Below are 55,267 nucleotides of genomic sequence, written 5' to 3' on the forward strand. Positions count from 1 at the left end.
CCCCCCCCCCCCCCCCCCCCCCCCCCCCCCCCCCCCCCCCCCCCCCCCCCCCCCCCCCCCCCCCCCCCCCCCCCCCCCCCCCCCCCCCCCGGTGCGTTCACACTGCTGGGCTGTGCGGGTACTGCCGGGTGGGGCCGTTGTTACTTGTTGATGCGGTTCGCGATTTCCTTGTCCGCGTCCGCGCCCGCCTTGGCGGCGTCCTCACCCTTCAGGACCTTGGTCATGAACTCCTTGATCGGGTTCGGCTCGGTCTCGACGTTGGCCCAGCCCGCGGTCACCGGGGTGATCTTGCCGTTGAGGCCGGCCTTGGCCATGGCCTCGGCGAAGGAGCCGGCGGCCGGGGTGAAGTTCGCGCCGACCTGGTTCGGCAGCAGCGCGCCCTTGACCTCGGCCGCGTACTTGGTCATCTGGTCCTTGCCGGTGGCGAGGGCCAGCCACTCCTTGGCGAGCTCCTTGTTCTTGGAGCGCTCGGCCACGGCGAGGTTCGAGCCGCCGAGGAAGACGGTGCCGGACTTGTCGGCCGTCTTGCCCGGGATCGGGAAGTAGCCGAAGTCGGCTTCCTTGCCCGCGTCCTTCAGGGCCTTCTCGGCACCGCCGGCCTCCCAGCCGAGGCCGATCCAGGAGGAGACGCCGCCCTTGGGGACGATGTCGGTGGACTGCTGCGGGGTGGCCTCGTCCTTGTCCTTGGGGGCGGTGGAGAAGGACTGGAGCTTCTTGTAGAAGTCCATCGCGGAGGCGGCCTGCGGGGTGCCCAGCTGGCCCTTCCACTTGGCGCCGTCCTTGACGGCGAGGTCGCCGCCCTCGTCCCAGATGAAGCCGGCGAGGACGTACCAGCTCTGGCCGGGGAGGTAGATCGGCTGCGCGGAGGGGTCGGACGCCTTCAGCTTCTCCAGACCGGCGATCCACTCGTCGCGGGTCTTCGGCGGGGTGACGCCGGCCTTCTCGTAGGCCTTCTTGTCGTAGACGACGACGCGGCTGGCGGCGTACCAGGGGGCGGAGTAGAGCTTGCCGTCGACCTCGGCGGAGGCGAGCATGCTCTTCTGCCAGGCGTCGGCGCCGAGCTTGGCCTTGTCCTTCGTCAGGTCGGCGAGGCCGCCGGTGACCGCGTAGCCGGCGGTCTGGGTGTTGCCGAGCTCAAGGACGTCCGGAGGGGTGTTCTCGGAGAGGGCCGTGGTGACCTTCTCCTGGATGCCCGTCCACTTCTGCTCCTCGACCTTGACCGTGACACCGGGGTGCTTGGCCGAGAACTCCTTGTTGACCTGCTCGATCCACGCCTTGGGTGCGGAGCCGTCCATCACCCAGACGGTGATCTCCTTGGCGCCACCCGACGCGTCGGCGTTCGGCTTGTCGTCGCCGCCATTGCCGCACGCCGCGACTCCGACCATCATGCCCACGACACCGACCGCCGCAATGAGCTTGCGCTTCACGCCACCCTCCTCAGGGATGCTGCTGCACCTTCCCTCGCCCGCCGCGGTGACGTACGTACCAAGTACTGCCGTGGGGCCGGGATCTGATCCATATTGGTTTAGACCAGTACCGGGAGCTTGGCCTAGACCTTTAGGGGTGTCAAGGGTCTAATGAGCGGGTGCTCGGTCCGTTATCGGACCGACACCTCGGGGCGGGGAGGAGGCCTGCCCTCCCACCCGTGTCACCATGTGACCGCACATATCGGAGGAGCCGGTGACGGCAGCGAAACTGGAGTCGGGAAGGCGGGCGGCGATGGCCACCGAAGGGGCGACCACGGAGCCGGAAGGCGGGCCGGCCACTCGAACGGCGCGTGTGCCCAAGTACTACCGACTCAAGCGGCACTTGCTCGACATGACCGAAACGCTGCCCCCCGGGACTCCGGTGCCGCCGGAGCGCACGCTCGCGGCCGAGTTCGACACCTCCCGCACCACCGTCCGGCAGGCCCTGCAGGAGCTCGTCGTCGAGGGCCGGCTGGAGCGCATCCAGGGCAAGGGCACCTTCGTCGCCAAGCCCAAGGTCTCACAGCCGCTCCAACTCTCCTCCTACACCGAGGACATGCGGGCCCAGGGGCTGGAACCCACCTCGCAGCTCCTGGACATCGGGTACGTCACCGCCGACGACACCCTCGCGGGCCTGCTGAAGATCACCACCGGCGGACGCGTGCTGCGCATCGAGCGGCTGCGCCTGGCGAGCGGCGAGCCGATGGCCATCGAGACCACCCACCTGTCGGCCAAGCGCTTCCCGGCGCTGCGCCGTTCCCTCGCCAAGTACACCTCGCTCTACACCGCCCTCGCGGAGGTGTACGACGTCCGCCTCGCGGAAGCCGAGGAGACCATCGAGACCTCCCTGGCGACCCCGCGCGAGGCGGGACTGCTCGGCACGGACGTGGGCCTGCCGATGCTGATGCTCTCGCGCCACTCCCTCGACGCCGACGGAGAACCGGTCGAATGGGTGCGATCGGTATATCGCGGCGACCGTTACAAGTTCGTTGCCCGTCTCCAGCGACCTGTCACGTGATCACTGGTTGACTGCCCTTCCACCTGGGGTGGACGCTCGTACCGCTATGCGGACGGGGGCTTACATCCACGGGTGGGACCCCCGTAGATTCCCTGCGCTCACGCAGATGATCAACGAGGGGACGAGGATCATGCCGGAACCGGAAGCAACAGGTACGGACGGGGCTCCGACAGCGGGAGGAGCGGCGGGTCCGGGCCCCGGCACGGGCTCGCCCTCGCCCTCGGGAAGGCCCTCTCCGCGGTCCGTGGCGATCTGGGTGGGCGTGGCCCTCGTCGGCGCCCTCGGGTGGGGCGTGCTGGCGCTCTCCCGGGGTGAGGAGATCTCCGCCGCCTGGCTGCTCGCCGCCGCGCTGGGCTCGTACGCCATCGCCTACCGCTTCTACGCGCGGTTCATCGCCGACCGCGTACTGAAGGTCGACAAGACGCGGGCCACCCCCGCCGAACGCCTCGACAACGGTGTCGACTTCCATCCCACCGACCGGCGCGTGCTCTTCGGCCACCACTTCGCCGCCGTCGCCGGCGCCGGCCCCCTGGTCGGCCCGGTCCTCGCCGCGCAGATGGGCTACCTGCCGGGCACCATCTGGATCGTCGCGGGCGTCATCTTCGCCGGCGCCGTCCAGGACATGGTGACCCTGTTCTTCTCCACGCGGCGCGACGGCCGTTCGCTCGGCCAGATGGCCCGGGACGAGATCGGCCCCGTCGGCGGGGCCGCCGCCCTGATAGCCGTGTTCGTCATCATGGTCATCCTGCTGGCGGTGCTCGCGCTGGTCATCGTCAACGCGCTGGCGCACTCCCCCTGGGGTGTCTTCTCCATCGGCATGACCATCCCGATCGCCCTCTTCATGGGCGTCTACCTGCGCGTCCTGCGCCCGGGCCGGGTCACCGAGGTCTCCTTCATCGGCGTCGCGCTGCTGCTGCTCGCGATCGTCGCCGGCGGCTGGGTCGCCGAGTCCTCCTGGGCGGACACCTTCACCCTGGAGAAGGAGACGCTGGTCATCTGGATGGTCGTGTACGGCTTCGTCGCCTCGGTGCTGCCGGTGTGGCTGCTGCTCGCGCCCCGCGACTACCTGTCCACCTTCATGAAGGTGGGCACCATCGCGCTGATGGCGATCGGCGTGGTCCTCGCGATGCCGACGCTGAAGATGCCCTCGGTCACCGACTTCGCCTCGCGCGGCGACGGCCCGGTCTTCGCCGGGGCGATGTTCCCCTTCGTCTTCATCACCATCGCCTGCGGGGCCCTGTCCGGGTTCCACTCGCTGGTCGCCTCGGGCACCACCCCGAAGATGATCCAGAAGGAGACCCAGGTCCGGATCATCGGCTACGGCGCCATGCTGACCGAGTCCTTCGTCGCCGTCATGGCGGTGATCGCGGCGTGCATCATCGAGCCCGGCCTGTTCTTCGCGGTCAACTCCCCCGGCGGCGTGGTCGGCACCACCGTCCAGAGCGCCTCGGAGGCGGTGACCAACCTCGGCTTCGCCATCAGCCCGGACGCCCTCGCTCAGGCCGCGAAGGACGTGGAGGAGGCCAGCCTGCTGTCCCGTACGGGCGGTGCGCCGACCTTCGCGCTCGGCATGTCGGAGATCTTCTCGGCGGTGGTCGGCGGCACCGCGATGAAGGCCTTCTGGTACCACTTCGCCATCATGTTCGAGGCCCTGTTCATCCTGACCACCGTCGACGCGGGCACCCGCGTCGGCCGGTTCATGCTCCAGGACACCCTCGGCAACGTCCACAAGTCCTTCAAGAACGTCAGCTGGAAGCCGGGCGTGTGGCTCGCGAGCGCCGTCGTGGTCGGCGGCTGGGGCTACTTCCTGTGGGTCGGCGTGAAGGACCCGCTGGGCGGCATCAACCAGCTCTTCCCGCTGTTCGGCATCGCGAACCAGCTGCTCGCGGCGGTCGCGCTGGCCGTCTGCACCACGCTGCTGGTCAAGTCCGGGCGGCTCAAGTGGGCCTGGGTCACCGCCGTTCCGCTGGCCTGGGACGTGGCCGTCACCCTCACGGCGAGCTACCAGAAGGTCTTCTCCGACGACGTGAAGGTCGGTTTCTTCGCGCAGCGCGACAAGTACCAGACCGGCATCGACGCCGGGAAGGTGCTCCCGCCGGCCAAGAACATGGACGACATGCACACCGTGGTCACCAACGCGACGGTCGACGGGGTCCTGTCGGCGCTGTTCGCGGTCCTGATCATCATCGTGCTGGCGGACGCGGCCCGGACCTGCCTCAAGGCCATCGCCCACCCCGAGTCCGTCCGCCTCTCCGAGGTGCCGTGGAGCGAGTCGAAGATCATCGCCCCGGCCGGGCTCATCGCCACGGCCGAGGAGAAGGCCGAGCTCGCGGCCGCCGGCCTCGACGGGCGCGGCAGCCCGGCCAAGGAACCGGTCGCGTGAGCCGGGTGCGCGGGGCGCTGGCGAAGGCGCGGTTCTTCGTACGGGAGTTCTCCGGCGAGGCCGCGTACGACCGCTACGTCGCGCACGCCCGCTCGCACGACCCGGACGCCGAGGTCCTGACCCGGCGCGCCTTCGAGCGGGCCCGTACCGACGCCCGCGAGGCGGACCCGCGCGAGGGCTTCCGCTGCTGCTGAGCCCGTACCGCGGGCACGAAGGGCCCCGCCCCACCGGCGGGGCCCTTCGACGTGTGGGCCCTTCGGCGCACCGGCGCGGGTCGCGCACACTCGATGGCATGGACTTGGAGATCAGAACGGCACGCACCGACGAGTACGAGCGGCTCGGGGAGATCACAGGGCTGGCCTACACCGGTGACGGGCTGCTGGACCTGAACGACGACGACACCTACCTCAACGTCCTGCGCGACGTCGCCGGCCGGGCGGGCGAGGGCGATGTGCTCGTCGCCGCGCAGGACGGCCGGGTGCTCGGCGGCGTGACCTTCGCCGCACCCGGGAGCCGGCTCGCGGACGTGGCCGGGCCGCACGAGGCCGAGTTCCGCATGCTCGCGGTGGCTCCCGAGGCGCGCGGGAAGGGCGTCGGGGAGGCCCTCGTACGGGCCTGCGCGGAGCGGGCGCGGGCCCTGGAGGGGGTCACGGCCCTGGTCCTGTCCACCCAGCCGGCGATGACAGGCGCCCAGCGGATCTACGAACGGCTGGGTTTCGTACGCACTCCGGATCTCGACTGGTCGCCGATCCCGGCCCTGAAGCTGCTGACCTACCGTCTGGAGCTGTAGCCATACCGACACAACATGTGGGGGGTCGCGCAAGGATGGCCCCCCACATGTATGCTCGTGCTCGCTGTCGTCGCAGGGGAATCCGGTGCGAATCCGGAACTGTCCCGCAACGGTATGAAGTGCACCCATTGGTGTCACCGCAGTCCGAGGACCTGCCGACAGTGCGCCCGGGTCGACCGAACCGGGTGCCGACACGTCCGGGCTTCGCGGTTGGGCCGGTGGACGCCGTGCGGTGAGTACGCGATCCCGTCGCGCCCGCACGCGCCTCCCCCTGCCCCGATCCGCCGACGACCGGGCCGAGCGAGGGAGAGCTCCCGCCGTGACCATCGCGCCTTCCGCACCGCGCGCCGAGTCCGTTTCTGGCGACACCACCGAAGGCCCGGGGGCCGCGCTGCTGCGTACTCTCACCGAGCTGACCGCCGACCTCCCCGACACCGACCCCGGCCGGGTCGCCGCCGCCGCGCTGCGCGGACGCAGCTCCGCGGCCGACGAGGCCGAGCTGCGCGGGCTGGCCACCGAGGCCGCGGCGGGCCTGATCTCCGAGGACCCGGCCTACTCCCGCCTCGCCGCCCGCCTGCTGACGCTGGCCGTGGCCGACGAGGCCGCCGGCCAGGGCGCCACCTCCTTCGCCGAGTCGGTCGCCGTCGGCCACCGCGAGGGCCTGATCGCCGACCGGACCGCCGCGTTCGTCGCCGCCCACGCCGGCCGGCTGAACGCGCTGGTCGAGCACGCGCTCGCCGAGGGCGCGGACGACCGCTTCGGCTTCTTCGGCCTGCGCACCCTGCACAGCCGCTACCTGCTGCGGCACCCGCACACCCGCCAGGTGATCGAGACCCCGCAGTACTTCATGCTGCGCGTGGCCTGCGGTCTCGCGGAGGACGAGAGCGTCCAGGCCGTCGAGGAAGTGGCCTCGCTCTACCGGCTGATGAGCCGCCTCGACTACCTGCCGTCCTCCCCCACGCTCTTCAACTCCGGCACCCGCCACCCGCAGATGTCCTCCTGCTACCTGCTGGACTCCCCGCTGGACGAGCTGGACTCGATCTACGACCGCTACCACCAGGTGGCCCGCCTCTCCAAGCACGCCGGCGGCATCGGCCTCTCGTACTCCCGCATCCGCGCCCGCGGTTCGCTGATCCGCGGCACCAACGGCCACTCCAACGGCATCGTGCCGTTCCTGAAGACCCTCGACGCCTCCGTCGCCGCCGTGAACCAGGGCGGGCGCCGCAAGGGTGCCGCGGCCGTCTACCTGGAGACCTGGCACGCGGACATCGAGGAGTTCCTGGAGCTGCGCGACAACACCGGCGAGGACCAGCGCCGCACGCACAACCTCAACCTGGCGCACTGGATCCCGGACGAGTTCATGCGCCGTGTGAACGCCGACGCCGACTGGTCGCTGTTCTCCCCGGCCGACGTCCCCGAGCTGGTGGACCTGTACGGCGAGGAGTTCGACGCCGCCTACCTCAAGGCGGAGGCGGCGGGCCTCGCGAAGAAGACCATGCCGGCCCGCGACCTGTACGGCCGCATGATGCGCACCCTCGCGCAGACCGGCCAGGGCTGGATGACCTTCAAGGACGCCTCGAACCGGACCGCGAACCAGACCGCGCTCCCCGGCACCGTCGTCCACTCCTCCAACCTCTGCACCGAGATCATCGAGGTCACCAACGACGGCGAGACCGCCGTCTGCAACCTCGGCTCGGTCAACCTCGGCGCGTTCGTCGTCGACGGCCGGATGGACTGGGAGCGCCTGGACGAGACCGTCCGCACGGCCGTGACCTTCCTCGACCGCGTCGTCGACATCAACTTCTACCCGACCGAGCAGGCCGGCCGGTCCAACGCCAGGTGGCGTCCGGTGGGCCTGGGCGCGATGGGCCTCCAGGACGTCTTCTTCAAGCTGCGCCTGCCCTTCGACTCCGCCGAGGCGAAGGCCCTGTCCACACGGATCTCCGAGCGGATCATGCTGGCCGCGTACGAGGCCTCCTGCGACCTCGCCGAGCGCAGCGGCCCGCTCCCGGCCTGGGCCGAGACCCGTACCGCGCAGGGCGTCCTGCACCCCGACCACTACGACGTCGAGCCCACCTGGCCCGAGCGCTGGGACGCCCTGCGCGCCCGGATCGCGAAGACCGGCATGCGCAACTCGCTGCTCCTCGCCATCGCCCCGACGGCCACCATCGCCTCGATCGCGGGCGTGTACGAGTGCATCGAGCCGCAGGTCTCCAACCTCTTCAAGCGCGAGACGCTCAGCGGTGAGTTCCTCCAGGTCAACGCCTACCTGGTGGAGGACCTCAAGGAGCTCGGGGTGTGGGACGCGCAGACCCGGGAGGCGCTGCGCGACTCCTCCGGCTCCGTCCAGGGCTTCGGCTGGATCCCGGCGGAGATCCGCGAGCTGTACCGCACGGCGTGGGAGATCCCGCAGCGCGGCCTGATCGACATGGCGGCGGCCCGTACCCCGTACCTGGACCAGAGCCAGTCGCTCAACCTGTTCCTGGAGACGCCCACCATCGGCAAGCTCAGCTCGATGTACGCGTACGCCTGGAAGCAGGGCCTGAAGACCACGTACTACCTGCGCTCCCGCCCGGCGACGAAGATCGCCCGCGCCGCGTCCGGCGCCGCCGCCGTCCCGGCCGCCGCCACTCCCCTCCCGCAGGCCGTCGACGCCGAGGCGCTGGCCTGCTCCCTTGAGAACCCCGAGTCCTGCGAGGCCTGCCAGTAATGAGCTCCAACGACCAGAAGAACCTTCTCGACCCGGGCTTCGAACTGACCCTGCGTCCGATGCGCTACCCGGACTTCTACGAGCGCTACCGGGACGCGATCAAGAACACCTGGACGGTGGAGGAGGTCGACCTCCACTCCGACGTCGCCGACCTGGCGAAGCTGACGCCGTCCGAGCAGCACATGATCGGCCGTCTGGTGGCGTTCTTCGCGACGGGCGACTCGATCGTCGCGAACAACCTGGTGCTGACGCTGTACAAGCACATCAACTCCCCGGAGGCGCGCCTGTACCTGTCGCGCCAGCTGTTCGAGGAGGCCGTGCACGTCCAGTTCTACCTGACGCTGCTCGACACCTACCTGCCCGACCCCGACGACCGCGCGGCGGCCTTCGACGCGGTGGAGAACATCCCCTCCATCCGTGAGAAGGCGCAGTTCTGCTTCAAGTGGATGGACTCGGTCGAGAAGATCGACCGGCTGGAGACGGCCGCCGACCGGCGCCGTTTCCTGCTGAACCTGATCTGCTTCGCCGCGTGCATCGAGGGCCTGTTCTTCTACGGCGCCTTCGCGTACGTGTACTGGTTCCGTTCGCGCGGCCTGCTGCACGGTCTGGCGACGGGCACCAACTGGGTGTTCCGTGATGAAAGCGCCCACATGGGCTTCGCCTTCGAGGTGATCGACACGGTCCGCAAGGAGGAGCCGGAGCTCTTCGACGACGCCCTCCAGCAGCAGGTCACCGACATGCTGAAGGAGGCCGTCGAGGCGGAGCTGCAGTTCGGCCGGGACCTGTGCGGTGACGGCCTGCCGGGCATGAACACCGAATCGATGCGCGAGTACCTGGAGTGCGTCGCCGACCAGCGCCTGGTCCGCCTCGGCTTCCCGCCGGTGTACGGCTCGCAGAACCCGTTCTCCTTCATGGAGCTCCAGGGCGTCCAGGAGCTGACCAACTTCTTCGAGCGCCGCCCGTCGGCCTACCAGGTCGCGGTGGAGGGCACCGTCGACCTGGACGAGGACTTCTAGGCCGCGGTCGCGGCCCGCGGCGGCCCCGCCCGTGGTTCCACGGCGGGGCCGCCGTGCTGTCCGGCGGAGGGGTGGCCCGCTTACTCCTTGCAGGTCAGATTGGCGGTCGCCTGCGCGGTCTTGCCCTGCGAGGGGCCGTTGTCGATCACGATCTTCTAGGTGACGGTGGCCGTCGCCGCACCGGCCGGAACGGCCGCCTGGTCGGTCACGTTCTTGATCTCGCCCTGCGGGACGGAGAACTCGATGGTCCCCGGCACCTTTCCGGAGGCCCGCTCCCAGTGGTACTGGACGGTGCCGCTGCCGAAGCCCACCAGGATCGCGGTGAACTTGACGCCCTGGGCGCAGTCGGCCTCGCCGCTCGCCGGAGTGGCCGTGACGTCCAGGTCGCGGATGGTGACGTTGCGGGAGGCGTTGCCCTTCCGGCGGTCCTCCTCGCCCTCCTTCTCGCCCGCCTTGCCGCCCTTGACCTGCCCCTCCTTGAAGCCGGCCTCGTAGCCCTTGCCGTATCCGTCCTGGAAGGCCTTGAGCTCCAGTTCCTGGCACTGGTCGGCCGTGAGGCCCGGCTTCTTCTTGAACGCGTCGTCGTAGGTCTGGCGGTACGAGTCCGCGAAGCCGTCGGCCCGGCCGTCCTTGAGGCCCTCGGCATGGCCCACCCGGAAGGCGGCGCCGTGCAGTTTGACCGCGTCACAGGAGGGCTTCGCGGCCGCCACGGTGGCGGAGATGGTCTTCATGTCCCTGCCCAGCCCGCCGACGGCGCGGGGCAGGAGTCTCACGGTGAGCGTCCTGGCGCCGGGCTTGGCGTCCTTCTCGACCTGGACGAAGGCGTCGTGGGTCACGGAGGTGCCGGGCATTCCGAGGTTGAAGCAGCTGGTGCCGCCGCCGCCCCCGCCCTCCAGCTTGATCTCCGTGCACGACTCCTGGCCGCCAGGGGCCTTGGTGTTCATCACGACGACCTTCACGCTGCCCCTGGAACCGGGTGTCATGGTGCCGGAGGCCTCGGCGGAGGTGATCGAGACATCGCCGTCCGCCACGGCTCCTGGGGCGCACACCAAGGCCAGCGGGAAGGCCATGGGAAGGGCGGCGGCCACGCGCATACGGCGCTTCATGATGGATCCTTCCGCCTACCTCCCCTTGGGCGTGTTCGCGGCGTGCGTCACTTCCATGCTGGCCCGCCCGGGAGACCCTGTCGAACGCGGCCCCCCGACTGCGCGGGCGGGCCCGGGCTCAGTGGGCGACGGTGCCCCGGCGCCACGCGGCGGAGCGGGTGCCGGCCCGGTTTCCGGCCCGGCGGGGACCGGACGCCGCCCGGCGCGGCGCCGGATCCCGGCGGGCCGCCGCGGCGAGCTGCCGGTCGGTCCGGCGCTCGTGCAGCGCCCCGTACAGGGCGGGGGCGAGGAGCAGGGCGGCCACGGCGAGGACGGTCAGGTAGTCGAGGAACGTGTTCATGGCTCAAAGATCGTCGGTATCGCCGGAGCCGGACAGTGGCAGGACTGTCATGGAAGAGCGAATTACTGCCACACTGGGTGCATGCTGAAGAACGTGGCGGTGGCCCTCGTCGACGGAGTGACGCCCTTCGAGTTCGGGATCTTCTGCGAGGTCTTCGGGATCGACCGGAGCGAGCAGGGACTGCCCGTGTACGACTTCGCGGTGTGCGCGGCCGAGGAAGGGCCGCTGACCATGGCGGACGTCGGTTTCACCATCGCACCGGCGCACGGGCTGGAGCGGCTGGAGGAGGCCGATCTGATCTGCCTGCCCGCCGACCGGCGGGCGCCCGTACGGGACTACCCCGAGCCCTTCCTCGACGCCCTGCGCCGGGCCGTGGACCGGGGGGCGCGGGTGCTCAGCGTGTGCAGCGGCGCCTTCGTGCTCGGTGCGGCCGGGCTGCTGGACGGGCGGCGCTGCACCACCCATTGGTTGCACGCCCCGGCGCTGGTCCGCCGCTACCCGGCGGCCCGGGTCGACCCGGACGTGCTCTACGTGGACGAGGGGGCGGTGATCACCGCCGCCGGCACCGCCTCGGGCATCGACGCCTGCCTGCACGTGGTCCGCCAGGAGCACGGGGCCGAGGTGGCCAACGCCATCGCCCGGCGGATGGTCGTACCGCCCCACCGCGACGGCGGCCAGGCCCAGTTCATCCAGCGGCCGCTCCCCCGCACCACCTGCGACACGGTCGGCGAGGTGATCGGGTGGATGGCCCGCCACCTGGACGAGGAGATCACCGTCGAGCGGCTGGCGGAGCGGGCCCGCATGTCACCCCGGACCTTCGCCCGGCGCTTCCTCCAGGAGACGGGGACCACCCCCTACCAGTGGGTGCTGCGCCAGCGGGTGCTGCTGGCGCAGGAGTTGCTGGAGGCCACGGACGACACGGTGGACGCCATCGCGGGCCGCAGCGGCTTCGGAACCGCGGCGGCCCTGCGCCACCACTTCCTGCGGACCCTGGGCACCACCCCGAACACCTTCCGCCGCGCCTTCCGGGGGCCTCGCACCGCGGCCTGACCGCAGCCCAACGGCCGGTAATAGCTCATGACTTGACATTCCGGAGGCGCGGCTCTGGCCGCGCTCCGCCGGCGGTGATGTCATCCGGTTACGCCGGCCGCGCCCCGCACCCCCCACACACGAAGGCCCCGCTCCGGAACCGGAGCGGGGCCTTCGTCCGTGTGCGGCGCGCGGCCGGGATCAGTCGTTCGGGACGATCTCATAGCGCGGGGTGTTCTCCGCCATCTGGCGCAGCGCGTCCTTGCGGTCGCGCTTCGAGAGGCGGTCGATGTACAGGTACCCGTACAGGTGGTCGGTCTCGTGCTGGAGGCAGCGCGCGAAGTAGCCCGTGCCGCGGACCTTGATCGGGTTGCCCTGGGCGTCCTGGCCGGTGACCTCGGCGTAGTCCGGGCGGGCCAGCGAGGCGTACGCGGTCGGGACCGACAGGCAGCCCTCGTTCGAGTCGTCCAGCACGCGGGAGCCGGCCGGCAGTTCGACGAGCTTCGGGTTGACCACCACGCCGGTGTGGCGCACGCCGTCGTCGTCCGGGCAGTCGTAGACGAAGACCTTGGCGTCGACGCCGATCTGGTTGGCGGCCAGGCCCACGCCCTCGGCGGTCTTCTGGCTGGCGAACATGTCGTCGATCAGCTGCGCCAGCTCGTCGCCGAACTCCGTGACGTCCTTGCACTCGCGGTGCAGCACCGGGTTGCCGACCACCGTGATCGGGCGGGACGTACCGCGCTCGCGGTAGGCGAGCTCGCGCGCCTCACAGTCCTCGGTGTCCACGACGTAGCCCTCGTCGTCGATCGGGGTCACCTGGTTCTCCTGCTGCGCCATGTCCGCCGTACGCCTTCCCTCAAGTCCGTGGTGTGCCCGTACAGCCTACGGCCCTGGGTCAGCAGACTTCCTCGAGATCCCGCCACTCCCGGCTGTCCGGACTGTCGGCGACCCAGCCGTCGAGCAGCCCGCGCACCAGGCCCGCCGGCGCCGCGATGCCGCATTCGCGCTCGGGGACCCACAGGGAGCCGGATCCGGCCGTGCGGTGGCCGAGCGGGCCGGGGTGGCCCGGTTCGCTGTGGTCGTGCGGGTCCAGGTGGTCGCCGTTGTCCTCGCCGCTCGGCATCTCGCTCTCCGAACAGGTCCGGCACAGCAGCCGCACCGAGGAGGACCAGTCCTCGGCGGCGAAGCCGGCGTCCGAGGCCAGCTGCTCCAGGGCGTCCCGGTCGGCCTCGGTGGCCGCCTCCAGCAGCACCACCCAGGTGGGCACCGGCGAGGGGGCCCACAGCTCGATCTCGTCGAAGACCGGGTACGAGGGGCCGGCCGCGGTGACCCGCTCGCCGTGCGGCACCCCGTCGTGCAGGACGACCTCGCCCCAGCGCCGCCCGGAGGAGGGCAGCGGGATGGACAGGACCTCCATGCGGGCTGGATCGAGCCTGCGGCCCCAGACGACCTCGGCCTCGCCCTCGGGGGACAGCCGTACGGCGGCGCTGCCGAGCTCCATGCCCACCGGCTCGCCCGTCCCCGCCGTGCTGTGCGGGTCGCCGGGCACCTTCAGGCCGTACGCCTGCCAGGCCCGGCGGGCCAGCGGCCAGTCCTGGAGCGCGGTCGCGGCGATCCCGACGTTCCACCAGTCCGGGGCGCCGGTCTCCCGGTCGAGCAGGGCCACCGCGCGCAGCCCCGCCGCCCTGGCCTGCTCCCAGTCGTGCCGGAACTTGTGGAGCAGGGCCAGGTTGAACCAGGACTCGGACAGCCAGGGCTCCAGGTCCGCAGCCCTGGTCAGCAGCGCGCCCGCGTCCTCGTACCGACCGTCGCCGATCAGCGTGAACGCGCGGTCGGTGGCCTGCCGCCACGAAGCGGAGGGCCGATGCCGTACCTTCCCGAAGATCCTCACGATTCCCGCCTGCTTGGGGGCACCCCCAGCGGTGGCTGGGGGACAGGTGCAGCCTTGCGCACACCCTCACGGACACTCCTACTGCATCCAACCATGCCCGCTCGGACAGCCGCTCATTACCCATGGGTTACCCCGGCGGAACGGCTACGACTCTGCCGCGTCCTCCCCTGGCCAGAACCCTCGCCAGGGACTCCACGACCTCCGGCTGGTAGTCGCGTCCGGTGCCCAGGCGCAGCTGTTCGAGGGCGGCCAGTGAGCCGCCCGGGTGACGGTTCCCGCCCGCGAGGTCGTCGTACGCGTTGACCGCGCGCACGATCCGGGCGGCGAAGGGCTGCTCACGGTACGGATCCGCCTGGCGTTCCACGATCACCGCGACCTCGGCCGGCACCCCGGTCTGGCGCGCCACCTCACCGCCCAGCTCGGCGATCCGGCGGGCTTCGGCGGCGGGCAGGTCCGCGGTGGCTCCGGCGGGGACCGGGTCGACGAGCGAGAGCTGGCCGATGTCGTGCATCAGCGCGGCGTACTCCAGCACCGTGAGCTCCCGTTCCGACAGGCCCAGCTCGCGGCCGACCTCGCAGCTCAGGGCGGCGACCCGGCGGGCGTGCCCGGGGGCGGTGTACCCGGCGATCTCGGTGGCCCGGGCGAGGGAGGTGATGGTCTGGCGGTAGGTGGTGCGGACGGCGGTGATCCGGTGGAGGGACATCTGGGTCAGCAGCAGCGGCACGCAGAAGACCGGCAGGGCCCACAGGCCCGCCACGGCCACCCCGAGGGCCATCACGACCCCGGTGGCGCAGATCGCCGAGCCGGTGCCGGGCAGGGCGCGCAGCTCGTCGCGGAGCAGGGGCCCGTACGGCCACCCGGTGCGGGCCCCGGCCGGCACGGCGGCGAGCACGGCGTCGCACAGGGCGGTGAGGCCCAGCAGGAGCAGCAGGAACAGGACGAGGTACGGGCCCTGCCCCAGGCGGTCGCCGAGCCGCCCGGAGTGGTGGAGCGGCTGGAAGCAGGCGGCGGCGAAGGCGACGGTGAGGACCCGGCGGGCGACGTGGTCCAGGGCCGGGCCGTGGCCCCGGGCGACGTGCGGGACGATCCCGGCGAGGGCGGCCGCGACGACGACGGCGACGGTCTGGAGCACCCCGTGGTGGGTGGGGTGCCCGGCGTTCTGTCCGAGCAGGGCGTACGCGAGGGCTCCGGCGGAGCCGAGCGGTGCGGGCTGTCGGGGCCCGGCGGGCCCGGCGCCCCCGGTGGGGGGGCCCGCGGAGCCCGGGCGGGGGTCGCGTCGGGCGAGTTCGCCGAGGGCGACCAGCGTGCCGAAGGCGAGGGCGGTACCGGGCTCGACGACACCGGTCCACAGGGTGTGGCCCAGCCCGGCGGCCGCGAGCAGCCCGGCGGCGGCGCGTACCGCCCAGACGGCGAGGGCCCTCACCGGCCGCCCCCGGCCCGCCCGGCCGGATCGGCGGCCCGCGGATCCCCGGCCGGCGCACCGCCCGAGGCCGGCGTGCCGCCCGGCCCCGGCGGTGGCGGGCCCGGTGCGGCGGGGATGACCTGGAGGTCCGCGTCCGAGGTGACGACGGGGTGCCAGCCGTGCCGGCCGATGGCGGCGACCAGGGCCCGCACCATCGCCGGGTCGAACTGCGCGCCCGCGCAGCGCTCCAGCTCCGCCAGGGCGGTCTCCACCGGCCGGGCCCGGCTGTAGGAGCGGGTGGAGGTCATCGCGTCGAAGGAGTCGGCCACCGCCACCACGCGGGCCAGGACCGGGATCTGCTCCCCGCTCAGCCCGTACGGGTACCCGCGGCCGTCGACCCGCTCGTGGTGGTGCAGGATCGCGGACCGGGCCTCCCCGAGGAATCCGATGCCCCGCACCATCTCGTGTCCGTACTCGGGATGCAGTTCGATGATCCTGCGCTCCTCCGGGGTCAGGGGCCCGTCCTTGCGCAGCAGCCGGGTGGGCACGCCCAGCTTGCCGACGTCGTGCAGGATCCCGGCGATCCGCACCACCTCGAGGCGGTCGTCGCCCATGCCGAGCTCGCGGGCGATCATGGCGGAGGCCTGGCCGACCCGTTCGCTGTGCCCGCGCGTGTAGCGGTCCTTGATGTCGACGGCCTGGACGAGGGCGCGGATCGTGGCCCGGTGCGCGGCGCTCTCGCGGTGGTACTGGGCGAAGACCCAGCAGGAGATGTACATCGGCAGCAGGACGAGCAGCGCGGCCGGAACCCCGTACGGGCTGCGCCACATGACCGCCATCATCAGTCCGGCCAGCCCGTGCACGCAGTACGGGGCCAGGGAGGCGGCGGTGCCGCGCCAGGCGGTGGCGGCGGGCCGGTGTTCGGCGGCGGCCAGGACGGCCCCGTCGAGGGCGGTGAGCACCAGGCAGAAGACGACGGCCGCGACGGCCGCGGGGAGCAACACGTACGGGAAGTCGGCCACCACCCAGGCGGTGGGGCCGGCGTCCCGGCCGTTCGCCCCGGGCGGTCCGGCGCCCGCGCCGCCCCGGCCGGTGAGGGCCTGCGGGCCGCCGAGGAGCCCGTAGGCCTGCCCGGCCGCCCACGCCGCCGTCGCCTGCTGCGCGGCGTGCCAGATCCGGCGCACCCGGGCGGGCCGCTGGACGACGCTCTGGGCGAGTCCGCCCGGCAGGGCGACGAGCGCGGCGGCCGGGGGCGGCAGCAGGAAGACGGCGGCCATCACCACCGGGAGGAAGGAGCCGATGCCCTCGGGGACCCGGCGGCCCAGGACGGGGAGGCCCCGCGCCCCCTCGCAGCCGACGGAGAGGAGGGCCAGCAGGGCCACGGCGGGCCAGGGTGTCGAGGCCCCCGCGAGGAGGGCGGGGGCGGCGCAGGCCGCGGCGGCGAGAACGGCGGCCAGGACGCAGGCGCGCGCCGCCGGGGGCAGTACCCGCATGGCGCTCTCCTCCCCCGGGGGCCGGGAAAACCGGGTACCGGACAGGAGCGGTACCGCGAGGGGAGAATAGGGCGGCCCCGGAACCGAGCGGGGCCCCTTTTCGTATCGCGCCGTACGGGCGCCCCCGGATTAGCCCCTTCGAGTGAACGAAGTGGAGTTCCGGGGGCGGCGGTTCAGCGCAAGGATGCCGGCCGTTCAGCCGGTCGCGGGTCCGGCGGTGATGTCGCCTTCGGGCACGGCCTGGCCCGAACGGATCAGTTCGATCCGTCCCATGACCTTGGAGCGGAGGTCGGTCGGCACGTCGTCCGATCCGCAGCAGCGCTTGACCAGCTTCTTCACGGCCTGCTCCAGGCCGTACTTCTCGAGACAGGGATTGCATTCGCCGAAGTGCGTCTCGAACTTCGTGCAGTCACTGTCGGGCATCTCGTGGTCCAGGAACTCGTACAGATGGTCCAGGACCTCGGCGCACTCCGTCTCGTGCGGCTCTCCGCAGCTCATGAGCCCGAGCCTTTCAGGTCGTTCGACTCTCCCGCGCCGGCGGGAACCAGCCCGCGCTCACGGGCATAGTCCTCCAGCATTCCGCGGAGTTGACGGCGCCCACGGTGCAGCCGCGACATGACCGTTCCGATGGGTGTACCCATGATGTCCGCGATCTCCTTGTACGCAAAGCCCTCTACGTCGGCAAGATAGACCGCGATGCGGAACTCCTCCGGAATGGCCTGGAGCGCTTCCTTCACGTCCGAATCGGGCAGGTGGTCGAGCGCCTGCGATTCGGCGGAACGCAAACCGGTCGACATGTGCGACTCGGCACGCGCGAGCTGCCAGTCCTCGATCTCCTCGGCGGCACTGCGCTGCGGCTCGCGCTGCTTCTTGCGGTAGGAGTTGATGAACGTGTTGGTCAGGATGCGGTAGAGCCACGCCTTGAGGTTGGTGCCCTCGCGGAACTGGTGGAAGGACGCGTACGCCTTCGCGTAGGTCTCCTGGACCAGGTCCTCGGCGTCGGCCGGGTTGCGCGTCATGCGCAGTGCGGCGGAGTACATCTGGTCGAGGTAGCCGAGGGCGTCCCGCTCGAAGCGCGCGTTGCGCTCCGCGGTCGTCTCCTGTGCCTGGCCTTCGTCGGTCCCAGCGACAGGACCCACCTCCTCCGACAGCGTGGCGGCTCCGAAAGCGGATCCGCTCGAATCGGAGAATAGTCGACCATCCCGGCCCTCCGCCGCCCGAAGCGAGCCGCGCTTGGGGGCGGGCAGCACCGTCCAGTCCAGGTCAGCGGCCTGCGGACGGTTCTGGCTGATGACCTGGGTCATGCGCTCCCTCTCCTCCGACGTCTTTCCCCTGCGTTCCGACACTCCCCACAACAGGCGGCCCGGGCAGGGCATTCCCTGGTGCGCCAAGGGTTTCCGGCATGCGGCGGGGTCCGCCCGGGGCCGGGTGAGCGGGGTCACCCCGGAATCTGTCAGGTCCGGACCGCAGCCGCGCTCCCCCGGGTCGGGAACGGGGCTCAGCCGATGAGCCGGGCGAGCCACGCGGCCACCGCTCCGGTGATCACTTCCAGGGCCTCCTCCTGGGTCGGGCCGCCCTTCTTCGGCACGGCGAAACCGTGGTCGCCGGAGGCCACCTCCACCAGCTCGTACGGGTCCCCCGCGCCCGGCGGCGGGAACTCCTCGGGCCGTCCGAAGGGGTCCCGGCCGCCCTGCACCACCAGCGCGGGCCGTCCGGCGCCCAGCAGCTCCTCAGCGCGGGACTTCTCCGGCTTGCCGGGCGGGTGCAGCGGGAAGGCCAGCGCGAGCACGCCGGCCGCACCCAGGCCCGCGGCGGTGCGGCAGGCCACCCGGGCCCCCGCGCTGCGCCCGCCGGCCACCACGGGCAGCCCGGGCCGCTCCAGGGCCGGCCACAGGGCCCGCCAGCCCTCGTCCAGCACCTTGGGCGCGGCGGCGACCTTCTTCCCGGCGACCCGCCAGGGCTGCTCGACCAGGGCCACGGTGACGCCCCGGGCGGGGAGGGCGGCGGCCAGGGCCTGGAGGTCGCGGGCCTCGATGCCGCCGCCCGCGCCGTGGCCCAGGGCCAGCACCAGCCGGGCGGCGCGGGCGGTGTGCCAGGTGATCCGGGCCTCGCCGGCCGGGGTGCCGACGCTCTCGGTACGCGTGCTCATGGGCCCATCCTGCCGGGCGGGGGCGGCCTCCCCCGCCGGGTGGGACACGGGTGGGGGCGTGTCGTGGCAGGAGCGCCGGGCCGGGCGGGGTCCTGGCGACGCGGCCTAGAACAGGGTGGCCTCCTCCGGCGCCTCCAGCTCCCCGAGGAGTTCGGGCCCGTTGTTGCGTACGTTGCTCACAGCCGTGGCCACCGGGTACGCCCGCATCAGCCCGCCGGGCGGGGCCGCCAGCAGGTCCCGCAGACCGTTCTCGTCGGTGCGGGCGGGGTCCAGCCAGGCGTCCCAGCGGTCCGGGGTCAGCATCAGCGGCATGCGGGGGTGGATCTCGGAGAGCGAGCGCGGTCCCTCGGCGGGCGCCACCCCCAGGGGTGCGGCCTCGGCCTCGGTGGTGATCACCGAGCAGGTGGCCCACCAGGCCCGGGGGTGGTCGGGGGGCAGGGCCGCGTCGCGCCAGAACTCGTAGATCCCGGCCATCGCGAAGACCGAGCCGTCGGCGGGGAGCACGAAGTAGGGCTGTTTGCGGGCCCGCTTCTTCTTCCCCTCGACCTCCAGCTGCCGCTCGTCGTGCGCGGTGACCCACTCGTAGTACCCGTCGGCGGGGACGATGCAGCGGCGCTGCGCGAAGGCCCGGCGGAAGGAGGGCTTCTCGTGCAGGGTCTCGGACCGGGCGTTGATCATCCGGGCCGCGCCCTCCGGGTTCTGCGCCCAGGACGGGACCAGGCCCCACTTCAGCACCCGCAGCTGGCGAACCGGACGCGGGTCCCGCGCGTCCTTCAGGGGGCGGTCGAGGACGACGTGGACCTCCTTCGTCGGCGCCACGTTCCAGTCGGGGGCCAGGGTCTCGCTCGGCTCCCACCGCTCGATCCCGAATATCCCCGCCAGTTCCAGGGGCGTCCGACTCGCCGCAAACCTTCCGCACATGGCTGACACACTGCCATGGCACCGATACCCGACCGCAAGGAGTCCGCCACTCCATGGACAGCAGCACGACGGCCGGCCTCTGGGACCGGCTCACCGGAATACAGACCTCGCCCCCGTGGTGGCTGGTGGTGGCGACGGGACTGGCCGCGCTCGCCGTCGTCGCGCCGCGGCCGGTGTGGCTGCTCTCCCGCAACGCGATCACCATCGCGCACGAGGGCGGCCACGGGCTGCTCGCCCTGCTGACCGGACGCCGGCTCACCGGGATCCGGCTGCACTCCGACACCAGCGGCCTCACCCTCAGCTGGGGCAAGCCGACCGGGATCGGCATGGTCCTGATGCTCGCCGCCGGCTACACGGCGCCCGCGCTGCTGGGCCTGGGCGGCGCGGCCCTGCTGGCGGCACACCGGATCACGCTGCTGCTGTGGGTGGCGACCGCGCTGCTGCTGGTGATGCTGGTGATGGTCCGCAACGCGTACGGGCTGCTGACGGTCGTCCTGACCGGCGGAGCCTTCCTGCTGGTGTCGTGGAAGGCCCCCGAAGCGGTGCAGGCGGCGTTCGCGTACGCGGTGGTGTGGTTCGCGCTGCTCGGCGCGGTGCGACCGGTGTTCGAGCTCCAGGCCCAGCGCCGCGACGGCGGGGCGCCGGAGTCCGACGCCGACCAGCTGGGCCGGCTCACGCACGTGCACCCCGTCGCCTGGCTGCTCCTGTTCCACACGGTCACCCTGTGCTGCCTCATCGGCGGCGGGCGCTGGCTGCTCGCCCTCTGAGACGGGGCAGCGATCCAGATCCGGGGCCGTGGGGAGCCACTAAAGTAAGGGCCATGACCGACACCCCCGCGCTTCCCGACCTCTGGCCCGCTCCGTTCGCGGACGGGGCCGTCCACGCCACCGTCACCGTGCCGGGGTCCAAATCGGTCACCAACCGCGCACTCGTGCTCGCCGCCCTCGCGGCCGAGCCGGGCTGGGTGCGCCGCCCGCTGCGCTCGCGCGACTCCCAGCTGATGTCGGACGCCCTGCGGGCGCTGGGCGTCGGCATCGAGGAGACCGTCTCCTCCAGCTCCGCCGACGGCGACAGCGGCGAGGCCTGGCGGATCATCCCGGCCGCCCTGCACGGCCCGGCCACCGTCGACGTCGGCAACGCGGGCACCGTCATGCGCTTCCTGCCGCCCGTGGCCACCCTGGCCGACGGCGACATCCGCTTCGACGGCGACCCGCGCTCCTACGAGCGGCCGCTCGGCCAGGTCATCACGGCCCTGCGCACCCTCGGCGCCCGGATCGACGACGACGGCCGGGGCGCACTGCCCATGACCGTCCAGGGCGGCGGGGCCCTGGAGGGCGGCACGGTCGAGATCGACGCCTCCAACTCCTCCCAGTTCGTCTCCGCGCTGCTGCTGTCGGCGCCGCGCTTCAACCAGGGCGTCGAGGTCCGGCACGTGGGCGGCAAGCTGCCGTCCATGCCGCACATCCGGATGACCGTGGACATGCTGCGCGCGGCGGGCGCCCAGGTCGACACCCCGGAGGCCGGCGGCGAGAAGGACGTGTGGCGGGTGACGCCCGGCGCGCTGCTCGGCCGGGACATGGTCGTCGAGCCCGACCTCTCCAACGCCCAGCCCTTCATGGCCGCGGCGCTGATCACCGGCGGTACGGTCACCATCCCGGACTGGCCCGCGCGCACCACGCAGCCCGGTGACGCGCTGCGCGAGATCTTCACCGCGATGGGCGGCTCCTGCGAGCTGACCGAGGCCGGTCTGGTCTTCACCGGCACCGGCAAGATCCACGGCATCGACGTGGACCTGAGCGAGGTCGGCGAGCTGACCCCCGGCATCGCGGCCGTCGCGGCCCTGGCCGACTCGGAGTCGGTCCTGCGGGGGGTGGCGCACCTGCGGCTGCACGAGACGGACCGGCTGGCGGCGCTGACCGCGGAGATCAACGGTCTCGGCGGTGACGTCACGGAGACCGAGGACGGCCTGCGCATTCGCCCGCGCACCCTGCACGGGGGCGTGTTCCACACCTACGACGACCACCGCATGGCCACCGCGGGAGCGGTGATCGGCCTGGCCGTGGCGGGCGTGGAGATCGAGAACGTGGCGACGACCGCGAAGACCCTGCCGGACTTCCCCAGGATGTGGGCCGACATGCTCGGTCAAGCTCCGCGAGGAACGACGGGAGCGGGAGCGTAGGGGCCCGTCATGCGCAGGTACGGCAAGCACACCGACGAGGACGACATCCGCCAGCGCCCGAACCCCAAGGGCAACCGGGCCAGGACCAGCATCCGGCCCAAGCACGAGGACGCCGCCGACGGCTTCGTCCTCACCGTGGACCGCGGCCGGCTGACCTGCCTGGTCGAGGACCGCAAGGTCACCGCCATGAAGGCCCGTGAGCTCGGACGCAAGGCGGCGGTGGTCGGCGACCGGGTGTCGCTCGTCGGTGACATGTCCGGCAAGAAGGACACCCTCGCGCGGATCGTGCGGATCCAGGAGCGCAAGTCCGTCCTGCGGCGCACCGCGGACGACGACGACCCGTACGAGCGGGTGGTCGTCGCCAACGCCGACCAGCTGGCCATCGTCACGGCCCTGGCCGACCCGGAGCCCCGGCCCCGGATGATCGACCGCTGCCTGGTGGCGGCGTACGACGCCGGGCTGGAGCCGCTGCTGGTGCTGACGAAGTCCGACCTGACCTCGGCGGACAAGATCCTGGAGGTCTACTCGACCTTCGGCCTGAAGTACGTGGTCACCAACCGCGAGGAACTGGCGACGGGCGACGCGGCCGAGCGGGTGCGCGAGCTCCTGGAGGGCCGGATCACCGCCTTCGTCGGCCACTCCGGCGTCGGCAAGACCACCCTGGTCAACTCGCTGGTGGCCGAGGGCCGCCAGCGGGCCACCGGTCATGTCAACGCCGTCACCGGCCGCGGCCGGCACACCACCACCTCCGCGCTCGCGCTGCCGCTGCCCTCCGGCGACGGCTGGGTCATCGACACCCCGGGCGTGCGCTCCTTCGGCCTGCACCACGTGGACCCGTCCCGGGTGGTGCTGGCCTTCCCCGACCTGGTGCCGGGGACCGAGGAGTGCCCGCGCGCGTGCAGTCACGACGAGCCGGACTGCGCGTTGGACCGGTGGGTGGAGGAAGGTCACGCGGACCCCGCGCGGCTGTATTCGCTGCGGCGGCTGCTCCAGACCCGCGAGCGCCGCGAGGGCGACTGACCGCGGGCCGGCGGCAGGTTGACCGTCCGGTGGGGTTTGCCGCCGCCCCTGTCCGGTGAATGCATAATCGCATCACGTGACGCCGGGTCACCTGATGCGGGGAGGCGTACGCCATGGCGTGGCTGCTGGTCGTGGTCGCCGGGATCCTGGAGACGGGTTTCGCGGTGTGCCTCAAGCTGTCGCACGGGTTCACCCGGCTGTGGCCGACGATCGCCTTCGCGTGCTTCGCGCTCGGCAGTTTCGGGCTGCTGACCCTCGCGCTGAAGAAGCTGGACGTGGGACCGGCGTACGCGGTGTGGACGGGCATCGGGGCGGCCGGGACGGCCATTTACGGCATGGTCTTCCTCGGCGACCTGGTCTCCACCCTCAAGCTCGTCTCGATCACGCTGGTGATCATCGGGGTCATCGGCCTCCAGCTCTCCGGTTCGGCGCACTGAGCAGCCGCAGCAGTTCCACCGCCGCCGGGTCCTGGTCCGGCGTCCCCGGCGCGACCACGTAGGACAGCGCGAGCCGTACGGCGAGCTCGCAGCGGCGGGGCGGCTCCTGCGGCAGCGCGGCGGCGGCCCGGTCGCGGGCCGCCCGGGTCAGCTCCCCCGGCCCGAGCGCCTGCCGGCTCCCGGCGGGGGGCGGCGTCGGCAGCCCCGGCCCCCAGGAACCGGTCAGCAGGGCCCGTACGAGGACCCGGGCGCGGGCCGCCCGTACGGTCCACTCGGCGACGGCGGCGAGCCGCTCGGCGGAGCCGCGGGCGTCCGGCGCGGCCAGCGCCCGCTCCACCCCGTCCAGGTACCAGTCGGCCGCGCGGCGCACGAGGGCGCGGCCCAGGCCCGCCTTGCCGCCGAACTCGTTGTAGAGGGTCTGGCGCGACACCCCGGCGGCGGCCGCGACCTCGACCATCCGTACGGCCGGCCAGGGCCGGGAGGCGAGCGCGGCCTCGGCCGCTTGCAGCAGGGACTCTCGGGCCGTCGGCATCGCCCCCTCCCCCCTGGTCCACCGGCCGGGCTCCAGCCACCAGAGTTGACGGGCCGCCAGATCCCGTCAAGGGCGCGTCCCGGCCGCACTGTGGACCTCGTTCGCCGGGCCCGGCGAGTCTCGATACTGTTCGGCCATGTCCACGTATGCCGATGACCTGCGCCTCGCCCTCGAACTCGCCGACGCCGCGGACGCCACCACGATGCGCCGTTTCCGCGCCCTCGACCTCCAGGTCGAGACCAAGCCGGACATGACCCCGGTGAGCGAGGCCGACAAGGCCGCCGAGGAGGTCGTCCGGGCGGGGATCCTGGCCGCGCGGCCCGACGACGCGATCCTGGGCGAGGAGTACGGGCTCATGGGCGGTGGCCCTCGCCGCTGGGTCGTGGACCCGATCGACGGTACGAAGAACTACGTGCGCGGCGTCCCCGTCTGGGCGACGCTGATCTCCCTCATGGAGGAGGGCGGGGACGGGGTGTTCCGTCCGGTCGTCGGCGTGGTCTCCGCCCCGGCGCTGGGCCGCCGCTGGTGGGCCTCGCAGGGCGGGGGCGCCTTCGCGGGCGGTGCGCTGGGCGAGCCGGCCGGGCCGATCGCCGTGTCGAGGGTGGCCTCCCTGGCCGACGCCTCGTTCGCGTACTCCTCGCTGAGCGGCTGGGAGGAGCAGGGCCGCCTGCCGGGCTTCCTGGACCTGACCCGCGCGTGCTGGCGCACGCGGGCGTACGGCGACTTCTGGCCGTACATGATGGTCGCGGAGGGCTCGCTGGACCTGTGCGCCGAGCCGGAGCTGAACCTGTGGGACATGGCGGCCATCGCGGTCGTGGTCCAGGAGGCGGGGGGCCGCTTCACCAGCCTGGACGGGGTGGACGGTGTGGACGGCGGCAATGCCGCGGCCTCGAACGGCCTGCTGCACGAGGAAATGCTGGGGTACCTCGACCGCGCCGTCTGAAAACCCGCGGGGCGCGGCGCCCGTGCGCGCCGTGCGTACCCCCTTGATGACTTTGCGTGTGCGTGGGACTCTGAGGATCCCCCCCGCTTGTGCGCTTGTGAATGGCTTCTCTAAGGCGAGGCCCTTCACCCACCGCACCCACCCGGGCGGGGGCTCACCCCAGGAGGTGGCTCCCTTCATGCTCGTCCGTGACGCCATGAGCACCGTGATCCTCACCCTCGGACCCGCCCACTCCCTCCGCCAGGCGGCCTGCCTGATGTCCGGCCGGCGCGTGGGCGCGGCCGTCGTCCTCGACCCCGACCACAGCGGCATCGGCATCCTGACCGAGCGCGACATACTGAACTCGATCGGCGCCGGTCACGACCCCGACCGGGAGTCGGTGGGCGCCCACACCACGAACAACGTCGTCTTCTGCACCCCCGAGGCGACCGTGCAGGAGGCCGCCGAGGCCATGGTCCACGGCGGGTTCCGGCACCTGATCGTGCTGGAGGACGGCGGCCCGGTCGGCATCGTCTCCGTCCGCGACGTCATCCGCTGCTGGGTACCGGCCCGCCGGGCCGTGCCCGCGTAACCGCCCGGCACGACGGACGACGGCGGGCCGGAACCCCGGCGAAGGGGTTCCGGCCCGCCGTCCCGCTACGGCAAGCGGTCCGGATCAGCCGCGAAGGGCCTGGACCGCGGCGTCGAGCCGCTTGCCGAAGTCCTCGTCCGCCCGGCGGAAGTTGTCGATCGCGCGCTCGATGATGTCGTCACGGGAGACCTTGGCGATGAAGCCGGACAGGTTCTCGATCAGACGGGACTTCTCGTCCTCGGAGAAGAGCCGGTAGAGGTCGCCCGCCTGCACGAAGTCGTCGTCCTCGGCGTGCGAGGGGGTGGCGTGGTTGCCCGTGCCGCCGGTGACGGGGGTGGACTGCCACAGCGGGCGGTCCGTCTGGAAGGGGCCGCCGAAGCTGTTCGGCTCGTAGTTCTTGGCGCCCTTGTGGCGGCCGTCGTACAGGTAGCCGTCACGGGAGTGGGTGCGCGCCTCGGCGGCGTGCGGGCGGTTCACCGGCAGGTGGTCGGCGTTGATGCCGACGCGGTAGCGGTGGGCGTCGCCGTACGCGAAGAGACGGCCCTGGAGCATCTTGTCCGGGGAGGGACCGATGCCGGGGACGAAGTGCGCCGGGGAGAAGATGGACTGCTCGACCTCGGCGAAGATGTTCTCCGGGTTGCGGTTGAGCTCCAGCTTGCCGATCTCGATCGGCGGGTAGTCGGCGTGCGGCCACACCTTGGTGAGGTCGAACGGGTTGAAGCGGTAGCTCTCCGCCTCGGCCGCCGGCATGATCTGGACCTGCACGGTCCAGCTCGGGAAGTCGCCGCGCTCGATGGACTCGCGCAGGTCGCGCTGGTGCGAGTCCGGGTCCTCGCCGGCGAGCCGGTTGGCCTCGGCCTGGGTGAGGTTCTTGATGCCCTGGTCGGTCTTGAAGTGGTACTTGACCCAGAAGACCTCGCCGGCCTCGTTGTTCCACTGGAACGTGTGCGAGCCGTAGCCGTTCATGTGGCGGTAGGACGCCGGTATGCCCCGGTCACCGAACAGCCAGGTCACCTGGTGGGTCGACTCGGGCGACAAGCCCCAGAAGTCCCAGACGTTGTCCGCCTCCTGCGAGCCGGTGTACGGGTCGCGCTTCTGGGTGTGGATGAAGTCGGGGAACTTGATGGCGTCCCGGATGAAGAAGACCGGGGTGTTGTTGCCGACGAGGTCGTAGTTGCCCTCTTCGGTGTAGAACTTCAGCGCCCAGCCGCGCGGGTCACGGCGCGCGTCGGCGCCGCCGAGGCTGTCCGCGACGGTGGAGAAGCGAAGGAACGTTTCGGTCTTCTTGCCGACCTCGGAAAGGAACTTGGCACGGGTGTACCGGGTGACGTCCGCCGTCACCGTGAAGGTGCCGTAGGCACCGGCGCCACGGGCGTGCACCACGCGCTCCGGGATGCGCTCGCGGTTGAAGTGCGCGAGCTTCTCCAGCAGGAGCTGGTCCTGGACCAGAACGGGGCCACCGACGCCGGCCGTCTCGCTGTTCTGGTTGTCGGCGACCGGAGCCCCGGCCTCCGTGGTGAGCGGTCCCTGCGTCACGTGCGCCTCCTGCGTCATTCCTGCATGTCCTGTCCTCGGCGTTTGCCGTAACCGATCCTACAATGGACTTTGTCTAAGTCAAGCAACGATCCAAGTCCATATGGGTTCGGGATCTGCACCGAATCGCCACTGTTAGGCTGGCGTGTATGAGTGACCTGCTGGAACGACTTCGCGGACGCGGCTGGCGCATGACGGCCCAGCGCCGCGTCGTGGCCGAGGTGCTCGACGGTGACCACGTTCACCTGACGGCAGACGAGGTGCACGCACGCGCTGTGACCAAACTGCCCGAGATTTCTCGAGCGACGGTCTACAACACCTTGGGCGAGCTCGTTTCGCTCGGTGAGGTGCTGGAAGTCTCGACGGACCGGCGGGCCAAGCGGTACGACCCGAACGCCCACCGCCCCCATCACCACCTGGTCTGCGCCCAGTGCGGCGCCATCCGCGACGTCCACCCGGCGGGCGACCCGCTGGCCGACCTGCCCGACGGCGAGCGCTTCGGCTTCGTGGTCTCGGCGGTCGAGGTGACGTACCGCGGGGTGTGCCCGAACTGCGCGGGCGCCTGACGGACGCACGAAAGGGCCGGGGGGCAGGAACCCCCGGCCCTTTCGCATGACCTCTTCGCGTTCGCCGGGCTCTCTCGTCGCGCCCCTGGGGCGTTCCCGTTTCGCGTTCGGAAACGACTCGAGGCCCGGATCCATGGGATCCGGGCCTCGGGCCTTCAGTAGCGGGGACAGGATTTGAACCTGCGACCTCTGGGTTATGAGCCCAGCGAGCTACCGAGCTGCTCCACCCCGCGTCGGTAAACCTGACTCTACGGGAAGCCACCCGGCAGATGCAAATCAGTCGCGCGGAGGAGGCCTCTAGGCGGAGAGCTCCTCCGCCAGCGCGTCGCGCAGCCGAGCGGCGCGCTCGGACACCTCGGCCGGACCCAGCTCCATGGCCCGTACGCACCACTTCTGCCCCTCGGCCAGGTCGCCGTGCCGGGCCGCGAGCAGCCCGAGCCGCAGGGCCGCCCGGCCGTGCCCGGCGACCGCCGCGCGGGTCCACCACAGGGCCGCCTCGGGTTCGTTGCCCTCGCGGGCCAGCAGCAGCCCGAGGTTGAAGGCGCCGTTGCGCGAGCCGGCCTCCGCCGCCTCCCGGTACCACCGCGCGGCCACCGTGAGGTCGCCCCGGGCGGCGGCGAGCATCCCGACCCGCACCTGCGCCCGCCGGTGGCCCTGCTCGGCGGCGCGGGCGTACCACTCCTCGCTCTCGGTGCGGGCGGCGCCGCCCGCGGGCTCGCCGAGGGCCACCGGCTCCGGCGGCGGGGCCAGCGACTCCAGCAGGGAGGCCAGCCGGAAGGCCGCCTCGGCGCTGCCGCCGCCCGCCGCGCACCGCAGGTGCCGCTCGGCGGCCCGTTCCTCGCCGTCGCGCACGAGGGCGATCCCGACCTGGAGCGCCGCGTCGGTGTGCCCGGCGGCGGCGGCCCGCTCGTACCACTTCAGGGCGGCGCGGTCCTCGTCCCGGCTGGCGAAGAGGATCCCGAGGTTGAAGGCGGCGTCGACACTGCCGGCCTCCGCCGCCTTGGAGAACCACGGCTCGGCACCGGCCGCATCGCCGGCCTGGAGCAGCATGATCGCCAGCGCGTTGGCGGCCTCGCGGTGCCCGGCGTACGCCGCCCGGCGGTACCACTGCTCGGCCTGCGCGGTCCGTTCCTGCGCGGCGCAGAGCAGGGCGAGGTTGTAGGCGCCGTTCTGGTCGCCGGCGTCCATCGCCGCCCGGTACCACTTCTCGGCGGTCTGGGTCTCGCCCCGGGCGGCGTGCAGCGCGCCCAGGGCGTTCGCCGCGTTGCCGTCGCCGTCCTGGGCGGCCCGGTGCCACCACGCGGCCGCGCTGTCCTCGTCACCGGCGTCGCGCAGCAGGAAGCCGAGGGCGCACGCGGCACGGGCCTCGCCCTGCTTGGCGGAGCTCAGGTACCAGCGGCCGGCCTCCTTCAGCTCGCCGCGGGCTTCCAGCAGGGCGCCCAGGTGCAGCCCGGCGCGCCGGTGTCCGCGCGCGGCGGCCTGGCGGTACCACTGCTCGGCCTCGGCGGGGTCGCCCTTGCGCAGGTGACGGGCCAGGCGGTACGCGGCCTCGCGGTGCCCCTGTTCGGCGGCGGCCCGGAACCAGCGCTCGATGCCCTTGTCCCCCCGGTGTTCCAGCAGGTCGGCCAGGGCGTACGCGCCCAGGGCGTGTCCGGACTCCGCCGCCTGGCGCAGCCAGTACTCGGCGGCGGGCTCGTCCCCGCGCTCGCGGTAGTGGCGGCCCAGGGCGTGCGCGGCGGGGGCGGACCCGGCGACGGCGGCGACCCGCCACCAGCCGGCGGCCTCGTCGGGGTAGCCGCGCTGGAGGAGCAGGACGCCGAGGTTGTTGGCGGCGGCGCGGTCGCCGGCGCCGGTGGCTCCGCGCAGGTAGGGCTCCGCCCCGGCCAGGTCGCCGCGGCGCAGCAGCAGGGCGCCGAGCACGCTCATGGCGCCCGGGTCACCTTTGTCGGCGGCCACTCGGTGGCGGGCCTCCAGCTCGGCGTCGGTGGCACCCTCGGCGTCCCCGAAGGCTTCTGCCGCGAAATCCGCATCGGTCAGTGCGGTCTGCGCGTTAACAGTCGGAGCGGCCTCGCCCGTTCCCACGCCCGGCTCGGCCTCCGCCCTCACAAACCGCCCTGTCTCCAGCAGAGTTGACCTGTCCCCCATAAATCCCATCGTCGCATCACCTGCTACCCGCGTACACCTGGTATGTCGCAGCCAGTGAGGTCACTACAGCGTTTTGTCGACATGCCCACAGAGAGACAAGTCAAACACGTTCCCACCCCAACTCACCCGCCCCAGTGACCCCGTGTCTCCCAGCGGCCCTTTCGGCCGCTCGTCCTCGAGAGCGGTCCGGGCATGACGAAGGCCCGGATCCCATTGGATCCGGGCCTTCGTCTTCAGTAGCGGGGACAGGATTTGAACCTGCGACCTCTGGGTTATGAGCCCAGCGAGCTACCGAGCTGCTCCACCCCGCGTCGGTGAAACCACAGTATCACGACGCGGGACGGAGCCATTACCGGCTTTTGCGCACCGCCTAGCCGCCCGGCTTGGGCGCCGTCAGCTTCGCCTCCGCGTCGATCGCCCGCTTCAGCGCCGCCTGGAGGTCGCTCTGCGCCTTGCCGTACGCGGCCCAGTCGCCCGCCTTCATGGCCTTGTCGGCCTCCTCGACGGCCTTCTGGGCGTCGGCGAGGGCCGCCTTGACCGTGGGGTCCTGCGCGGTCGGCGGGGTGTTCGGGTTCGTCGGCGTGGTGGGCGGGGTCGGCGTGGTGGGCGTGGTCGGGGCCTCGGCTCCGAAGACCACGTTCAGCGCCTTCTCCAGGGTGTCCTCGAAGGCCGTCTGGCCGCCGTAGGTCACCAGCACCTTGCGCAGCAGCGGGTACTTCAGCCCGGAGCTGCGCACGTACACCGGCTCCACGTAGAGCATTCCGCCGTCCATCGGGACCGCGAGCAGGTTGCCGTACTCGATCTCCGAGTCACCGCCGCGCAGCAGCCGGATCGACTCGGCGATCTTGGGCTCCGACTGGAACTTGCTCTGGACCTGGCCGGGGCCGTCCGGCGGCTTGCTGGTCGGCATCTTCAGGATTCGGATCTTGCCGTAGTCCCGGGTCCCGGGATCGGCGTTCACCGCCATGAAGGCGCTGAGGTTGGGCCGCTCGTTCGGCGTGAAGGTCGTCGTGAGCGAGAAGACCTGGTCCTTCTCCGGCTGGCCCGGCATCTTCATCGACAGGTAGTACGGCGGGACCGCCGTGCCGGCCTTGGTCGTCGGGTCGTCCGGGACGGCCCACGCCTCACTGCCGCTGAGGAAGGTCTGCGGGTCCGTGACGTGGTACCGGGTCAGCAGCTCGCGCTGGACCTTGAACAGGTCCTGCGGGTAGCGCAGGTGGTCCATGAGCGGCTTGGAGATCTCGCCCTTGGGCTTCACCGTGCCGGGGAAGGCCTTCATCCAGGTCTTCAGGACCGGGTCCTTGGTGTCCCACTGGTACAGGTCCACCGTGCCGTCGTACGCGTCGACGGTCGCCTTCACCGAGTTGCGGATGTAGTTGACCTGGTTCTCCTGGGCGACCACCGCGCGCTGGCTGTTGGTCAGCGAGTCCGCGGTGCTCTGGCCCAGCGTGGTGCGCGAGGCGTACGGGTAGCCGTTCGTCGTCGTGTAGGCGTCGACGATCCACTTGATCCGGCCCTCGATGACGGCCGGGTACGGGGCCCCGTCGATGGTCAGCCAGGGCGCGACGGCCTCGACGCGGTCCTTGGGCGTGCGGTTGTACAGGATCCGCGAGCCCTCGCCGATGGCCCCGGAGTACAGGATCTGCGGCTCGCTGAACGCGAGCGCGTACGCGGCCCGGTTGACCGGGTTGTCCAGGTTGACCCCGGAGTCGCCCCGGTAGCTGGTCTCCTTCTCGCCCTTGTCGTCCGAGTAGTCGAGCTCCTTCTGCGGACCGCCGACGATCGAGTACTGCTTCGTCTGCTCGCCGTAGTAGATGCGCTGCTCGAAGTCCGTGCCGAACATCCCCTTGGAGGGCAGGTCGGACTGCGTGAAGTCGGGAGCGCCGTCCTTGACGGTGGTGCCCTTGGCCGCGACCACGCCGTAGCCGTGCGTGTACTTGAAGTGGTCGTTGATCCAGTTGTTCTTCGGGATGCCGCCGATGTTCAGCTCGCGCAGCCCGATGACCGTGTCCTGGCCCGCGTACCGGTCGACCGCCAGGGTGGACGGGAAGCCGTAGTAGCCCTTGACCTGCTGGAGCTGCTGGAAGGCCGGCGAGACGATGTTCGGGTCGAGGAGGCGCAGGCTGGCGGTGGTGTCCGCCACCGACCGCAGCTTGGTGCGGTCCTCGGTCTGCGGGACGCCCGGGTAGTCCTTGACGTCGGCCTCGTCGATCCCGTAGGCGTCGCGCGTGGCCTTGATGTTCTTCTCGACGTACGGGGATTCCTTGGCCTGCTCGTTCGGCTGGACCTGGAACTTCTGCACGATCGCCGGGTACAGCCCGCCGATCAGGATCGCCGAGAGCACCATCAGGCCGAAGCCGATGACCGGCAGCTGCCAGGTGCGCCGCCACAGGGTGGCGAAGAACAGCACCGCGCAGATCGCGGCGATGGCGACGAGGATCGTCTTCGCCGGCAGGTAGGCGTTGGCGTCGACGTAGCGCAGGCCGGCCCAGTTGTCGGCGGCCTTGAAGTCGCTGGACTTCACGGCGAGGCCGTACCGGTCGAGCCAGTACGCGACCGCCTTGAAGGTGACGAAGAGGCCGAGCAGCACCGACAGGTGCCCGGTCGCGGCGGCGGTGGCCCGGGCGCCCGGGCTGGTCACGCGCAGTCCGCCGTACAGGTAGTGCACGACGACGGCGGCGATCACCGAGAGCACGACCGCGGCGAAGCCGAAGCCGAGCAGGAAGCGGTACCAGGGCAGGTCGAAGGTGTAGAACGACACGTCCAGGTGGAACTGGGGGTCCTTGCGGCCGAAGGGCACCCCGTTGACGTACATCAGCCAGGTCTTCCACTGGCCCGCCGCCGAGGCGCCCGCGATCAGCCCGACGATCGCCGCGACGGCCAGGAGCAGCCACCTCTTGTACGGGGCGACGCTCATCCGGTAGCGGTCGAGGCTCTGCTGCTCCATCGACATCGCGCTGAGCGGCGGCCGCAGCCGGTACGCCAGCCAGATATTCAGCCCGACGGCACCCGCCATCAGCAGGCCGAAGACGGCGAAGAGGCCGATCTTGGTCCACAGGGTGGTGGTGAAGACGGAGGAGTACTTGACGGAGCGGAACCAGAGCCAGTCCGTCCAGAACCCGGCGAACATGATGAACGCCATGGCCAGGACGGCTAGGACGCCCAATGTCGTCAGAAGAGTCCGGGCACGCCGGGAGGGGCGGCCGACTCTCATCCGTGGCCCGGAGGGGCCTCCGCCGCGGTCCGGCATCTGGAAAGCCAAGGTGCGCACCTCGAAAGTCGCTGTGTCTGGTCCTGGGCCCACGATCGTAGGGCCCACCCCTGCAACTTACTGAGCCTTTAGTCAGTTCCCGGTATCGGGGGGAAAGGAGGCAGGATGTTGTCCATGTCCAACCTTTCGCCCTCCCCCGGCACCCCCATGGCGGCCAGCCCGCTGACCCGCGCCGTCCTCGAGATCGACGAGTACGCCTCCACCCTCGGCTGGGACAAGCCGGCCCGGCTGTTCGCCCTGGTCGACACGGCCCGGCTGCGCCGGCAGGAACCCCGGCTCGCCGGTCAGCTCGGCCAGGACCAGGACGACACCGGGAAGAGCCAGCTGACCCCGATCGAGCAGGACGAGGTGCCGGCCGGGACCCCGCTGGACAAGTTCCTGGGCACCATCGCCTGGCCCGACGCGGTCGTCGGGTGCGCCCTGACGGTGGAGCGGCTGATGCTCCCGCCGTCCGCCGAGGCCTCCGTACCGGAAGGGCTCAACGACAAGCAGCTGGCCAAGTGGGTCGCCGCCCACCCCGAGCGGCAGGAGGTGCGCCTGACGGTGGGCGTCCTGCGCGACGGGTCGCGCGAGTCGGCCGTACGGCTGCGGGAGAAGGACTCCTCCAGCGAGGTGCTGACCGGCGCGAGCCTGGTGCCGGGCCTGGCCGACGCGCTGGCGGCGACCTTCCTCGTCTAGCGGCCGCCCGGCCGGGGGCGGGGCGGCGTCAGGACGCGGTGCACTTCGGCAGTCCGGCCGTGTCCCCCTTGCGGATCTTCTCCAGTGACGTGGTGGCGTCGCCGATGGTGGAGACCTTCACCAGGGTGAGGCCCTCGGGGGTGTGCCGGGCGGCGGAGGCGCAGTTCTCGGCCGGGGTCAGGAAGTATTCGGCCCCGGCCTTGCGGGCGCCGATGGTCTTCATCTGGATGCCGCCGATGGGGCCGACCTTGCCCTCGTCGTCGATGGTGCCGGTACCCGCGACGAACCTGCCGCCCGTGAGGTCCTCGGGGGTGAGCTTGTCGACGATGCCGAGGGCGAACATCAGGCCGGCGCTCGGACCGCCGACGTCGGCGAGCTTGATGTCGATCGAGAACGGGAAGGTGTGGTCGGTACCGGCCCGGATGCCGACGATGGCGTGGCCGTCGTCCTCCGCCCTGCCCGCGGTGATGGTCACCTTCGACGTGCCGGTGGGCTCGCGGCCCGCCTTCTCGGCCTCGGCCGCCTCGGCGGCGGGCACGATGGTGAACTCGACCGGCTCTCCGGGCTTGTGCTTGGTCACCAGCTTGGCGACGTCCCCCGGGGCGGTCACCGCGGCGCCGTCCACCTCCCTGATCACGTCCCCGGCGTGCAGCTTGCCCTCGGAGGGGCTGCCCTTGACGACGGTGGAGACGACGACGCGGGCGGTGACCGGGATGCCGAGCTGCTTGAGGGCGGCCACCTTGGCGCTCTCCTGCGACTGGCTGAACTCCTCGGCGTTCTCCTGCGTGGATTCCTTGTCCGTCTTGCCGTTCGGGTACAGGTTCTCGTGCGGTACGACGATGTTGTCGCCGGCCATCCAGCCGTACACCGCTTCCAGCAGGTTCATGTCGTAGTCGGCGCCGGTGACGCGGACCGTGGTCATGTTCAGGTGGCCGCTGGTCGGGTACGTCTTGCGCCCCGAGATGTTCAGCACCGGCTCGCCGCGCGAGTCGCCCAGTGTGTTCACGGTCGGGCCCGGGCTCATCTCGGAGTACGGGACCTTGATGAAGACGCCCGCGCAGAGCAGCGCGAACAGCACGAGGAAGGAAGCGAGCATCGTCGCGGTGCGGCGTGGCATGGATCGACAGTACGGGACGGCCCGCCCGGGCGGCCCGTGGGGCCGGTCCGTACGGGGCCGGCGGGCGGAACCCTCGCCGAATGCTCAGCGGGGCCCTGGTCGGGGGCGTGCGGGACGGGCGGGGGCGGGGCCCGTGGGGACGGGGAAGGGACTCACGGGACGCGTCAGACGGCGTCGGAACCGGAGTGCGCCTTTTCGTTCGTCCTGGCCCGGTCGGCCCTGTCCATCGCTTCGCGGAACCTGGCGTAGCCGGCCAGTTCGGATATGTCGCCCTGGGTGCGGTCCCGGGCCGCCCAGCTGCCCCATATCGCCGCTCCGATCGCGGCGAACAGCGGAATCAGCAGCCACACCAGTGATGCCATGAAGGTGCCTCCCTGCCCCGAAAGTGCGTGTCGTTGTGGCTTCAACGCTCGTGCCCGGAGGGGGGTTACGCAAATCGGGGGCGTGTTGCGCGGCCGAACGGGGGTGACGCTACCCCCGCCGGAACGGGCCCCGCGCCCGGCCCCCGGCCTCAGCAGGCGCCGACCCACTCCTCGGTGCCGTCGGCGAAGGTCTGGTGCTTCCAGATCGGCACCTCGTGCTTGAGGTCGTCGATCAGCATGCGGCAGGCCTCGAAGGCCTCGCCCCGGTGCGGGCAGGAGACGGCCACGACCACGGCCAGGTCGCCCACGGCCAGGTCGCCGATGCGGTGCACGGCCGCCAGGGCGCGGACCGGGTACTTCGCCACGACACGGTCCGCGATGCGGCGCATCTCGGCCTCCGCCGTCGGGTGGCAGGAGTAGCCGAGCGAGTCGACGTCGGCACCGCCGTCGTGGTTGCGCACCGTCCCCACGAAGAGGGTGGTGCCGCCCGTGGCGTCGTCGCCGACGGCCTGGAAGACCTCGTCGATGGAGAGCGGGGTCTCACGGATCTCGAGCAGCCGGACGGGGTCCTGAGCGGCCTGCTCGCCGGGGTGGTCGAAGTGCGGTGCCATGTTCCCCATCGTGCCCTAGCCGCGGACCTGGTGGAATAGCCGTTTCGCCCGGGGCCCGGCTCCCCGGTTGGGAGCCTCCTACAGGAAACCGCCCCCGCCCCGGCCCCGGACCGGTCCGGGGCCGCGCCCCCGCGGCTCAGAGTCCGCGGCGGCGCCGGGCGCGGCGTACGGCGGCGGCCGCGCCGAGCAGGGCCACCGTCGCGCCCGCGGCGCCGGCGGCCGTGGCGGCGTCCTTGCGGCCCAGGCGGCGGCCCGCGACGGTGTGCCGGCCCGCCACCTCCTGGAGCAGCTCGGCCAGCACCTCCTCGTTGGTCCAGCGGGGTCGCCAGCCCGCGGCGTGCAGCCCGCTGACGCTGACCACCCACGGGTGCATCGTGTACGCGAGGTCGCCGGCCGGGGACGGGGTGAGGCCGATGCGGTGGAGCCGGGCGGCGGCGCCCAGCGCGACGGCGGAGGGCAGTTCCATGCGGCGGATCCCGCTCAGCTCCTCGACCTCCTCCTGCTCCAGCCAGCCCTCGCACCCGACGGCCAGCTCGCCCTCGACCTTCTCCAGCGCCGCGTACTCCAGGGCGCTGACCAGGTCCTCCACGTGGCAGAACTGCCAGGTGGGGCGGGATCCGGCCACCACGAGCAGGCGGGGCGACTCGAAGTACCGGGTCAGGGCGGTGTCGGTGCCGCCGACGAGGACCGCCGGGCGCAGGACGGTCACGTTCAGCCCGGGGTGCGCGCGGGGGGCCCGGCGGCCGAGGCGCTCGATCTCCAGCAGGTCGCCGACGCCGGTTGCCTCGGCGGTGGCGCGCAGCTCGGAGTCCTCCGAGAGCGGGATGTCGTTGTCGGGCAGGGCCCCGTAGACCATGGCGGAGGTGCACAGCACGACCCGGTGGACGCCGGCGGCGGCCGCGGCCGTGAGCACGGTCTGGGTCCCGCGCACGTTGTACGCGGTGCGCGCCGCCGGGTCGGTCTCCAGGTCGAGGTCCAGCGCGAGGTGGACGACCACGTCCGCGCCGCGCAGCTTCTCGGCGATCGCGGGGTCCCGTACGTCCAGGACGTGCCACTGGGCGGCGGCGCAGTCCCCGCGCCGCTCGTCGATGGCGACGACCTGCTTGACCTCGTCGGATGCGGCGAGGCGGCTCACCAGGGCGGCTCCGACGCCCGAGGCGGCGCCGGTCACCGCGATCACGGGGCTGGGCCGGCGGGGGCCGGCCTGGTTTCGCGGCTGGCGAACGCCGGGGGCGCTGTCGTCGTGCTCAGGGCGGTTTTCGGCGTCGTGCGGCGCGCGAGCCTGCGGATCTGGGGAACTCACCGGGCGTCTCCAGCGGTTGTCTTCAGTGGGGACGCGCTGTGACGCGTACCCACCAGGTGATGTCCATCCTGCCGCAGCCCAGGACCGGGCGGAGCACCGAGCCCGGAAGCGGGAGTGGTGTCTACGCTGGGTGGTGTTGTCGGACCATCGCCCGCCGGCTCCCGCCGGCGGCCCTACGAGCCGAGGAAACCCGTGAGCGACACCCCATTCGGATTCGGCCTTCCGCCGGAGGAGCCGGAGGACGGCGACAAGGGCAAGAAGGGCGGCCAGGGCGGCCAGGGCGGTCCCGCCGATCCGTTCGGGTTCGGCCCGGGCGGCTTCCCCGGCGGTGCGGAGAATCCGTTCGCCGCGATGTTCGGCTCGATGAACCCGAACGACCTCGGTGCCGCCTTCCAGCAGCTCGGCCAGATGCTGAGCTACGAGGGCGGACCCGTCAACTGGGACATGGCCAAGGACATCGCCCGCCAGACCGTCGCGCAGGGCACTGCGGACGGGGTCAAGGACGCGAGCGTCGGCGTCGCGGAGAAGTCCGCGGTCCAGGAGGCCGTGCGCCTGGCCGACCTGTGGCTGGACGGTGCGACCTCCCTGCCGTCGGGCGCCAACGCGGCCGTCGCGTGGAGCCGCGCCGAGTGGGTCGAGGCGACCCTTCCGGTGTGGAAGGAGCTCGTGGACCCGGTCGCCGAGCGCGTCGGCGCGGCCATGGGCAGCGTGCTGCCTGAGGAGATGCAGGCCATGGCGGGCCCGCTGCTCGGGATGATGCGCTCCATGGGCGGGGCCATGTTCGGCCAGCAGATCGGCCAGGCCGTGGGCACCCTCGCGGGCGAGGTCGTCGGCTCCACCGACATCGGGCTGCCGCTGGGCCCGGCCGGGCGGGCGGCGCTGCTGCCGCTGAACATCGAGGCCTTCGGCAAGGACCTGGGAGTCCCCTCGGACGAGGTACGGCTCTACCTGGCGCTGCGCGAGGCGGCCCACGCCCGCCTGTTCGCGCACGTGCCGTGGCTGCGCTCGCACCTGTTCGGGGCGGTCGAGGGTTACGCGCGGGGCATCAAGGTGGACACCTCGAAGCTGGAGGACGTGGTCGGCCAGCTCGACCCGACGAACCCGGAGCAGCTCCAGGAGGCCCTGCAGGGCGGTATGTTCCAGCCGCAGGACACCCCCGAGCAGAAGGCCGCCCTGGCCCGCCTGGAGACGGCGCTCGCGCTGGTCGAGGGCTGGGTGGACGCGGTCGTGCACGAGGCGGCCAAGCCCCGTCTGACCTCGGCCGACGCGATGCGCGAGACCATGCGCCGGCGGCGTGCCTCGGGCGGTCCGGCGGAGCAGACCTTCGCCACGCTGATCGGGCTGGAGCTGCGTCCGCGGCGGCTGCGCGACGCCTCGCGGCTGTGGGCCTCGCTCACCGACGCGCGCGGCGTGGACGGCCGTGACGGGCTGTGGGAGCACCCGGACATGCTGCCGACGGCGTCCGACCTGGACGACCCGGACGGGTTCGTGCACCGCGAGCAGCTGGACTTCTCCGAGATCGACAAGATGCTCGGCGAGGCCGCCGAGCGGCGTGACGAAGAGGGCGACGACGACAAGTGAGCCTGTACGAGGACGCCGTCCTGGTCCTGAAGGGGTACGAGGGCCAGGACGCGCAGCAGAACGAGCTGCGCGGGGTCTACCTGGAGCACCTGGCCGCCCACCCGGACGGGGTGTACAAGCCGTGCACGGCCGGGCACGTCACGGGCAGCGCGCTGGTCGTCGACCCCGTCGGCGGCCGTGTGCTGCTGACCCTGCACAAGAAGCTCGGCATGTGGCTCCAGATGGGCGGGCACTGCGAGCCCGGCGACACCACCCTCGCCGGTGCGGCGATGCGCGAGGCCGTGGAGGAGTCGGGCATCGGCTCGGGGCTGACCCTGGTGGCGGGCGGGCCGGTCCGCCTGGACCGGCACCCGATCCCGGCACCGTGCAACTGGCACCTGGACGTGCAGTACGCGGTGCTGGCTCCGGCCGGCGCGGAGGCGGAGATCAGCGACGAGTCGCTCGACCTGCGCTGGTTCCCGTACGCGGAGGTGGCGGCGGTGGCCGACGCCTCGGTGGTGCGGCTGCTGGAGGCGACCCGGGCGCGGCTCGGCGCGTGACGGTGTGCGGAGGGGGCGGATCCGTACGGGTCCGCCCCCTCCGCCGTGCCGGCCGGGTCAGTTCCAGGCGTTGTTCTGGTTCTGGGCGTGCGCGCCGTGCTGGCCCACGCCGTACTGGGCGGCGACGCCCTGTCCGAGCTGGGCGTTCTGCGGGGGCAGCACCTCGCTGGGCTGCACCAGGGCGAAGCCGGTGCCGAGGAAGCTGAGTTCCCAGCCCTCACCGGTGTTGCCGCGGCGCCGCCACACGCCGGTGGAGTGGGTCTGGGCCTGCATCTGCACGCGCAGCGTGCTGGACCAGGCGACGATCGCGTCGGCGTCGGCGTTGACGTACTTGTCCGGGGTGACCTGCATCATCAGCGGCTGCCCGGAGGTCATGAGGGCGACCTTGCCGCGGCCGGAGATGTTGAGCTGGTACTTGCCGGTGCCGGAGATCCCGTACTGGCTGTCGACGGCGATGACCTCGGTGTGCAGGGTGGAGTCCATGGCGAGGACGTAGGCGCTGTCGACGGTGAGGCCGTCGTGGTCGACGTCGACGACGTGGACGTACTGGGCGAGGTTGGCGAAGTAGACGGTGCCCTGGCCGGAGCAGCGCATCAGGTCGAGGCCCTCGCCGGTGCGGCTGCGGGCGCCCCGCTGGTTGCCGCTCTGGTACTCGCCGTCGAAGTCGACGATCCCCTGGTAGGCGACCATGGAGCCCTTGCGGGCGAGGACGTCGTCGGAGCCGGTCAGGGTGACCCTCAGGAGCTGGGGGTTCTGGACGGTGTAGCGGTCCTGGGACTGCTGTTCGGCGTGGCCGAAAAGTGAGCTCTGCATGATGTGTCCGCTCCCCCTCAGCCCCGGGTCCGGAGCCGGTCGGTGCTGTCCTCGCTGGGCTGTACGACGACGATGCCCTGGCCGGAGAAGGCCATCTGGTAGGCCTCCCCGCTGCCCCGGCCGATCATCGACGAGGCCTTGAAGCTGCGCTTCCCCTTGACCTTGAGGTTCGGGGACCAGGCGACGAGCGCGTCCGGGTCGACGTACGTCTCGTCGTCGCCGCGGCCGCAGTCGACCACGATCGGGGTGCCGCGGGAGGTGACGGCGACCCAGCCGGTGCCGGCGACCTGGACGTTGAACAGGCCCTGGCCAGCGAACTTGGCCATGCCCTTGACCCGCTCGACGCCCCACTGGAGGTGGGCGTCGAAGGCGAGGAGGTTGGTGCCGTTGACGGAGAGCGCTTCGTTGTTGAGGTTGATGCAGACGACGTCGGCGCCGTAGTCGGCGAGGTAGAGGAGGCCGTCGCCGGTGCACTTCATCAGGGGCGCGCCCTCGCCGGTCAGCCACTGGGAGGCCATCTGGCGGACGGCGGGCGGGTTGGGCTCGTACTGGACGAAGCCCTCGTAGGCGACCATCGATCCGGTGCGGGCGAAGAGGTCCTGGCCGCTCTGCATGGCGACCTTGAGCATGGCGCGGCCGTGGTTCTCCATGCGGGCCGTGACGGGGGTCGGGGCGTAGCCCGCGAGCTGCTGGTTCATTGCGTTCATGGCGTTCATGTGGGGCTCCCTCAGACCTCGTACGGCTGGACGACGATGAAGTTGCCGGGGGCGCCGCGGAACTGGAGGTTCACGGTCTCCCCGCTGTGGCCCGGGTAGGCGTTGCGGCGCAGCCGGACCTGGCTGGAAATGATCACCTGTGAGGCGGCCGACCAGGCGACGATGGCGTTGCTGTCCGCGAAGGTGGTGGGGGTCACGGGCAGGACGACGGGCACGCCGTGCGTTTTGACGATGACCGTGCCGCTGCCCTGGAACAGCATGGTGAACAGGGCGCCGCCGGGGATGCCGTGGCCTTCGATGCGGCGGACCTCGTGCTGGAGGGACTCGTCGAAGGCGAGGACGCTCTCGGCGGAGACGCAGATGCCGTCGCCCTGGAGCTCGATGGCGTGCAGGTGGGCGCCGTTCTCGGCGAGGAAGACCTGGCCGCGGCCGGTGCAGCGCATCAGCTGCATCTCCTGGCCGGTGGCGTTGCCGACGATGCGGCCGGCGAAGCCCGCGCCCTTGTAGCTGAAGTCGACCTTGCCCTGGTACAGGACCATGCTGCCCTGGCGGGCGAGGACGGCCTGACCGCCCATGGCGAGGTCCACCCGCATGAGCTGCTGGTTCTGCGGGGTCCAGCGGGCGCCGGTGGGGGCCTCCTTGTACAACTGGAGGGCGGCGGCGAGGCCGGGGCCGGCCGCGGCGGCCTGCGGGGCGTGGCCGTAGGGGGCCTGCTGGCCGTACGGCGGCTGCTGGCCGTAGGGGGCCTGCGGGGCGCCCGGCTGCTGGACCGGGACCTGGCCGTACGAGGGCTGCGGCTGCTGGCCGTAGGGCGCGGGCGCCGGGGCCTGCGGCGGGAGCTGGCTGCCGTACGAGGGCTGCGGCTGCCGGCCGTACGGGGGCTGGCCGGGCTGCTGCGGCGCGTGGGGCGGCTGGCCGTACGGGGCCGCCGGGGCGGGCGCGCCGAGCGGGGCGACCATGGTGGGGGCCGCGTGCACGGGCGCGGGAGCCGGGGGCTGCGGCTGCGGGGGCTGCTGGGCCGGGGGCTGCTGCGGCGGGGCGAACGGGGCGGGGGCGGGCGGCTGCTGGACCGGGGCGCCGAAGGACGGGGCCGGGGCCTGCGGGGCCGGGGCGGCGGCCTGCGGGGGCGGGGCGAATCCGGGCGCGGCGGCCTGCGGCGGGGCCGGGGCCTGCGGCTCGGGCTGCGCCTCCTCCTCGGCGACCTCGCCGCCGAAGTTCTGCAGCAGCGCGGCGAGCCCGCCGTCGAAGCCCTGGCCGACGGCGGCGAAGCGCCAGACGTCCTTGCGGTAGAAGTCGCCGATCATCAGGGCGCGTTCGGTGCTGAACTCCGCACCGGTGAAGGAGTACCGGACGACTTCCTCGCCGCCGGCCACGATCCGGATGTAGCCGGGGCCGATCTGCGACATCTGGCCGGGGCCGTCGAGGGTGGCGCTGAAGGACAGCTTGTGGATGGACGCGGGAACCTGGTCCAGGGTCACCCGGAAGGACTCGGTGTCCCCGGCCTGCGGGCCGAGCTGCTGGATCGACTCCTCGGGCGACTTCGGCTGGTTGTAGAAGACGAAGTAGCGGTCGTCCGACAGCCGCTCGTCGGCGTCGAGGCCGAAGCAGCTGATGTCGAAGGTGAGTCCGGGCCCGGCGATCTGGACGCCCACGTACAGATCGGTGCCCGCCGTCAGATCACTGATCTTGGCCTTGTGGCCGCGTTGGAATTCCCTGGCCATGTGTCCGACCGTCCCCCGTCCCGACTCCGACTGCGTGCGCCGCTGGATGCGCGCTGCCCGGTTGAATGCGTGAGTGCTGTGAGTGCTGTCAGTGCTGCTTGTACTGCGGATGCTGCGTGTACCGCGAACGCCGTGCGTACCGCGAACGCCGTGGCCGCCGTGTGCTCGCCGCCCGATGTGTGCCGCTCAGGCTAACGGCTCCTGCCGACATCCGGCCAAGCCGGCACCGACCCGGTACACACCTCCTTCCGCGGCGGAAGATCATTCCTCGCGGGCGGCCGGAACGCGGGGCATGCGCTCCGCCGCGGCCACTCCTTCGAGGAAACCGCGGGCCCGTTCGGTCCTCGGATACGCCTCCAGCAGCTGCCAGAAGCGGGGGCCGTGCCCGGGCACCAGGAGGTGCGCCAGCTCGTGCAGCAGCACGTAGTCGACGACGTACTCCGGCATCCCCTGGATCCGGTGGGACAGCCGGATGCTGCCCTCGGCGGGGGTGCAGGAGCCCCAGCGGGTGTTCTGGTTGGTGACCCAGCGGACCGAACGGGGCCGCGCGCGGCCGCTGAAGTACTGCTCGGACAGACGCTCGGCGCGCGCGATCAGTTCCGCGTCGCCGAGGGTGCGCCTGCTCTCCTGGGCGGCGAGCTTGTCGAGCATGACGCCCACCCAGCGCCGTTCCTCCGCCTCGGACATCCGGGCGGGGATCAGGACGACCGTCCGCTCACCCTCGCGGTAGGCGGACACGGTCCTGCGGCGGCGCGCGCTCCGGCGGACTTCGACGGCGCTCTGTGGCGGGTCGGCTGGCACGCCACGACCGTACCCGGTCGCCGTGGAGGAAGTCCCGCGCGTCCGCGGTTCGAGCACGATCGGTTCGCGGCGGGGACACACAAACGCTCTTTCTTCATTTCATATGCCCAATACCACCTGCCTGTGGACAAACTCCCGCACCCGGTCCGGCAGTCGGGCATCGTGGCGAAGACGCGGAGGAACACGGGAGAACCGGCCGCGTCAGTGGGATCGGGAAATCGGTGAACGGGGAGGCCGCGATGTATCCGAAGGTGAAGCCGGCGCTGGCACGGGCGTGGCGGGATCTGCAGACGGTGCAGTTCGGGGTGACGCCCGCCCACGCGGTGGTGCTCGGGCCGCTGGACACGGCCACCGGGTCGCTCATCGACCGGATCGACGGGACGCGGAGCATGGAGCTGCTGCGGGCCGAGGGCGCCGGGATGGGGCTGCCGGAGGGGCAGGTGGACGGGCTGGTCCGGCACCTCGCCGGGGCCGGGCTGCTCGACGACCTGACCGCCGGCGGGCCTCGGGCGCAGGCCGTGCGGCGCAGGCCGGAGGCGCTGGAGCGGCTGGGGCCCGATCTGGGCTCGCTCTCGCTGGTGCACCGGGAGCCGGGCGGTGACCTGCTGGGGGTGGCGGCGCGCAGGGCGTTACGGGTCCAGGTGCGCGGGAGCGGCCGGGTGGGAGCGGTGATCGCCTCCGTACTGGCGGGGGCCGGGGTGGGCCGGGTCGAGGTGCTCGACGGGGGCCGGGCGGAAGCAGCCGACGTGGCCCCGGGCGGCCTGGATCCGGGGAGCGTGGGCAGGCCGCGGGCCGAGGCCGCGGGAGCGCTGGTGCGGGAGTCGGCCCCGGGGCGGGTCCCGCGTGCGGGCGACCCCGAGGGCCCGGGGCCGGAGCTGGCCCTGGTGGTGGTCGCGCCCCGGGACGGCCTCCAGGCCTGGGCCCCCGATCCGGCGACAGCCGCCGACTGGGTGGCGACGGGCACCCCGCACCTGTACGCGGGGGTGCTGGAGGGGACGGGGCTGGTCGGGCCCCTGGTGCTGCCCGGGTCCACGGCCTGCGCGGGGTGCATGGAGCGCGACCGCGTCGACCGGGATCCGGCCTGGCCCCGGATGCTGGTCCAGTGGCGCTCGGCACACCGCCGCCGCGGGACGGCGGCCTGCGACCTGGGGCTGTCGACGGCGGTGGCCGGCCTGGCCGCGGCGCACGCCCTGGCCTTCCTCGACGGGCAGCTGCCCGCTTCGACGGCCGCGCGCTGGGAGGCCGCCCTGCCCGCACTGCACTGGTCGCGGTCCGCGCTGCGCCCGCATCCGGACTGCCCCTGCGCGGCGGCGGACCCGGCGGCGGGGCTCACGGGCGGGGTGGCGGCGGAGCCCGCGGGGGCGGACTGCGGGGCGGTGCGGTCGTGAGCCACCGGACTCCCGCCGGATCCCGGGCAGGTGCCCCGGTCCGGGCGCCCGGGGGGTCATGGCAGGATGCGACGGGGGCCGAGCCGCGCCTCGAACCGCCGCTTGCGGCAGAGCGGTCTGGGAACTGGAGGGACTCATGTCTGATCTTCCCCGGAAGGCGGTCACGCGTACCGTCAAGCTGGCCGCGCTCCCGCTCGGCATCGCCGGCCGGGCAACGTGGGGGCTGGGCAAGCGGATCGGCGGCAAGTCCGCCGAGATCGTGGCGCGCGAGCTCCAGCAGCGCACCGCCGAGCAGTTGTTCCGCACGCTCGGGGAGCTGAAGGGGGGCGCGATGAAGGTCGGGCAGGCCCTTTCGGTCTTCGAGTCGGCGCTTCCCGAGGAGGTCGCCGGGCCCTACCGGGCCGCGCTGACGAAGCTCCAGGAGGCGGCTCCGCCGCTGCCGGCGGAGCGGGTGCACCAGGTGCTGGCGGAGCGGCTCGGCGCCGACTGGCGGGAGCTGTTCGAGGAATTCGAGGACAAGCCTTCCGCGGCCGCCTCGATCGGGCAGGTGCACCGGGCGGTGTGGCACGACGGGCGGCAGGTGGCGGTCAAGGTCCAGTACCCGGGGGCCGGTGAGGCGCTGCTGTCGGACCTCAAGCAGCTGGGCCGGTTCGCCGGTCTGCTGGGTCCGCTGGTGCCGGGCATGGACATCAAGCCGCTGATAACCGAGCTGCGCGACCGGGTCGCGGAGGAGCTGGACTACGAGCTGGAGGCCGAAGCGCAGCGCACCCACGCCGACGCCTTCGACGATGACGGGGACGTGGTCGTCCCGGACGTCGTGCACCAGGGCGACCAGGTGCTGGTGACCGAGTGGATGGAGGGCACCCCGCTGTCCGAGGTGATAGCCGACGGGACGCGGGAGGAGCGTGACCGCGCCGGGCAGTTGCTGGCCCGGTTCCTCTTCTCCGGGCCCGCGCGCACCGGGCTGCTGCACGCCGATCCGCACCCGGGCAACTTCCGGCTGATAACGGGGGCGGACGGCCGGATGCGGCTGGGCGTGCTGGACTTCGGCACGGTGGACCGGCTGCCGGGCGGCTGGCCCAAGCCGATCGGCCGGTCGCTGCGGATGACTCTGGACGGGGACGCCGAGGGGGTCTACGGGCACCTGCGCGCGGAGGGGTTCGTCAGGGAGAGCGTCGAACTGGACCCGGACGCGGTGCTCGACTACCTCAAGCCCATCATCGAGCCCGCCGAGGCCGAGGAGTTCACCTTCACCCGGCCGTGGCTGCGCGGGCAGGCGGCGCGGATCGCCGATCCGCGCTCTCCCGCCCACCAGTTGGGCCGGCAGATCAACCTGCCGCCGTCCTACCTGCTGATCCACCGGGTGTCGCTGAGCACCATCGGCGTCCTGTGCCAGCTGGGGGCGACGGTACGGCTGCGCGACGAACTGGAGTCCTGGCTGCCGGGGTTCCTGCCCGAGGACTGACCGGCGCGGTCCGGGTCCGGGCGCGGGCCGGGTCCGGGCGCGGGCCGGCCGGGAGTCACCACCAGGAGGAGTCGAGCCGGCCCTCGATCGCCCTGAGGTTGGCGCGCGCGCAGTCGACGCAGAAGTACTGTCTGGTCCCGTTCTCCACCGAACACGTCCAGGTGGGTGGCGGCGGGGCGCCTTCCGGGGAGCGGGCACCGCAGCGCGCGCAGACGACGGGCTGGGCCGCGGGCCCGGGCGGGGTGGGGTGGGGGGTCGGCTGGTCCACCACCAGACGATATCCCCGCCGGGTCGTGCCGGGCCCGCAACGCACCGGGGGGACCGGTCCGTTCGGACCGGTCCCCCCGGGTGCTGCCGCCGCCGGCCGCGTTCAGCCGGATCCGGCGGCGTTCGAGTCGCCTTCAAGCCGCTTCCGAGCCCTGTGGGCTCGCCGCGCGCTCAGTGCATGACGGCCATGGCCAGCGCGCGCCGGGCGCGCATGGAGACGCGCTCGGCCTTTCGCTGCATGCGCCGCGCGGCGACCAGGCGCAGGGCGTGACGCTCGGCGTCCACCTCGCGCATGCGGTCGTCCATATGGGCACGGGCCAGGGCTTCTGGGATGAGTTGCATTTCGCGGGTCCTGTTCTGGCGCGAGGTGATCGCACCGGCGGTGATGAAGTCTGCGGTGGCGGAGCCGTGCGGCTGCTCGCTCGTGGTGGCGTAGGGGGACATGGGGGCCTGCTTCAGGGGGTCGTGCGTGAGGGGGCGGTCGATGGTTCCGGTGGCGGTCATGCCGCTGCGACCGGGTTCTTGCGCGGGCGGCCGCGGGGCCGCTTGCGGGCCACGACCACGCCCTGGACGAAGAGCTCGCCGCCCCATACGCCCCAGGGCTCGCGGCGCTCCTTGGCGCCGGCGAGGCAGGCCTCGACCAGCGGGCAGGTGCCGCAGAGGGACTTGGCGTACTCGACGTCGGCCGGGGACTCGGCGAAGAAGACCTCGGGGTCGAAGGTGCGGCAGGGGACGGGCACGCCGAGGTTCTCGATCGCGTCGTCGAGCGCGGTGAGCGCGGTGAGGGGGGTCAAGGTGGAGTCCTCCGGGACTGCGGGCGGGGAGATCGTTTGGGTCTGCGGTACGGACGGGGCGTGCGCTTCGAGTTGCACGGTGTTTTCTTCCTCGTCTTGTTCGGCTAGTCGTTCCGGCCGGTCGGCCGGGTGGCGGCTGGTCCTGCCAGTCCCGAGGCCCCTTCGCTCCGTCGTCCCCGTTCGGGGACAAACAGAAGGGCCGCGGATCCCGGGTGGGGTTCCGCGGCCCTGAAGGCGCCGGCCTGATCATGCGATCAGGCTGGATCACTCCAGGGTTCGAGCCCACGGAAGGCCCACATCAGGTGGTGCTGCTGCTTCGTCTGCGTCTGGATTCCGGCACCGGCCGCGGCCGCGAAGCCATAGGCGCCGTGCGCCTGCGGGGCTTCCGCTACTGCCACCAGTGCCTTGGTCGGTCGCTCATTGCGCTCGCTGACCGGAAGGGTCGCCAGCAGGGCGGGGCTGTCAGCGGAAATCGCGGACAGACCGGTGCCCCGGAGGGAGACGGAACCGAGCAGGCAGGAAGCGTCGACCGAGCGATCGGTCATTTTGGTGAAGGTCATGAAGCTGGTCACTGGTCTCGCCTCCTCTCGGCGTCTCGGGGACCGGGCCCGGGGGCCTGTCCCATGTATTCGGATAAGTACAGCACGGATCCAGGGCTTCGGAGAAGCCACCGTTTCCGTTGCTAAGAACCTATGGGGCTGCGACGGGCATGTGCAAACTATTTTTCCGACGAGTTTCTACGCGTCGTCAGGATCCCCGCCCTCAGGGTCCTGACCAGTACAGATGGCCAGGACATCGGCGCCGTAGCGCTCGAGCTTGCGGCCGCCCACCCCGGAGATCATCGCGAGCTCTCCGGGCTCGGAGGGTGCCGCCTCGGCGATCGCCATCAGGGTTTTGTCCGTGAACACACAATACGCGGGCATTCCCTGGAGCTTCGACTGGCCGGCGCGCCACTCGCGCAGCCGCTCGTAGAGGCCCTCGTCCATGTCCGACGGGCAGTCCCCGCAGCGCATCAGCTTGATGTCCCCGGCCTCGGTCAGCGTCCTGCCGCAGACCCGGCACAGCACCGGCCCCCGGCGGCCGCGCTTGCGCGGTGCGCCCTCGGCCGGGGCGCCCGGCCGGCTCACGGGAGCCGCGGAGCCCGGCCGCAGCCCGTTCAGGAAGCGGCTGGGACGACGGGAGGCCCGGCCGCCGGGAGCCCGGGAGAGAGCCCAGGAGAGGGTCAGGTGGAGCCGGGCCCGGGTGACGCCGACGTACAGCAGCCGGCGCTCCTCCTCGACCTGTTCGTCGGTCTTGGCATACGTGATCGGCATCATGCCGTCGGTGAGGCCGGCCAGGAACACGGCGTCCCACTCCAGGCCCTTCGCGGCGTGCAGCGAGGCGAGGCTGACGCCCTGGACGGTCGGCGCGTGCTGCGCGGCCTTGCGCTCGTCCAGCTCGACGGTGAGCTCGGCCAGCCCGGCGCCGGGGCGGCTGCGGGCGAAGTCCTCGGCGAGGCGGACCAGCGCGGCCAGCGATTCCCACTGGTCGCGCACCGCGCCGGAGCCGGCGGGCGGCTCGGCGGTCCAGCCGGTGGAGCTGAGCACGGCCCGGACCTGGGCCCCCAGCTCGACGACGTCGTCCAGCAGCGGGTCGTTGCCCACGGAGCGGGCGGCGCCGCGCAGCGCGAGGACCGCCTTCTGCACCTCGGCGCGCTCGAAGAAGCGCTCCGCCCCGCGCAGCTGGTACGGGACGCCGGCGTCGGCGAGGGCCTGCTCGTACACCTCGGACTGGGCGTTGATGCGGTAGAGGACGGCGATCTCGCCGGCCGGGACCCCGGCCGCGATCAGGTCGCGGATGCGGCGGGCCACGCCCTCGGCCTCGGCGGGCTCGTCGGGGTACTCGGCGTAGACCGGGTCGGGGCCGGGTTCGCGCTGGGAGACGAGCTCCAGCCGGTGCTCGGCGGCCCGGCCGCGGGCCTGGTTCAGCAGACCGTTGGCGAGGTGGACCACCTGGGGGGTGGAGCGGTAGTCGCGGACCAGCTTGACCACGGTGGCCTGCGGGTAGCGGGTGCGGAAGTTCAGCAGGTGGTCGGGGGTCGCGCCGGTGAAGGAGTAGATCGTCTGGCTGGCGTCGCCGACGACGCAGAGGTTGTCGCGGTCGCCGAGCCACAGCTCCAGCAGGCGCTGCTGGAGCGGGCTGACGTCCTGGTACTCGTCCACCACGAAGTGCTGGTACTGGGTGCGGATCTGCTCGGCGATGTCGTGGCGGTCCTGGAGGATGCCGACGGTGAGGAGCAGCACGTCCTCGAAGTCGATCATGCCGCGGTCCCGCTTGAGCTGCTCGTACGTGCCGTAGATCTGCGCGATCTCCGCCATGTCGCGGGGGGCCTCGCGGCCCGCCTTGAGGGCGGCGGCCGGGTAGTCGGCGGGCACGGTCTGGGTGACCTTGGCCCACTCGATCTCGCCGGTGACGTCGCGCAGCTCGTTGCGGTCGAGGCGGACCCGGCAGCGCGCGCCGGCCTCGGCCACGAACTGGATCTTGCGTTCCAGGAGGCGGGGCACCTCCCCGCCGATCGCCCGGGGCCAGAAGTACTGGAGCTGGCGGAGGGCGGCGGAGTGGAAGGTGCGGGCCTGGACCCCGCCCGCGCCGAGGGCGCGCAGCCGGCCGCGCATCTCTCCGGCGGCGCGGTTGGTGAAGGTGACGGCCAGCACGCTGGCCGGCATGAGCTGGCCCGAGCGGACCCCGTAGGCGATGCGGTGGGTGATCGCCCGGGTCTTGCCGGTACCGGCGCCGGCCAGCACGCACACCGGACCGCGCAGGGTCGTGGCGACCTCGCGCTGCTCAGGGTCGAGGCCCTGGAGCACGGCGTCGGCGTCGACGTCGGGCGCGCCGCCGCCGGCCGGTACGGATGAGGAGTGCGTTGCTGCTGTCACCCCGCCATGCTGCCAGGTCCGGTGGGCCGGACGGGAAACCCGTCCACAGGGCCGTGGGGTCCGTCATACCGGTGGGACCGCCGGACCGGCGGGTATCCCGGGAGCGGACCGGCCGGCAGTCGGATCGGTCACACCGGTCGGCGGGGCGGGAATGGCGCGGCGGGGCGGGACGTTCGACTCCTCGGATCATCCGGCTCGGATCGACCGGCATCGCGATCCACCGAGACCTCACAGAGGAGCGAGCATGCAGGACACGGGCACCGTCACGATGTACAGCACCACCTGGTGCGGCTACTGCCGTCGGCTGAAGACCCAGCTGGACCGGGAAGGCATCGCGTACAACGAGATCAACATCGAGCTCGACCCGGAGTCCGCGGCGTTCGTGGAGAAGGCCAACAACGGCAACCAGACGGTTCCGACCGTGCTCGTGAAGTCCTCCGCCGGCAACGAGTCCGTCATGACGAACCCGAGCCTCGCCCAGGTCAAGCAGGCCCTCGCCGTCTGACCCGCCCGCTCCCAGGACGGCCCCCGCCCCGGCGGGGGCCGTCCGCGTCCGCGGGCGGCGTCCTCAGACGGTGGCCGGCCCCTTGGGGAGCGGCTGGCCGTACCAGAGCTCGACCAGGCGGGCCGCGATGGAGATGCCCGACGGGGGCAGGACCTCGCCGGCCTCGATCGCGGCGCGGTAGTCCTCGCGGGAGAACCACCGGGCCTCCTGGATCTCCTCGCCGTCGACCGTGATCTCCGAGCTGACGGCGCGGGCGTTGAAGCCCAGCATCAAGCTGTACGGGAACGGCCAGGGCTGGCTGGCGACGTACTCGACCGCGCCGATGCGCACCCCCGCCTCCTCCCACACCTCGCGGATCACCGACTGCTCGATCGACTCGCCGGGCTCCACGAAGCCGGCCAGCGTGGAGAAGCGGCCCTCCGGCCAGTGCACCTGGCGGCCCAGCAGCGCGCGGTCGTGCTCGTCGGTGACCAGCATGATCACGGCCGGGTCGGTGCGCGGGTAGTGCTCGGCACCGCAGCCGGGGCAGCGGCGGATGTGGCCGGCCGCGGCGACGACGGTGCGCTCGCCGCAGCGGGAGCAGAAGCGGTGCATGCGCTGCCAGTTCTCCAGCGCCACCGCGTGCACCATCAGTCCGGCGTCGCGCGGGTTCAGCAGCAGCCCGGCCTCGCGGAGCCCGGCCGGGCGGGCCGACTGGTCCATGCGGCCCGGCAGGGAGTCCTTCTGCAGCGCGAAGTACCGTACGCCGTCCTCGTCGGTGCCCAGGAAGTACCGGTGCGTCTCGGTGACCGGGGCCTCGAAGGCGGGGGTCATCACGATGCCCGTCCCGCCGTCGGGGGTGTCGTCGATCAGCACCTGGCCGCCGGAGACGACGAAGACGCGGGTCGTCGGGTGGCTCCAGGCCGCGGCGAGCCACGCCTCGTCGAGGCGGTGGTGCGCGGCGCGGTCGATCCCGCTGGGCGCGGTGAGCGAGAGGGGTCGCTCGGTATGGGTGCTCACTGGTACTTCCAACTCCCCCGGTGGTGGGACAAGGCAGGCGTACGGAACGGTTGTCAGGTGGTGGCGGCGGTGGCCGTCCGCGGCGACCAGTTCGCGGCGAGGTCGCCCCACAGGTAGGCGGTGGTCTCCACGCCCTTGAGGAGGAGGTCGAGCTCGACCTTCTCGTTCGGCGAGTGCCAGCCGTCGGAGGGTACGGAGATCCCCAGGAACAGCACCGGGGCGCCCAGCACGTCCTGGAGGTCGGCCGCCGGCCCGGAGCCGCCCTCGCGGGTGAAGCGGATCTGCTGCCCGAAGGCGCGGCCCATGGCGCGGACCACGGACCGCAGCGCGGGGTGGTCCAGCGGGGTGAGGCAGGGACGGGTGGGCGCGCCGAAGGTGATGCTGTGCCGGATCCCGTCGGGCACCCGGGCCGCGACCCAGTCCCGGACGGCCGCCTCGACCTCGTACGGGTCCTGCCCGGAGACCAGGCGGAACGACAGCTTCAGGTGGGCGGAGGCGGGCACGATCGTCTTGCCGCCGGGGCCCTGGTAGCCGCCGCCGATGCCGTTGACCTCGGCGGTCGGGCGGGCCCAGACCCGCTCCAGGGTGGAGTAGCCCGCCTCGCCCGCGGCGGCGTGGGACTTGGCCGTACGCAGCCACTCTGCCTCGTCGAAGGGCAGCTCGGAGATCAGCCGGCGCTCGGCGTCGGTCAGCTCGGCGATGTCGTCGTAGAAGCCGGGGATCATGACCCGCCCGTCCTCGTCGTGCAGCGCCGCGACGACGCGGGCGGCGACGGTGGCCGGGTTGGGCACGGCCCCGCCGAAGGCGCCCGAGTGGATGTCCTGGTCGGGGCCGTGGAAGTCGATCTCGCAGTCGGCGACGCCGCGCATGCCCGTGCAGACGGTGGGGGTGGTCTCGGACCACATGCCGGTGTCGGACACGATCACGACGTCGGCGGCGAGTGCGGCGGCGCGGTCCTCGACGAGGGCGCGGAAGTGCGGCGAGCCGGACTCCTCCTCGCCCTCGATGAGCAGCTTGAGGTGCACGGCGGGGGCCCCGGCGCCGGTCGCCGCGAGGTGGGCGCGCACGCCGAGCGTGTGGAAGAACACCTGGCCCTTGTCGTCGGCCGCGCCCCGCCCGTACATCCGGCCGTCCTTGACGACCGGCTCGAAGGGCTCGGTGTGCCAGCCGTCGGCGAGGGCGGCGGGCTGGACGTCGTGGTGCCCGTACACGAGGACGGTGGGGGCGGCGGGGTCGGCGGCCGGCCAGTGGGCGAACACGGCGGGGGCGCCGGCGGTCTCCCAGACCTCGGTGACGGGGAAGCCGGTCTCCTTGAGCTTCGCGGCGAGCCAGTCGGCGCTGCGGCGTACGTCGTCCGCGTGCTCGGGCTGGGCCGAGACGGAGGGGATGCGGAGCCACTCGGCGAGGTCGTCGAGGAAGGCGGCGCGGTGGGTCTCGATGTACGTGCGGACGACGCTGTCCGGGGTTTCGCTCATGGCCACGAGCCTAACCGTCCGCCTGGTGGGCACCGTCCGCGCCCGATTCGCCTTGGAGGATCCGCTCAAGACGCTCCCGTCCGGGGAGGTCACGGGGGCGGATCACCCGGCCGCTGCGGACGTGCAGGAAGGCGGCCGAGACCCGGTCGAGGGGAGTGCCGGTGGCTTCGGCCCAGGCCAGGCGGTACACGGCGAGCTGGAGGGGGTCGGCCTGGGTGGTGCGGCCCGTCTTCCAGTCGACCACCTCGTACGAGCCGTCCGGGTTGCGGTAGACGGCGTCGATCCGGCCGCGGATCACCCGGCCGGCGAGGGTGAGCTGGACCGGGGCCTCCATCCGGTACGGGGTGCGCTCGGCGTACTCGCTGCGCTCGAAGGCGGCCTTGAGGGCGGCGAGGTCGGCCTCGTCGGCGACCTCCTGGCCGGAGCCGGGGAGGTCGGTCGCGGGGTCGAGGAGGTCGTCGAGGAGCGGCAGGGGCAGTTCCTCGAAGCGGGACTCGACCCAGGCGTGGAAACGGGTGCCCTGGCGGGCCGCGGGCTGCGGCGGCTTGGGCATGGGGCGGGCGAGATCGCGTACGAAGCCCTGCTCGTCGGCGGCGAGGCGCAGGAGCTGGCTCGCGGACAGGGCGGAGGGCAGCTCGACGTCCCGTACGGCTGCGCGGGCGCGGCGGAGCTCGCCCTCGAGGGCGTCGAGGTCACGGTCCCAGGAGGCCACCGTCCGGGCCTCCTCGGGGGTCAGCCCATCGCCGGCCGGGTGCCGCGGGCCGCCGGCGTGCGGGTACGGGAGCGCCGGGCCCGCCTGCCGGGGAACGACGGCCCCGCCGGCGCGGAGGCGGTCATCGGCGGCGGACACCGGGCGGGCGGCTTCGCCGGCCCAGAGGTCGTCCGGCGGGGCGGCGGGCCCCGGCGGAGCCCACGGGTCCGCCGGTACCGCTTCGCCGGCCCACAGGTCGTCCTCGGCGGGGGCGGCCGGGGCGTCGGGCGGGGGTTCGTCGTCGTAGGACGGGTCCTCGCAGTGCGGGGGCCAGAGGTAGGGGTCTTCTTCGGCCGGGGCCTGGGGGCGGGGGGCGGCGAGGTGGGCCTCGACCAGGGCGGCCGCCTCTCGGCGCAGGGCCAGGGAGGCCGGGTCCAGGGGCAGGGGCCAGGTGTGGTCGGCGTCGGCGTCGGCCGCCAGGGCCGGGTTCTCGGCGTCGGGGGCCGGTTCGTCCGCCCAGGCTTCGATCTCGCCGAAGCCGGCCGCGCAGTGGTCGTGGAGGGCCTGGAGGAAGGCGGAAGGGCCCCGGCGGCGCTTCTGGGTGGGGCCCCACCAGTGGCCGGAGGCCAGCAGGAGGGAGCGGGGTCGGGTGAAGGTCACGTAGCCGAGGCGGAGCTCTTCCGTCTGCTTGTGGGCCTTCAGGGACGCTTTGAAGGACTTCAGGCCCGCCGGGGTCCATTCCGGGTCCCCGGGCAGGGTCGGGGCGTCACCGCGCAGGGCGTACGGGAGGACCTTCGGGTACGAGGTCCAGGCCTCGGGGGCCTTCTCCTTGGGGAAGGAGCCCGCGCAGAGGCCGGGGACGACCACCACGTCCCACTCCAGGCCCTTGGACTTGTGGGCCGTCAGCACCTTGACCGTGTTCTCCCCGCCGGGCAGCGCGTGGTCGAGGCCCTTCTCGTACTGCGCGGCCGTGCGCAGGAAGCCCAGGAACGCCAGCAGGGTCGCCTCGCCGTCCAGCGCGGCGAAGCCGGCCGCGACGTCGAGGAAGCCGGAGAGCGTCTCGCGCCGGCGGGCGGCCAGGGCGTGCGGGGAGGCGGACAGTTCCACGTCGAGGCCCGTCGTGGCCAGGACCCGGTGCAGGACGTCCATCAGGGGGTCGGCGAGGGCGCGGCGCAGGTCCCGCAGCTCCTGGGCGAGGTGGGCGAAGCGGACCCGGGCGGCGGCGGAGAAGGGCAGGTCCTCGGCGGCCCCGCCGTCGAGGAAGGTCTCCAGCGCGTCGGCCAGGGAGACGACCTCCGCCGGGTCGACGCCCTCGACCGCCGCGGCGAGCCGGCCGTCGGGGCCCCGGTCGGCGCCGGGCCGGGCCACCAGTTGCCGGGCCAGGCGCCCGAGCAGGGCCAGGTCGCGGGCGCCGACGCGCCAGCGGGGGCCGATGAGCAGGCGTACCAGGGCGGCGTTGGCCCCGGGGTCCTGGAGCACCTCGCAGACGGAGACGAGGTCGGCCACTTCCGGGAGGTGCAGCAGGCCGGACAGGCCCACGACCTCCACCGGGACGTCCCGGGCGACCAGGACCGCCTGGATGCGGGCGAAGTCGGCGGCGGAGCGGCACAGCACC

General features: G+C 72.5%; 51 protein-coding genes, 2 tRNA genes and 1 riboswitch (1 of these 54 cut by a window edge). Of the genes, 20 read left to right on the forward strand and 33 right to left on the reverse strand.

Annotated elements, in window-relative coordinates; all coding sequences use genetic code 11:
• Positions 1 to 140 precede the first annotated feature (140 nt).
• Complete coding sequence (locus ACZ4WZ_RS26055; RefSeq protein ID WP_467893927.1) at positions 141 to 1,427, reverse strand: extracellular solute-binding protein; 1,287 nt, start codon at positions 1,425 to 1,427, stop codon at positions 141 to 143.
• A 292-nt stretch (positions 1,428 to 1,719) separates the two neighbouring features.
• On the opposite strand from ACZ4WZ_RS26055, the gene ACZ4WZ_RS26060 reads away from it, so the two are divergent.
• From ACZ4WZ_RS26060 to ACZ4WZ_RS26085, 6 genes are all read left to right on the forward strand, one after another.
• Positions 1,720 to 2,484, forward strand: coding sequence for a GntR family transcriptional regulator (locus ACZ4WZ_RS26060; protein WP_467894074.1), 765 nt, complete (start codon positions 1,720 to 1,722; stop codon positions 2,482 to 2,484).
• Between the two features lie 130 nt (positions 2,485 to 2,614).
• Positions 2,615 to 4,867 carry a carbon starvation CstA family protein gene (locus tag ACZ4WZ_RS26065; RefSeq protein WP_467894076.1) on the forward strand — a complete coding sequence of 751 codons (2,253 nt, stop codon included), beginning with the start codon at positions 2,615 to 2,617 and terminating at the stop codon, positions 4,865 to 4,867.
• On the forward strand, positions 4,864 to 5,061 hold the full coding sequence (locus ACZ4WZ_RS26070) for a CstA-like transporter-associated (seleno)protein (RefSeq protein WP_467893929.1): 198 nt from the start codon (positions 4,864 to 4,866) through the stop codon (positions 5,059 to 5,061). Before ACZ4WZ_RS26065 ends, ACZ4WZ_RS26070 begins: the two co-directional genes overlap by 4 nt.
• Before the next feature lie 98 nt (positions 5,062 to 5,159).
• The gene (locus tag ACZ4WZ_RS26075; RefSeq protein ID WP_467893930.1) at positions 5,160 to 5,657 is read left to right on the forward strand and encodes a GNAT family N-acetyltransferase; all 498 of its coding nucleotides are present in this window, start codon (positions 5,160 to 5,162) and stop codon (positions 5,655 to 5,657) included.
• A 51-nt stretch (positions 5,658 to 5,708) separates the two neighbouring features.
• Positions 5,709 to 5,831, forward strand: a riboswitch (cobalamin riboswitch).
• Between the two features lie 145 nt (positions 5,832 to 5,976).
• Entirely contained in the window at positions 5,977 to 8,367 is a 2,391-nt protein-coding gene (locus ACZ4WZ_RS26080) for a ribonucleoside-diphosphate reductase subunit alpha (RefSeq protein ID WP_467893932.1), read from the forward strand.
• A complete protein-coding gene (locus ACZ4WZ_RS26085; protein ID WP_467893933.1) occupies positions 8,367 to 9,383 on the forward strand; it encodes a ribonucleotide-diphosphate reductase subunit beta in 1,017 nt (338 codons plus the stop codon). Before ACZ4WZ_RS26080 ends, ACZ4WZ_RS26085 begins: the two co-directional genes overlap by 1 nt.
• 155 nt (positions 9,384 to 9,538) lie before the next feature.
• Here the strand turns inward: ACZ4WZ_RS26085 and ACZ4WZ_RS26090 are convergent, their stop codons facing one another.
• Both ACZ4WZ_RS26090 and ACZ4WZ_RS26095 read right to left on the reverse strand, forming a co-directional pair.
• Positions 9,539 to 10,489, reverse strand: coding sequence for a hypothetical protein (locus ACZ4WZ_RS26090; protein WP_467893935.1), 951 nt, complete (start codon positions 10,487 to 10,489; stop codon positions 9,539 to 9,541).
• A gap of 118 nt (positions 10,490 to 10,607) precedes the next feature.
• Complete coding sequence (locus ACZ4WZ_RS26095) at positions 10,608 to 10,829, reverse strand: hypothetical protein (RefSeq protein ID WP_467893937.1); 222 nt, start codon at positions 10,827 to 10,829, stop codon at positions 10,608 to 10,610.
• Between the two features lie 81 nt (positions 10,830 to 10,910).
• Between ACZ4WZ_RS26095 and ACZ4WZ_RS26100 the strand changes: the two genes are divergently transcribed.
• A complete protein-coding gene (locus ACZ4WZ_RS26100) occupies positions 10,911 to 11,879 on the forward strand; it encodes a helix-turn-helix domain-containing protein (protein ID WP_467893938.1) in 969 nt (322 codons plus the stop codon).
• 180 nt (positions 11,880 to 12,059) lie between these two features.
• Here ACZ4WZ_RS26100 and def read toward each other — a convergent pair whose 3' ends face one another.
• From def to ACZ4WZ_RS26140, 8 genes are all read right to left on the reverse strand, one after another.
• Positions 12,060 to 12,695 carry a peptide deformylase gene (gene def, locus ACZ4WZ_RS26105; protein ID WP_467893940.1) on the reverse strand — a complete coding sequence of 212 codons (636 nt, stop codon included), beginning with the start codon at positions 12,693 to 12,695 and terminating at the stop codon, positions 12,060 to 12,062.
• 58 nt (positions 12,696 to 12,753) lie between these two features.
• Positions 12,754 to 13,749, reverse strand: a complete 996-nt coding sequence (locus ACZ4WZ_RS26110; RefSeq protein WP_388933832.1) for a tetratricopeptide repeat protein — start codon at positions 13,747 to 13,749, stop codon at positions 12,754 to 12,756.
• A gap of 127 nt (positions 13,750 to 13,876) precedes the next feature.
• Positions 13,877 to 15,172: an HD-GYP domain-containing protein gene (locus ACZ4WZ_RS26115; protein ID WP_467893942.1), complete on the reverse strand. Its 1,296-nt coding sequence runs from the start codon at positions 15,170 to 15,172 to the stop codon at positions 13,877 to 13,879.
• A complete protein-coding gene (locus ACZ4WZ_RS26120) occupies positions 15,169 to 16,644 on the reverse strand; it encodes an HD-GYP domain-containing protein (RefSeq protein WP_467893944.1) in 1,476 nt (491 codons plus the stop codon). Before ACZ4WZ_RS26120 ends, ACZ4WZ_RS26115 begins: the two co-directional genes overlap by 4 nt.
• Positions 16,645 to 16,839: 195 nt before the next feature.
• Complete coding sequence (gene rsrA / locus ACZ4WZ_RS26125; protein WP_388933841.1) at positions 16,840 to 17,142, reverse strand: mycothiol system anti-sigma-R factor; 303 nt, start codon at positions 17,140 to 17,142, stop codon at positions 16,840 to 16,842.
• Positions 17,139 to 17,783, reverse strand: coding sequence for a sigma-70 family RNA polymerase sigma factor (locus ACZ4WZ_RS26130; RefSeq protein ID WP_007266438.1), 645 nt, complete (start codon positions 17,781 to 17,783; stop codon positions 17,139 to 17,141). The genes rsrA and ACZ4WZ_RS26130 overlap by 4 nt, the downstream gene beginning before the upstream one ends.
• Positions 17,784 to 18,142: 359 nt before the next feature.
• Positions 18,143 to 18,793, reverse strand: a complete 651-nt coding sequence (locus ACZ4WZ_RS26135; protein WP_467893946.1) for an alpha/beta hydrolase family protein — start codon at positions 18,791 to 18,793, stop codon at positions 18,143 to 18,145.
• Between the two features lie 105 nt (positions 18,794 to 18,898).
• Complete coding sequence (locus ACZ4WZ_RS26140; protein ID WP_467893947.1) at positions 18,899 to 19,714, reverse strand: SOS response-associated peptidase; 816 nt, start codon at positions 19,712 to 19,714, stop codon at positions 18,899 to 18,901.
• 53 nt (positions 19,715 to 19,767) lie between these two features.
• On the opposite strand from ACZ4WZ_RS26140, the gene ACZ4WZ_RS26145 reads away from it, so the two are divergent.
• The 4 genes from ACZ4WZ_RS26145 (at position 19,768) to ACZ4WZ_RS26160 (ending at position 23,350) form a co-directional block, all read left to right on the forward strand.
• Positions 19,768 to 20,481: a M50 family metallopeptidase gene (locus tag ACZ4WZ_RS26145; protein WP_467893948.1), complete on the forward strand. Its 714-nt coding sequence runs from the start codon at positions 19,768 to 19,770 to the stop codon at positions 20,479 to 20,481.
• A gap of 53 nt (positions 20,482 to 20,534) precedes the next feature.
• Entirely contained in the window at positions 20,535 to 21,893 is a 1,359-nt protein-coding gene (gene aroA / locus ACZ4WZ_RS26150) for a 3-phosphoshikimate 1-carboxyvinyltransferase (protein ID WP_467893950.1), read from the forward strand.
• A 9-nt stretch (positions 21,894 to 21,902) separates the two neighbouring features.
• Positions 21,903 to 22,913, forward strand: coding sequence for a ribosome small subunit-dependent GTPase A (gene rsgA / locus ACZ4WZ_RS26155; RefSeq protein ID WP_467893952.1), 1,011 nt, complete (start codon positions 21,903 to 21,905; stop codon positions 22,911 to 22,913).
• A 113-nt stretch (positions 22,914 to 23,026) separates the two neighbouring features.
• Positions 23,027 to 23,350 carry a DMT family transporter gene (locus ACZ4WZ_RS26160; protein ID WP_388933858.1) on the forward strand — a complete coding sequence of 108 codons (324 nt, stop codon included), beginning with the start codon at positions 23,027 to 23,029 and terminating at the stop codon, positions 23,348 to 23,350.
• Here the strand turns inward: ACZ4WZ_RS26160 and ACZ4WZ_RS26165 are convergent.
• On the reverse strand, positions 23,316 to 23,882 hold the full coding sequence (locus ACZ4WZ_RS26165) for a TetR/AcrR family transcriptional regulator (protein ID WP_467893954.1): 567 nt from the start codon (positions 23,880 to 23,882) through the stop codon (positions 23,316 to 23,318). The two genes, ACZ4WZ_RS26160 and ACZ4WZ_RS26165, sit on opposite strands and share 35 nt — an antisense overlap.
• Positions 23,883 to 24,018: 136 nt before the next feature.
• Here ACZ4WZ_RS26165 and hisN point away from each other — a divergent pair, with 136 nt between their 5' ends.
• On the forward strand, positions 24,019 to 24,825 hold the full coding sequence (hisN, locus tag ACZ4WZ_RS26170) for a histidinol-phosphatase (protein WP_467893955.1): 807 nt from the start codon (positions 24,019 to 24,021) through the stop codon (positions 24,823 to 24,825).
• Positions 24,826 to 25,003: 178 nt separating this feature from the next.
• Positions 25,004 to 25,396, forward strand: a complete 393-nt coding sequence (locus ACZ4WZ_RS26175; protein ID WP_007266429.1) for a CBS domain-containing protein — start codon at positions 25,004 to 25,006, stop codon at positions 25,394 to 25,396.
• Positions 25,397 to 25,480: 84 nt separating this feature from the next.
• Here ACZ4WZ_RS26175 and ACZ4WZ_RS26180 read toward each other — a convergent pair whose 3' ends face one another.
• Positions 25,481 to 26,950 carry a catalase gene (locus ACZ4WZ_RS26180; RefSeq protein ID WP_467893957.1) on the reverse strand — a complete coding sequence of 490 codons (1,470 nt, stop codon included), beginning with the start codon at positions 26,948 to 26,950 and terminating at the stop codon, positions 25,481 to 25,483.
• 128 nt (positions 26,951 to 27,078) lie between these two features.
• Between ACZ4WZ_RS26180 and ACZ4WZ_RS26185 the strand changes: the two genes are divergently transcribed.
• A complete protein-coding gene (locus tag ACZ4WZ_RS26185) occupies positions 27,079 to 27,495 on the forward strand; it encodes a Fur family transcriptional regulator (protein WP_388933871.1) in 417 nt (138 codons plus the stop codon).
• Between the two features lie 159 nt (positions 27,496 to 27,654).
• Here the strand turns inward: ACZ4WZ_RS26185 and ACZ4WZ_RS26190 are convergent.
• From ACZ4WZ_RS26190 to ACZ4WZ_RS26205, 4 genes are all read right to left on the reverse strand, one after another.
• Positions 27,655 to 27,728 (reverse strand) — tRNA-Met (locus ACZ4WZ_RS26190).
• A 64-nt stretch (positions 27,729 to 27,792) separates the two neighbouring features.
• The gene (locus tag ACZ4WZ_RS26195) at positions 27,793 to 29,649 is read right to left on the reverse strand and encodes a tetratricopeptide repeat protein (protein WP_467893959.1); all 1,857 of its coding nucleotides are present in this window, start codon (positions 29,647 to 29,649) and stop codon (positions 27,793 to 27,795) included.
• Positions 29,650 to 29,877: 228 nt separating this feature from the next.
• Positions 29,878 to 29,951, reverse strand: a tRNA-Met gene (locus ACZ4WZ_RS26200).
• A gap of 59 nt (positions 29,952 to 30,010) precedes the next feature.
• Positions 30,011 to 32,911: a UPF0182 family membrane protein gene (locus ACZ4WZ_RS26205; RefSeq protein ID WP_467893961.1), complete on the reverse strand. Its 2,901-nt coding sequence runs from the start codon at positions 32,909 to 32,911 to the stop codon at positions 30,011 to 30,013.
• Between the two features lie 105 nt (positions 32,912 to 33,016).
• Here ACZ4WZ_RS26205 and ACZ4WZ_RS26210 point away from each other — a divergent pair, with 105 nt between their 5' ends.
• Complete coding sequence (locus tag ACZ4WZ_RS26210) at positions 33,017 to 33,589, forward strand: PPA1309 family protein (protein WP_467893962.1); 573 nt, start codon at positions 33,017 to 33,019, stop codon at positions 33,587 to 33,589.
• A gap of 28 nt (positions 33,590 to 33,617) precedes the next feature.
• On the opposite strand, the gene ACZ4WZ_RS26215 is transcribed toward ACZ4WZ_RS26210, so the two are convergent.
• The 4 genes from ACZ4WZ_RS26215 to ACZ4WZ_RS26230 form a co-directional block, all read right to left on the reverse strand.
• Entirely contained in the window at positions 33,618 to 34,706 is a 1,089-nt protein-coding gene (locus ACZ4WZ_RS26215) for a YlbL family protein (RefSeq protein ID WP_467893964.1), read from the reverse strand.
• Between the two features lie 164 nt (positions 34,707 to 34,870).
• Positions 34,871 to 35,068 (reverse strand): hypothetical protein, encoded by a 198-nt coding sequence (locus tag ACZ4WZ_RS26220; RefSeq protein WP_125818082.1) that lies wholly within the window; start codon positions 35,066 to 35,068, stop codon positions 34,871 to 34,873.
• Between the two features lie 149 nt (positions 35,069 to 35,217).
• Positions 35,218 to 35,679 carry a molybdenum cofactor biosynthesis protein MoaE gene (locus tag ACZ4WZ_RS26225; protein ID WP_388933886.1) on the reverse strand — a complete coding sequence of 154 codons (462 nt, stop codon included), beginning with the start codon at positions 35,677 to 35,679 and terminating at the stop codon, positions 35,218 to 35,220.
• A 136-nt stretch (positions 35,680 to 35,815) separates the two neighbouring features.
• Entirely contained in the window at positions 35,816 to 36,982 is a 1,167-nt protein-coding gene (locus tag ACZ4WZ_RS26230; protein WP_467893967.1) for an SDR family oxidoreductase, read from the reverse strand.
• Positions 36,983 to 37,174: 192 nt separating this feature from the next.
• Between ACZ4WZ_RS26230 and ACZ4WZ_RS26235 the strand changes: the two genes are divergently transcribed.
• Positions 37,175 to 38,563: a zinc-dependent metalloprotease gene (locus ACZ4WZ_RS26235; RefSeq protein ID WP_467893968.1), complete on the forward strand. Its 1,389-nt coding sequence runs from the start codon at positions 37,175 to 37,177 to the stop codon at positions 38,561 to 38,563.
• Positions 38,560 to 39,102, forward strand: coding sequence for an NUDIX hydrolase (locus tag ACZ4WZ_RS26240; RefSeq protein WP_467893970.1), 543 nt, complete (start codon positions 38,560 to 38,562; stop codon positions 39,100 to 39,102). Before ACZ4WZ_RS26235 ends, ACZ4WZ_RS26240 begins: the two co-directional genes overlap by 4 nt.
• Before the next feature lie 57 nt (positions 39,103 to 39,159).
• Here ACZ4WZ_RS26240 and ACZ4WZ_RS26245 read toward each other — a convergent pair whose 3' ends face one another.
• The 4 genes from ACZ4WZ_RS26245 to ACZ4WZ_RS26260 all read right to left on the reverse strand — a co-directional run bounded on the left by ACZ4WZ_RS26245 (position 39,160) and on the right by ACZ4WZ_RS26260 (position 43,153).
• Positions 39,160 to 39,915, reverse strand: coding sequence for an AIM24 family protein (locus ACZ4WZ_RS26245; protein ID WP_467893971.1), 756 nt, complete (start codon positions 39,913 to 39,915; stop codon positions 39,160 to 39,162).
• A 17-nt stretch (positions 39,916 to 39,932) separates the two neighbouring features.
• Positions 39,933 to 40,613 (reverse strand): AIM24 family protein, encoded by a 681-nt coding sequence (locus ACZ4WZ_RS26250; RefSeq protein ID WP_388934977.1) that lies wholly within the window; start codon positions 40,611 to 40,613, stop codon positions 39,933 to 39,935.
• Positions 40,614 to 40,642: 29 nt separating this feature from the next.
• A complete protein-coding gene (locus ACZ4WZ_RS26255; RefSeq protein WP_467893973.1) occupies positions 40,643 to 42,352 on the reverse strand; it encodes a TerD family protein in 1,710 nt (569 codons plus the stop codon).
• A gap of 261 nt (positions 42,353 to 42,613) precedes the next feature.
• A complete protein-coding gene (locus ACZ4WZ_RS26260) occupies positions 42,614 to 43,153 on the reverse strand; it encodes a M48 metallopeptidase family protein (protein ID WP_388933900.1) in 540 nt (179 codons plus the stop codon).
• 239 nt (positions 43,154 to 43,392) lie between these two features.
• Here ACZ4WZ_RS26260 and ACZ4WZ_RS26265 point away from each other — a divergent pair, with 239 nt between their 5' ends.
• Together ACZ4WZ_RS26265 and ACZ4WZ_RS26270 are read left to right on the forward strand one after the other, a co-directional pair.
• Positions 43,393 to 44,541: a ThiF family adenylyltransferase gene (locus ACZ4WZ_RS26265; protein ID WP_467893976.1), complete on the forward strand. Its 1,149-nt coding sequence runs from the start codon at positions 43,393 to 43,395 to the stop codon at positions 44,539 to 44,541.
• Positions 44,542 to 44,677: 136 nt separating this feature from the next.
• A complete protein-coding gene (locus ACZ4WZ_RS26270; protein ID WP_467893977.1) occupies positions 44,678 to 46,006 on the forward strand; it encodes an ABC1 kinase family protein in 1,329 nt (442 codons plus the stop codon).
• A gap of 55 nt (positions 46,007 to 46,061) precedes the next feature.
• On the opposite strand, the gene ACZ4WZ_RS26275 is transcribed toward ACZ4WZ_RS26270, so the two are convergent.
• From ACZ4WZ_RS26275 to ACZ4WZ_RS26295, 5 genes are all read right to left on the reverse strand, one after another.
• Complete coding sequence (locus ACZ4WZ_RS26275) at positions 46,062 to 46,274, reverse strand: hypothetical protein (protein ID WP_467893979.1); 213 nt, start codon at positions 46,272 to 46,274, stop codon at positions 46,062 to 46,064.
• 170 nt (positions 46,275 to 46,444) lie between these two features.
• Positions 46,445 to 46,777: a hypothetical protein gene (locus ACZ4WZ_RS26280; RefSeq protein ID WP_388933910.1), complete on the reverse strand. Its 333-nt coding sequence runs from the start codon at positions 46,775 to 46,777 to the stop codon at positions 46,445 to 46,447.
• Complete coding sequence (locus ACZ4WZ_RS26285; RefSeq protein ID WP_356874535.1) at positions 46,774 to 47,145, reverse strand: WhiB family transcriptional regulator; 372 nt, start codon at positions 47,143 to 47,145, stop codon at positions 46,774 to 46,776. The genes ACZ4WZ_RS26280 and ACZ4WZ_RS26285 overlap by 4 nt, the downstream gene beginning before the upstream one ends.
• 176 nt (positions 47,146 to 47,321) lie before the next feature.
• Complete coding sequence (locus ACZ4WZ_RS26290; RefSeq protein ID WP_467894078.1) at positions 47,322 to 47,627, reverse strand: hypothetical protein; 306 nt, start codon at positions 47,625 to 47,627, stop codon at positions 47,322 to 47,324.
• A 177-nt stretch (positions 47,628 to 47,804) separates the two neighbouring features.
• Positions 47,805 to 49,982: an ATP-dependent DNA helicase UvrD2 gene (locus ACZ4WZ_RS26295; protein ID WP_467893981.1), complete on the reverse strand. Its 2,178-nt coding sequence runs from the start codon at positions 49,980 to 49,982 to the stop codon at positions 47,805 to 47,807.
• Between the two features lie 244 nt (positions 49,983 to 50,226).
• Here ACZ4WZ_RS26295 and ACZ4WZ_RS26300 point away from each other — a divergent pair, with 244 nt between their 5' ends.
• Positions 50,227 to 50,487 (forward strand): mycoredoxin, encoded by a 261-nt coding sequence (locus ACZ4WZ_RS26300; protein WP_388933917.1) that lies wholly within the window; start codon positions 50,227 to 50,229, stop codon positions 50,485 to 50,487.
• Between the two features lie 63 nt (positions 50,488 to 50,550).
• On the opposite strand, the gene nudC is transcribed toward ACZ4WZ_RS26300, so the two are convergent.
• The 3 genes in view from nudC to ACZ4WZ_RS26315 are tightly spaced (at most 41 nt apart) and all read right to left on the reverse strand, a layout consistent with a single transcriptional unit that may run on beyond the window.
• Positions 50,551 to 51,498, reverse strand: a complete 948-nt coding sequence (nudC, locus tag ACZ4WZ_RS26305; RefSeq protein ID WP_467893982.1) for an NAD(+) diphosphatase — start codon at positions 51,496 to 51,498, stop codon at positions 50,551 to 50,553.
• Positions 51,499 to 51,539: 41 nt separating this feature from the next.
• The gene (locus ACZ4WZ_RS26310; RefSeq protein WP_467893984.1) at positions 51,540 to 52,961 is read right to left on the reverse strand and encodes a dipeptidase; all 1,422 of its coding nucleotides are present in this window, start codon (positions 52,959 to 52,961) and stop codon (positions 51,540 to 51,542) included.
• Between the two features lie 10 nt (positions 52,962 to 52,971).
• On the reverse strand, positions 52,972 to 55,267 hold the 3' portion of the coding sequence (locus tag ACZ4WZ_RS26315) for a UvrD-helicase domain-containing protein (protein ID WP_467893986.1). The gene runs 1,271 nt beyond the window's last position; the window shows 2,296 of its 3,567 coding nt (coding positions 1,272–3,567); the start codon falls outside the window, past its right edge; the stop codon is at positions 52,972 to 52,974.

Source organism: Streptomyces sp. NPDC029122 (assembly GCF_055569445.1).

What these genes read in the sequence shown, in the direction of transcription:
- ACZ4WZ_RS26060 (WP_467894074.1), top strand. Translation starts at nt 1,720, where the DNA reads ATGGCCACCGAAGGGGCGACCACGGAGCCGGAAGGCGGGCCGGCCACT.
- ACZ4WZ_RS26065 (WP_467894076.1), top strand. Translation starts at nt 2,615, where the DNA reads ATGCCGGAACCGGAAGCAACAGGTACGGACGGGGCTCCGACAGCGGGA.
- ACZ4WZ_RS26075 (WP_467893930.1), top strand. Translation starts at nt 5,160, where the DNA reads ATGGACTTGGAGATCAGAACGGCACGCACCGACGAGTACGAGCGGCTC.
- ACZ4WZ_RS26085 (WP_467893933.1), top strand. Translation starts at nt 8,367, where the DNA reads ATGAGCTCCAACGACCAGAAGAACCTTCTCGACCCGGGCTTCGAACTG.
- ACZ4WZ_RS26090 (WP_467893935.1), bottom strand. Translation starts at nt 10,489, where the DNA reads ATGAAGCGCCGTATGCGCGTGGCCGCCGCCCTTCCCATGGCCTTCCCG.
- ACZ4WZ_RS26095 (WP_467893937.1), bottom strand. Translation starts at nt 10,829, where the DNA reads ATGAACACGTTCCTCGACTACCTGACCGTCCTCGCCGTGGCCGCCCTG.
- ACZ4WZ_RS26100 (WP_467893938.1), top strand. Translation starts at nt 10,911, where the DNA reads ATGCTGAAGAACGTGGCGGTGGCCCTCGTCGACGGAGTGACGCCCTTC.
- def (WP_467893940.1), bottom strand. Translation starts at nt 12,695, where the DNA reads ATGGCGCAGCAGGAGAACCAGGTGACCCCGATCGACGACGAGGGCTAC.
- ACZ4WZ_RS26120 (WP_467893944.1), bottom strand. Translation starts at nt 16,644, where the DNA reads ATGCGGGTACTGCCCCCGGCGGCGCGCGCCTGCGTCCTGGCCGCCGTT.
- rsrA (WP_388933841.1), bottom strand. Translation starts at nt 17,142, where the DNA reads ATGAGCTGCGGAGAGCCGCACGAGACGGAGTGCGCCGAGGTCCTGGAC.
- ACZ4WZ_RS26135 (WP_467893946.1), bottom strand. Translation starts at nt 18,793, where the DNA reads ATGAGCACGCGTACCGAGAGCGTCGGCACCCCGGCCGGCGAGGCCCGG.
- ACZ4WZ_RS26140 (WP_467893947.1), bottom strand. Translation starts at nt 19,714, where the DNA reads ATGTGCGGAAGGTTTGCGGCGAGTCGGACGCCCCTGGAACTGGCGGGG.
- ACZ4WZ_RS26145 (WP_467893948.1), top strand. Translation starts at nt 19,768, where the DNA reads ATGGACAGCAGCACGACGGCCGGCCTCTGGGACCGGCTCACCGGAATA.
- aroA (WP_467893950.1), top strand. Translation starts at nt 20,535, where the DNA reads ATGACCGACACCCCCGCGCTTCCCGACCTCTGGCCCGCTCCGTTCGCG.
- rsgA (WP_467893952.1), top strand. Translation starts at nt 21,903, where the DNA reads ATGCGCAGGTACGGCAAGCACACCGACGAGGACGACATCCGCCAGCGC.
- ACZ4WZ_RS26160 (WP_388933858.1), top strand. Translation starts at nt 23,027, where the DNA reads ATGGCGTGGCTGCTGGTCGTGGTCGCCGGGATCCTGGAGACGGGTTTC.
- ACZ4WZ_RS26165 (WP_467893954.1), bottom strand. Translation starts at nt 23,882, where the DNA reads ATGCCGACGGCCCGAGAGTCCCTGCTGCAAGCGGCCGAGGCCGCGCTC.
- hisN (WP_467893955.1), top strand. Translation starts at nt 24,019, where the DNA reads ATGTCCACGTATGCCGATGACCTGCGCCTCGCCCTCGAACTCGCCGAC.
- ACZ4WZ_RS26175 (WP_007266429.1), top strand. Translation starts at nt 25,004, where the DNA reads ATGCTCGTCCGTGACGCCATGAGCACCGTGATCCTCACCCTCGGACCC.
- ACZ4WZ_RS26180 (WP_467893957.1), bottom strand. Translation starts at nt 26,950, where the DNA reads ATGACGCAGGAGGCGCACGTGACGCAGGGACCGCTCACCACGGAGGCC.
- ACZ4WZ_RS26185 (WP_388933871.1), top strand. Translation starts at nt 27,079, where the DNA reads ATGAGTGACCTGCTGGAACGACTTCGCGGACGCGGCTGGCGCATGACG.
- ACZ4WZ_RS26195 (WP_467893959.1), bottom strand. Translation starts at nt 29,649, where the DNA reads ATGGGATTTATGGGGGACAGGTCAACTCTGCTGGAGACAGGGCGGTTT.
- ACZ4WZ_RS26210 (WP_467893962.1), top strand. Translation starts at nt 33,017, where the DNA reads ATGTTGTCCATGTCCAACCTTTCGCCCTCCCCCGGCACCCCCATGGCG.
- ACZ4WZ_RS26215 (WP_467893964.1), bottom strand. Translation starts at nt 34,706, where the DNA reads ATGCCACGCCGCACCGCGACGATGCTCGCTTCCTTCCTCGTGCTGTTC.
- ACZ4WZ_RS26220 (WP_125818082.1), bottom strand. Translation starts at nt 35,068, where the DNA reads ATGGCATCACTGGTGTGGCTGCTGATTCCGCTGTTCGCCGCGATCGGA.
- ACZ4WZ_RS26225 (WP_388933886.1), bottom strand. Translation starts at nt 35,679, where the DNA reads ATGGCACCGCACTTCGACCACCCCGGCGAGCAGGCCGCTCAGGACCCC.
- ACZ4WZ_RS26245 (WP_467893971.1), bottom strand. Translation starts at nt 39,915, where the DNA reads ATGCAGAGCTCACTTTTCGGCCACGCCGAACAGCAGTCCCAGGACCGC.
- ACZ4WZ_RS26250 (WP_388934977.1), bottom strand. Translation starts at nt 40,613, where the DNA reads ATGAACCAGCAGCTCGCGGGCTACGCCCCGACCCCCGTCACGGCCCGC.
- ACZ4WZ_RS26255 (WP_467893973.1), bottom strand. Translation starts at nt 42,352, where the DNA reads ATGGCCAGGGAATTCCAACGCGGCCACAAGGCCAAGATCAGTGATCTG.
- ACZ4WZ_RS26265 (WP_467893976.1), top strand. Translation starts at nt 43,393, where the DNA reads ATGTATCCGAAGGTGAAGCCGGCGCTGGCACGGGCGTGGCGGGATCTG.
- ACZ4WZ_RS26270 (WP_467893977.1), top strand. Translation starts at nt 44,678, where the DNA reads ATGTCTGATCTTCCCCGGAAGGCGGTCACGCGTACCGTCAAGCTGGCC.
- ACZ4WZ_RS26280 (WP_388933910.1), bottom strand. Translation starts at nt 46,777, where the DNA reads ATGACCGCCACCGGAACCATCGACCGCCCCCTCACGCACGACCCCCTG.
- ACZ4WZ_RS26290 (WP_467894078.1), bottom strand. Translation starts at nt 47,627, where the DNA reads ATGACCTTCACCAAAATGACCGATCGCTCGGTCGACGCTTCCTGCCTG.
- ACZ4WZ_RS26300 (WP_388933917.1), top strand. Translation starts at nt 50,227, where the DNA reads ATGCAGGACACGGGCACCGTCACGATGTACAGCACCACCTGGTGCGGC.
- ACZ4WZ_RS26310 (WP_467893984.1), bottom strand. Translation starts at nt 52,961, where the DNA reads ATGAGCGAAACCCCGGACAGCGTCGTCCGCACGTACATCGAGACCCAC.